At 36.9% G+C, this 56,519-nt stretch carries 50 protein-coding genes (1 of these 50 only partly in view); 31 read left to right on the forward strand and 19 right to left on the reverse strand.

The window, feature by feature from the left end; all coding sequences use genetic code 11:
- Positions 1–1,239, reverse strand: the 5' portion of a protein-coding gene (locus LQV47_RS19840; protein ID WP_230040722.1) for an alpha-amylase. The gene continues 201 nt to the left of window position 1, outside the view; the window shows 1,239 of its 1,440 coding nt (coding positions 1–1,239); the start codon lies at positions 1,237–1,239; the stop codon falls past the left edge of the window.
- Between the two features lie 187 nt (positions 1,240–1,426).
- Between LQV47_RS19840 and LQV47_RS19845 the strand changes: the two genes are divergently transcribed.
- Both LQV47_RS19845 and murA read left to right on the forward strand, forming a co-directional pair.
- Positions 1,427–2,104, forward strand: a complete 678-nt coding sequence (locus LQV47_RS19845) for a DUF4290 domain-containing protein (protein ID WP_230040724.1) — start codon at positions 1,427–1,429, stop codon at positions 2,102–2,104.
- Positions 2,104–3,411 (forward strand): UDP-N-acetylglucosamine 1-carboxyvinyltransferase, encoded by a 1,308-nt coding sequence (gene murA, locus LQV47_RS19850; protein WP_230040731.1) that lies wholly within the window; start codon positions 2,104–2,106, stop codon positions 3,409–3,411. The genes LQV47_RS19845 and murA overlap by 1 nt, the downstream gene beginning before the upstream one ends.
- A gap of 278 nt (positions 3,412–3,689) precedes the next feature.
- Here murA and LQV47_RS19855 read toward each other — a convergent pair whose 3' ends face one another.
- Positions 3,690–4,001 (reverse strand): NIL domain-containing protein, encoded by a 312-nt coding sequence (locus LQV47_RS19855; protein WP_047490408.1) that lies wholly within the window; start codon positions 3,999–4,001, stop codon positions 3,690–3,692.
- Positions 4,002–4,158: 157 nt separating this feature from the next.
- Positions 4,159–4,785, reverse strand: a complete 627-nt coding sequence (locus tag LQV47_RS19860) for a YiiX/YebB-like N1pC/P60 family cysteine hydrolase (RefSeq protein WP_230040733.1) — start codon at positions 4,783–4,785, stop codon at positions 4,159–4,161.
- A 135-nt stretch (positions 4,786–4,920) separates the two neighbouring features.
- Between LQV47_RS19860 and LQV47_RS19865 the strand changes: the two genes are divergently transcribed.
- Both LQV47_RS19865 and LQV47_RS19870 read left to right on the forward strand, forming a co-directional pair.
- The gene (locus LQV47_RS19865; protein ID WP_230040735.1) at positions 4,921–5,625 is read left to right on the forward strand and encodes a response regulator transcription factor; all 705 of its coding nucleotides are present in this window, start codon (positions 4,921–4,923) and stop codon (positions 5,623–5,625) included.
- A gap of 24 nt (positions 5,626–5,649) precedes the next feature.
- Positions 5,650–7,017 carry an ATP-binding protein gene (locus LQV47_RS19870; protein WP_230040737.1) on the forward strand — a complete coding sequence of 456 codons (1,368 nt, stop codon included), beginning with the start codon at positions 5,650–5,652 and terminating at the stop codon, positions 7,015–7,017.
- 5 nt (positions 7,018–7,022) lie between these two features.
- Here the strand turns inward: LQV47_RS19870 and LQV47_RS19875 are convergent, their stop codons facing one another.
- Together LQV47_RS19875 and LQV47_RS19880 are read right to left on the reverse strand one after the other, a co-directional pair.
- Positions 7,023–7,883, reverse strand: coding sequence for a DMT family transporter (locus LQV47_RS19875; RefSeq protein ID WP_230040739.1), 861 nt, complete (start codon positions 7,881–7,883; stop codon positions 7,023–7,025).
- A gap of 193 nt (positions 7,884–8,076) precedes the next feature.
- Positions 8,077–9,042 carry a Fic family protein gene (locus tag LQV47_RS19880; protein WP_230040741.1) on the reverse strand — a complete coding sequence of 322 codons (966 nt, stop codon included), beginning with the start codon at positions 9,040–9,042 and terminating at the stop codon, positions 8,077–8,079.
- 249 nt (positions 9,043–9,291) lie between these two features.
- Between LQV47_RS19880 and LQV47_RS19885 the strand changes: the two genes are divergently transcribed.
- The 5 genes from LQV47_RS19885 (at position 9,292) to LQV47_RS19905 (ending at position 15,984) form a co-directional block, all read left to right on the forward strand.
- Entirely contained in the window at positions 9,292–9,990 is a 699-nt protein-coding gene (locus LQV47_RS19885) for an MgtC/SapB family protein (RefSeq protein ID WP_230040743.1), read from the forward strand.
- A gap of 23 nt (positions 9,991–10,013) precedes the next feature.
- Positions 10,014–10,391, forward strand: coding sequence for a cation-transporting P-type ATPase (locus LQV47_RS19890; RefSeq protein ID WP_230040745.1), 378 nt, complete (start codon positions 10,014–10,016; stop codon positions 10,389–10,391).
- 28 nt (positions 10,392–10,419) lie between these two features.
- Positions 10,420–11,523, forward strand: coding sequence for an efflux RND transporter periplasmic adaptor subunit (locus tag LQV47_RS19895; RefSeq protein ID WP_230040747.1), 1,104 nt, complete (start codon positions 10,420–10,422; stop codon positions 11,521–11,523).
- A 107-nt stretch (positions 11,524–11,630) separates the two neighbouring features.
- Complete coding sequence (locus LQV47_RS19900) at positions 11,631–14,726, forward strand: CusA/CzcA family heavy metal efflux RND transporter (protein ID WP_230040749.1); 3,096 nt, start codon at positions 11,631–11,633, stop codon at positions 14,724–14,726.
- Positions 14,716–15,984, forward strand: coding sequence for a TolC family protein (locus tag LQV47_RS19905; RefSeq protein WP_230040751.1), 1,269 nt, complete (start codon positions 14,716–14,718; stop codon positions 15,982–15,984). The genes LQV47_RS19900 and LQV47_RS19905 overlap by 11 nt, the downstream gene beginning before the upstream one ends.
- 119 nt (positions 15,985–16,103) lie before the next feature.
- Here the strand turns inward: LQV47_RS19905 and LQV47_RS19910 are convergent, their stop codons facing one another.
- The 3 genes from LQV47_RS19910 to LQV47_RS19920 all read right to left on the reverse strand — a co-directional run bounded on the left by LQV47_RS19910 (position 16,104) and on the right by LQV47_RS19920 (position 20,274).
- Positions 16,104–16,559, reverse strand: coding sequence for a DUF1801 domain-containing protein (locus LQV47_RS19910; protein WP_230040753.1), 456 nt, complete (start codon positions 16,557–16,559; stop codon positions 16,104–16,106).
- 107 nt (positions 16,560–16,666) lie between these two features.
- Positions 16,667–18,466: a T9SS type A sorting domain-containing protein gene (locus LQV47_RS19915; protein WP_230040755.1), complete on the reverse strand. Its 1,800-nt coding sequence runs from the start codon at positions 18,464–18,466 to the stop codon at positions 16,667–16,669.
- A gap of 194 nt (positions 18,467–18,660) precedes the next feature.
- Complete coding sequence (locus LQV47_RS19920) at positions 18,661–20,274, reverse strand: T9SS type A sorting domain-containing protein (RefSeq protein ID WP_230040757.1); 1,614 nt, start codon at positions 20,272–20,274, stop codon at positions 18,661–18,663.
- 245 nt (positions 20,275–20,519) lie between these two features.
- Between LQV47_RS19920 and LQV47_RS19925 the strand changes: the two genes are divergently transcribed.
- The 4 genes from LQV47_RS19925 (at position 20,520) to proC (ending at position 24,206) form a co-directional block, all read left to right on the forward strand.
- Positions 20,520–21,725 carry a pyridoxal phosphate-dependent aminotransferase gene (locus LQV47_RS19925; RefSeq protein ID WP_230040759.1) on the forward strand — a complete coding sequence of 402 codons (1,206 nt, stop codon included), beginning with the start codon at positions 20,520–20,522 and terminating at the stop codon, positions 21,723–21,725.
- Between the two features lie 8 nt (positions 21,726–21,733).
- Positions 21,734–22,219, forward strand: a complete 486-nt coding sequence (locus LQV47_RS19930; protein ID WP_230040761.1) for a hypothetical protein — start codon at positions 21,734–21,736, stop codon at positions 22,217–22,219.
- A 4-nt stretch (positions 22,220–22,223) separates the two neighbouring features.
- Complete coding sequence (gene murB, locus LQV47_RS19935) at positions 22,224–23,237, forward strand: UDP-N-acetylmuramate dehydrogenase (protein WP_230040769.1); 1,014 nt, start codon at positions 22,224–22,226, stop codon at positions 23,235–23,237.
- Between the two features lie 165 nt (positions 23,238–23,402).
- A complete protein-coding gene (gene proC, locus LQV47_RS19940) occupies positions 23,403–24,206 on the forward strand; it encodes a pyrroline-5-carboxylate reductase (protein WP_230040777.1) in 804 nt (267 codons plus the stop codon).
- Here the strand turns inward: proC and LQV47_RS19945 are convergent.
- Complete coding sequence (locus LQV47_RS19945) at positions 24,196–24,609, reverse strand: VanZ family protein (protein WP_230040779.1); 414 nt, start codon at positions 24,607–24,609, stop codon at positions 24,196–24,198. The two genes, proC and LQV47_RS19945, sit on opposite strands and share 11 nt — an antisense overlap.
- Before the next feature lie 55 nt (positions 24,610–24,664).
- On the opposite strand from LQV47_RS19945, the gene lnt reads away from it, so the two are divergent.
- Positions 24,665–26,299: an apolipoprotein N-acyltransferase gene (lnt, locus tag LQV47_RS19950; RefSeq protein ID WP_230040781.1), complete on the forward strand. Its 1,635-nt coding sequence runs from the start codon at positions 24,665–24,667 to the stop codon at positions 26,297–26,299.
- A gap of 365 nt (positions 26,300–26,664) precedes the next feature.
- Here lnt and LQV47_RS19955 read toward each other — a convergent pair whose 3' ends face one another.
- Entirely contained in the window at positions 26,665–26,838 is a 174-nt protein-coding gene (locus LQV47_RS19955; protein WP_230040782.1) for a hypothetical protein, read from the reverse strand.
- 904 nt (positions 26,839–27,742) lie between these two features.
- Positions 27,743–29,452 (reverse strand): T9SS type A sorting domain-containing protein, encoded by a 1,710-nt coding sequence (locus LQV47_RS19960; RefSeq protein ID WP_230040784.1) that lies wholly within the window; start codon positions 29,450–29,452, stop codon positions 27,743–27,745.
- 239 nt (positions 29,453–29,691) lie between these two features.
- On the opposite strand from LQV47_RS19960, the gene rpmB reads away from it, so the two are divergent.
- The 6 genes from rpmB to LQV47_RS19990 all read left to right on the forward strand — a co-directional run bounded on the left by rpmB (position 29,692) and on the right by LQV47_RS19990 (position 32,156).
- Positions 29,692–29,934: a 50S ribosomal protein L28 gene (gene rpmB, locus LQV47_RS19965; RefSeq protein ID WP_002976757.1), complete on the forward strand. Its 243-nt coding sequence runs from the start codon at positions 29,692–29,694 to the stop codon at positions 29,932–29,934.
- A gap of 6 nt (positions 29,935–29,940) precedes the next feature.
- Positions 29,941–30,123: a 50S ribosomal protein L33 gene (rpmG, locus tag LQV47_RS19970; protein WP_027373683.1), complete on the forward strand. Its 183-nt coding sequence runs from the start codon at positions 29,941–29,943 to the stop codon at positions 30,121–30,123.
- A gap of 19 nt (positions 30,124–30,142) precedes the next feature.
- Positions 30,143–30,295 (forward strand): DUF4295 family protein, encoded by a 153-nt coding sequence (locus LQV47_RS19975; protein WP_081989060.1) that lies wholly within the window; start codon positions 30,143–30,145, stop codon positions 30,293–30,295.
- An 89-nt stretch (positions 30,296–30,384) separates the two neighbouring features.
- On the forward strand, positions 30,385–30,849 hold the full coding sequence (locus LQV47_RS19980) for a RidA family protein (protein WP_230040786.1): 465 nt from the start codon (positions 30,385–30,387) through the stop codon (positions 30,847–30,849).
- A gap of 19 nt (positions 30,850–30,868) precedes the next feature.
- Entirely contained in the window at positions 30,869–31,822 is a 954-nt protein-coding gene (gene ftsY / locus LQV47_RS19985) for a signal recognition particle-docking protein FtsY (RefSeq protein ID WP_047490360.1), read from the forward strand.
- A 73-nt stretch (positions 31,823–31,895) separates the two neighbouring features.
- The gene (locus LQV47_RS19990) at positions 31,896–32,156 is read left to right on the forward strand and encodes a GlsB/YeaQ/YmgE family stress response membrane protein (RefSeq protein ID WP_202270897.1); all 261 of its coding nucleotides are present in this window, start codon (positions 31,896–31,898) and stop codon (positions 32,154–32,156) included.
- Positions 32,157–32,235: 79 nt separating this feature from the next.
- Here the strand turns inward: LQV47_RS19990 and sppA are convergent, their stop codons facing one another.
- Positions 32,236–33,990, reverse strand: coding sequence for a signal peptide peptidase SppA (gene sppA, locus LQV47_RS19995; protein ID WP_230040788.1), 1,755 nt, complete (start codon positions 33,988–33,990; stop codon positions 32,236–32,238).
- 20 nt (positions 33,991–34,010) lie between these two features.
- On the opposite strand from sppA, the gene folK reads away from it, so the two are divergent.
- The 6 genes from folK to fmt all read left to right on the forward strand — a co-directional run bounded on the left by folK (position 34,011) and on the right by fmt (position 41,843).
- On the forward strand, positions 34,011–34,427 hold the full coding sequence (gene folK, locus LQV47_RS20000; RefSeq protein WP_230040791.1) for a 2-amino-4-hydroxy-6-hydroxymethyldihydropteridine diphosphokinase: 417 nt from the start codon (positions 34,011–34,013) through the stop codon (positions 34,425–34,427).
- A gap of 17 nt (positions 34,428–34,444) precedes the next feature.
- Entirely contained in the window at positions 34,445–35,557 is a 1,113-nt protein-coding gene (locus LQV47_RS20005) for an OmpA family protein (RefSeq protein WP_230040793.1), read from the forward strand.
- 45 nt (positions 35,558–35,602) lie between these two features.
- Positions 35,603–37,126, forward strand: a complete 1,524-nt coding sequence (locus LQV47_RS20010; RefSeq protein ID WP_230040795.1) for an OmpA family protein — start codon at positions 35,603–35,605, stop codon at positions 37,124–37,126.
- 218 nt (positions 37,127–37,344) lie between these two features.
- On the forward strand, positions 37,345–38,781 hold the full coding sequence (locus tag LQV47_RS20015; RefSeq protein WP_230040797.1) for an OmpA family protein: 1,437 nt from the start codon (positions 37,345–37,347) through the stop codon (positions 38,779–38,781).
- A gap of 77 nt (positions 38,782–38,858) precedes the next feature.
- Positions 38,859–40,766 (forward strand): ATP-dependent DNA helicase RecQ, encoded by a 1,908-nt coding sequence (locus LQV47_RS20020; RefSeq protein WP_230040799.1) that lies wholly within the window; start codon positions 38,859–38,861, stop codon positions 40,764–40,766.
- A gap of 132 nt (positions 40,767–40,898) precedes the next feature.
- Entirely contained in the window at positions 40,899–41,843 is a 945-nt protein-coding gene (gene fmt / locus LQV47_RS20025; protein ID WP_230040800.1) for a methionyl-tRNA formyltransferase, read from the forward strand.
- Between the two features lie 82 nt (positions 41,844–41,925).
- Here fmt and LQV47_RS20030 read toward each other — a convergent pair whose 3' ends face one another.
- The 3 genes from LQV47_RS20030 to LQV47_RS20040 form a co-directional block, all read right to left on the reverse strand.
- Positions 41,926–42,507, reverse strand: coding sequence for a Crp/Fnr family transcriptional regulator (locus LQV47_RS20030; protein WP_230040802.1), 582 nt, complete (start codon positions 42,505–42,507; stop codon positions 41,926–41,928).
- Between the two features lie 96 nt (positions 42,508–42,603).
- The gene (ribB, locus tag LQV47_RS20035) at positions 42,604–43,725 is read right to left on the reverse strand and encodes a 3,4-dihydroxy-2-butanone-4-phosphate synthase (RefSeq protein ID WP_047490331.1); all 1,122 of its coding nucleotides are present in this window, start codon (positions 43,723–43,725) and stop codon (positions 42,604–42,606) included.
- 64 nt (positions 43,726–43,789) lie between these two features.
- Entirely contained in the window at positions 43,790–44,797 is a 1,008-nt protein-coding gene (locus LQV47_RS20040; RefSeq protein ID WP_230040804.1) for an LLM class flavin-dependent oxidoreductase, read from the reverse strand.
- Positions 44,798–45,263: 466 nt separating this feature from the next.
- Between LQV47_RS20040 and LQV47_RS20045 the strand changes: the two genes are divergently transcribed.
- Positions 45,264–46,085, forward strand: a complete 822-nt coding sequence (locus LQV47_RS20045; RefSeq protein WP_230040806.1) for a M12 family metallopeptidase — start codon at positions 45,264–45,266, stop codon at positions 46,083–46,085.
- A gap of 39 nt (positions 46,086–46,124) precedes the next feature.
- Here the strand turns inward: LQV47_RS20045 and LQV47_RS20050 are convergent, their stop codons facing one another.
- Positions 46,125–48,251 carry a helix-turn-helix domain-containing protein gene (locus LQV47_RS20050; protein WP_230040808.1) on the reverse strand — a complete coding sequence of 709 codons (2,127 nt, stop codon included), beginning with the start codon at positions 48,249–48,251 and terminating at the stop codon, positions 46,125–46,127.
- An 82-nt stretch (positions 48,252–48,333) separates the two neighbouring features.
- Between LQV47_RS20050 and LQV47_RS20055 the strand changes: the two genes are divergently transcribed.
- Positions 48,334–48,786 carry a hypothetical protein gene (locus tag LQV47_RS20055; protein ID WP_230040810.1) on the forward strand — a complete coding sequence of 151 codons (453 nt, stop codon included), beginning with the start codon at positions 48,334–48,336 and terminating at the stop codon, positions 48,784–48,786.
- A gap of 182 nt (positions 48,787–48,968) precedes the next feature.
- Here the strand turns inward: LQV47_RS20055 and LQV47_RS20060 are convergent, their stop codons facing one another.
- The gene (locus tag LQV47_RS20060; RefSeq protein WP_230040812.1) at positions 48,969–49,505 is read right to left on the reverse strand and encodes a gamma carbonic anhydrase family protein; all 537 of its coding nucleotides are present in this window, start codon (positions 49,503–49,505) and stop codon (positions 48,969–48,971) included.
- A 167-nt stretch (positions 49,506–49,672) separates the two neighbouring features.
- Here LQV47_RS20060 and LQV47_RS20065 point away from each other — a divergent pair, with 167 nt between their 5' ends.
- From LQV47_RS20065 to hemH, 3 genes are read left to right on the forward strand one after another with little or no spacing between them, the layout of a single operon-like run.
- Complete coding sequence (locus LQV47_RS20065; RefSeq protein ID WP_230040813.1) at positions 49,673–50,551, forward strand: NifU family protein; 879 nt, start codon at positions 49,673–49,675, stop codon at positions 50,549–50,551.
- 11 nt (positions 50,552–50,562) lie between these two features.
- Entirely contained in the window at positions 50,563–51,090 is a 528-nt protein-coding gene (locus LQV47_RS20070; RefSeq protein WP_230040814.1) for an NADPH-dependent FMN reductase, read from the forward strand.
- A 15-nt stretch (positions 51,091–51,105) separates the two neighbouring features.
- Positions 51,106–52,140 carry a ferrochelatase gene (gene hemH / locus LQV47_RS20075; RefSeq protein WP_230040823.1) on the forward strand — a complete coding sequence of 345 codons (1,035 nt, stop codon included), beginning with the start codon at positions 51,106–51,108 and terminating at the stop codon, positions 52,138–52,140.
- 75 nt (positions 52,141–52,215) lie between these two features.
- On the opposite strand, the gene LQV47_RS20080 is transcribed toward hemH, so the two are convergent.
- Positions 52,216–54,174 carry a M4 family metallopeptidase gene (locus LQV47_RS20080; RefSeq protein ID WP_230040830.1) on the reverse strand — a complete coding sequence of 653 codons (1,959 nt, stop codon included), beginning with the start codon at positions 54,172–54,174 and terminating at the stop codon, positions 52,216–52,218.
- 332 nt (positions 54,175–54,506) lie between these two features.
- Positions 54,507–56,465: a M4 family metallopeptidase gene (locus tag LQV47_RS20085; RefSeq protein ID WP_230040838.1), complete on the reverse strand. Its 1,959-nt coding sequence runs from the start codon at positions 56,463–56,465 to the stop codon at positions 54,507–54,509.
- Between the last annotated feature and the right edge of the window lie 54 nt (positions 56,466–56,519).

A 56,519-nucleotide genomic window follows, 5' to 3' on the forward strand; every position in this document is an offset into this window, starting at 1 on the left:
GCCATTACGTCTTGCAATATATTCATCATTATCAGTATATAAAATGGAAGTGGTTCCTGTTGCTTTATTATTATGAATCCAGATTAAATTATTCAATCTCTCTTTGTTCAGCCATTCTTCATAATCTCTGTAAAAAATAGTTGGATAGCCTTCGTGAGTTAAGATATAAGCGTATGCCGCCATTTTATTGTTAATAATATCGGTATCATGATTGGCAACAAAAGTGACTGCTTTATAGGGATTTCTCTTCCACATCATATCATCATTTAAAACATTCAGATTACCATTATCAAAGGCTTCATCCATTTTATAATAAGCTGCAAAATCAAATACGGAACTGTTTGCATTATTTGCCCACCATTCCAGTGTATTGACATTGGAGTCCCACAATTCACCAACAGAAAATCCACCCACCTTAGAATTCCAGGTATTCACTACCCAGGGTCCGAACCCTTTTACATAATCAAATCTCCAGCCATCGAATTTCATCACATTTTTATAATATTTTGCTACAGAATCGTCCCTTCCCCATAACCAGTCCTGTACATGAGGATTCGCATGACACAGATCCGGAAATCCACCGAAAGAACCTTCATCATTATTTCCGTAAGCATTTTTATAAAAATCCTCATAGCTTCTTTGAAATTTCCCGGAAGCTACTCCTGAGAAGTTGGTCCAGGTATTCGTTCCGGTATAAGGATTCGCTTCAGACTGCCCGCCACTATTGTGATTGATCACAATATCAGCAAACACCTGCATATTTTCACTGTGTGCTTTAGTAATTAATGCTTCCAGCTCAGTTCTCGATCCAAATCGGGTCTCTGTAGTCCCGTTTTGATTAAAATTTCCAAAATCATAATAATCTGTAGGGTCATATCCCATTGAAAGAGGGCCGTTTTGAGCTTTGGAAGCCGGAGGAAGCCATACTGCTCCAATCCCTGCATTGGACCATGCTGTCAATTTATCTTTAACGGTATTCCACCAGTTCCCCCCTTCTGGAACATCCCAATAAAATCCCTGCATTAAAACTCCCCCACCCGGACCAGCTACAAACTTGCCCTGTAAAGACCCGGATCTTCCTCCCGTACTGAAGGGTCTTCCGTCATGGTGAGTGACATTTACAATTTTGTCATGTACTTCCTGCTCTTGTGAAGATTTATTACCAATATCATCATTGCTCTCACAAGAAGTGGCTAATGCTAAAGCCCATACAGAAAGAAGAAAATATGTTTTTTTCATTGCAATATTTAATTATAAACCTATTAACCAAGTTACAATTTCCTTACATACAAATTCTAATTCCGGTGAAATATTTTAATTTTCAATAATAAATCATAGGAAAGGCCAACACAATTTTTCATTAAAAAATCATAAATTTTTAATATTCTCGAAACAATTTTTCTTTTAATCCATATATTTGCATACTATGGAATACAATACCCAAAAAACTCAGCTTCATATGCCCGAATACGGCAGAATTATACAACAGTTGGTTGAGCGCTGCAAAGAGCTTCCTTCCAAAGAGGAAAGAAGTGAAATGGCTATGGCAATCATCGATTTTATGGGTCAGAGAAACCCACAACTTCGTGACGAAGACAATTATAAACATAAACTTTGGGATCATCTTTTTATTCTGGCAAATTACGATTTGGATGTAGATTCTCCTTATCCGTTTCCTACAATGGAAGAATTGGCCGAAAAACCTAAAAGGATGGAATATCCAAAACTTCAAGGAGACTTTAAGTTTTACGGAAAAAGTATTCTTCAATTGATCGAAAAAGCAATTGAACTGGAGGCGGGTGATGAAAAAGAAGCCCTTATCGAAGTAATTGCGAACAATATGAAGAAATCTTATAATGTCTATAATAAGGAACATGTGACGGATGATGTTATTTTCCGCCACCTGAAGGAACTGTCTGAAAACAGGTTGGACCTTACAGGAATAGATTCTCTTGAAAAAAGTAAAATCTATTACACCAGTAACAACAACAACCGAAACAATAACAGTAACAACAATAATAGGAGTAATAACAATAACAACAGTAATAACAAAAATCAACCTAACAAAAGAAGACACAACAATAATCATAAAAACAGAAAATAATGAGTGGAACATTTCAAATACGAGGAGGAAAAAGATTGCAGGGTGAAATAACTCCACAAGGGGCTAAAAATGAGGCTCTACAAATTTTATGTGCTGTTCTGTTAACTGATGAAGAGGTCACTATTAAAAATATTCCGGATATTCATGATGTCAACAGATTAATTGAAATTCTGGGTGACTTTGGAGTAAAAATTACTAAAAACGGACACGGTGACTACACCTTCAAAGCTGACCAAGTAAATTTCGACTATATAAAATCCAGCGAGTTCAAAAAAGATGGTGCTAAGCTGCGTGGTTCTATCATGCTTATGGGACCGATGCTGGCTCGTTATGGAGAAGCTTATATGCCTACTCCGGGTGGTGATAAAATCGGAAGAAGAAGATTGGATACCCACTTCCAGGGATTAGTGGAGCTTGGCGCAGAATTTAATTATGATGAAGAAGAATATTTTTATTCTTTAAAAGCGACTGAGCTTAGAGGAAAATTTATTCTCCTGGAAGAAGCTTCTGTAACCGGAACGGCTAACATCGTAATGGCTGCTGTACTGGCAAAAGGGAAAACAAGAATCTATAATGCTGCCTGTGAACCTTATCTTCAGCAATTGTGTAAAATGCTGAACAGAATGGGTGCCAATATTTCAGGAATTGGCTCTAACCTTCTTACCATTGAAGGGGTTGATTATCTGAGAGGAACTGAGCACACGATGCTTCCGGATATGGTAGAGATCGGATCATGGATAGGTCTTGCTGCAATGACAAAATCTGAAATCACCATTAAAAATGTAAACTGGAACCAATTAGGAGTTATTCCCAATACCTTCAGAAAGCTGGGAATTCAGCTTGAGCAAAGTGGTGATGACATTTATATTCCTGCTCAGGAACATTATAAGATCCAGAAATTCATTGACGGTTCTATTCTTACTATTTCAGATGCGCCATGGCCAGGGTTTACCCCGGATCTATTATCTATTATTCTGGTAGTAGCTACTCAGGCTAAAGGAAGTATTCTGGTGCACCAGAAAATGTTTGAATCCAGATTATTCTTTGTTGATAAATTAATTGACATGGGGGCTCAGATCATTTTATGTGATCCACACAGAGCTACCGTAATTGGATTAAACCAGGAAGCGCCATTAAGAGGAACAACAATGGTTTCTCCGGATATCAGAGCCGGAAATGCACTTTTAATTGCGGCACTTTCTGCAGAAGGAAAATCAATTATCCACAATATCGAGCAAATCGACAGAGGATATGAAAATATCGATGGAAGACTAAAAGCAATTGGTGCTGATATCGAAAGAATATAAAATTATTTTTATTACTATAGAGCGTTCAGAGTGATCCGGACGCTTTTTTATTTTTTAAAAACTAAAAAATTCATCATTCTGAGTCCCTATAGAAATCAACAGTTTAGATTCTTCACTGCATAACCACCACATCAAATCTTCGATTTGCCACGCCGTTGAAGGAAAGGAATGGTTTCACCTCCAATGTAAGCGAAAGGAAATCTTAGTTTTAAAGGAATAAAAAAAAGTGCCCGATTAAAACCGGACACTTTGGGTAATTAAAACTATATGAATCTCCCTTAAGAATATTTCCGGCAGAGATACTCTACCGTTGTACTCAAAAGTTTATTTTTGTTCAGATAGAACTCAAGGTTCTGGTAATCTTCTGAATTGACATTAATATATAATTGTACGGTACCAAAACTGTATCCGTTCACATATTCCACATTAGCAGACAACACTCTATGACAAATGCCCAATTGATTGTAGATGGTATTCATTAAATGTTCAAATTTCATTTTCCCATTCAACTCTATTTCCAGGATCAATTCTTTTTTAGGCAGGGTAATTTTGTTTTGCAAAACCTGCAGGCCAGGATTAGGTGTAATCATCACTAAACATTTTTGGTTAAACACTTTCAGATTATATTGCGCTCTGCATTAAATCTGTGACAAAAATATAAAAAAATATTAGTCTACCAAATTAGTAGACTAATATTTTTAAAACTTTAACAAAAAAAAGAAGCCATTACAGCTTCTTTTACATTCTTTACAATTCTTTTATTCTTTCCAGCTTATCTGAACCGGCCAGTCCATTGGGGTTACAGCCGGGTTCTCCTTCCGGAACCTTAAGATTTTTCTTTTGATAAAACTCTTCCCAAAAAGCATTTATTTTCCCTGTCTTAGGATCTGTGAACGTCATGGGCTCCAATTTGAAAATATGATCTTCTCTGAATGCTCTTTCAATAAAATCTGAACAGTAATAGGAGTTTTCATCCAGGATATAATTGAAATTATAAGGTTTACCCAGCATTTGATTTGCTTTTTCAATAGCTGATGGAATTGATTTCTGATATTCAGGTTTTAAACGGTATACCACTACTTTCTGGCCGTCTTCTTTCTGATCCTGAAGAAACTCTTTTAATTCCTGCTTTTGAGAGCCTCCTTTTGGAGCCGCATGCAATACAAACAGTCCGTTTCCATCTTTTTCTACAATACCTATATGGTCAAAAGAAGTCGCTTTCTGCTTTTGTGTCACATTGTTAATTGCTCCGGAAAGCCCGGTTTCTTTTGCAGTGACAAAAAGAAGGTCTCCATTTTTAAGCTTTAATGTTGGCGAAGTTCTACAATTCACAAGCAGTACAAGCAAAAAGAACAGACTCCCTGTAATAGCCATTTTTTTTAAAAAAAATATATTAAATTTTAGCATTCTGATATTGTTTCGCCGCCAAAATTACAAAATAGAATTTATTACATTTGTAGGAAGTATTGATCTATTCTTCATATCAACCCAAACATTCCCTATATCTTTATGCCACATATTTTACTCGTTGAAGACGATGACAGACTTTCAAAATTGATTACCAAGGGGCTTCAGGAAGCTGAGTTTGAAGTAACGGCAGCCTACGATGGAATAACAGGACTCAAGCTGGCATTACAGAAAGATTTTGATCTTATAATCACGGATATTGTCCTTCCTAAAAAAAACGGTCTTGAATTCTGTAATGAAATAAAGATTTTAAAACCCAACCTTCCCGTGGTAATGCTTACCGCTCTCGGAACGACGGATGATAAGCTGGAAGGTTTTGATGCCGGGGCTGATGATTACTTAACCAAACCTTTTGAAATGCGTGAGCTGGTGGCCAGAATTAAAGTTCTTTTAAAACGTTTTTCACTGCAGAGGCAGCAAAAAGTTTTTGTTCTTAAATATGAAGGGATTGAAATAAACCTGGAACAAAAAACAGTCAGCAGAGATCAGATTCCCATAAAATTAACCCCAAAGGAATTCAACCTTTTAAAATTCATGCTTGAAAACTCCGAAAGAGTACTTTCCCGCAGTGAAATTGCAGAAAAAGTATGGGAAACCCATTTCGACACCGGAACCAACTTTATTGACGTATACATCAATTATCTGAGGAAAAAAATTGATAAAGATTTTGAAATTAAGCTTATTCATACCAAGGCCGGTATGGGATTTATCTTAAAAAAAGACTACGAAACAGGCATTATACAGTAACCGAAGTGAATTAAAAACAAACGGATGAAAATAAGAACTAGGCTTACACTCCTTTTTACCCTAATCACGGCAATGCTTTTAGGGGTTTACAGCTTTTCTATTTATTATTCGTCCAAAGAGGCCAGAGAGAAATCTTTCTACAGCGAATTGCAAAACGAGGCCATTGCCAAAGCTGATTTATTTTTTCAAAGTTCACTCCCGGAGCAGGAAATGCATAAGCTGTACAAAAATAACAACAGAACTCTTAACGAAGTTCAGGTTGCTATTTATGACTCTAACCATCAGCTTATTTATCATGACGATGCGAAAGTTGACTATGTAAAAGAAACACCGGCGATGCTCACGCAGATATTTCAAAAGAAAAAAATCAACTTCTTTTTAAACAACTTACAGGTAATCGGGATGGTGTATCATCATGCCGGAAAATCCTATGCCGTAACTGCTGCTTCCTATGACAAATATGGCTATGAATACCTTACTCATCTTCTTACCATTAGTATTATCGCCTTCATCAGCATCCTGATCCTTATTTATCTCGCCGGAATATTCCTTTCTAAAAAAGCATTGAGTCCCCTGAGTGAAATGGTGAATCAAATTAAAAAGATTACTGCGGGAAAATTACAGCTGCGCTTAAAAATGACCGGAGAAAAAGATGAACTTAGCGAGCTGGCCCAGAATTTCAATGGAATGCTAAAACGCCTGGAAAATTCTTTTGACTCTCAAAAGCATTTTGTATCCAATATTTCACACGAACTCCGCACCCCATTATCCGCAATTATCACTGAGCTGGAGCTGGCTTCTGAAAAAGAACAAACTAAAGAAGAATACCAGCAAACCATCCGATATGCGTTGGAAGATGCACGGAATATGGCCAAACTGTCCAACAGTTTAATGGATCTTGCCAAGGCAAGCTATGATCCTAATGAAATCAGCTTTTCCGAAGTACGCCTTGATGAGGTACTTCTGGAATCTTACACCAAAATAACAAGAGAGAATCCAATATATAAAGTCTCACTGAATATAGAAAATGAGGTAGAAGAACATCAGCTGATCACACAGGGAAATGAATACCTGCTGCAGGTTGCTTTTAATAACCTTATTGACAATGCCTGTAAATATTCTCCTGAACATATATGCTCAATAGATGTTACAGCCGGTGAAAAAATACTTTCTATCAGTTTTGCCAATACTGGTATCATCATTCCCCAGGAAGATTTACAACGTATTTTTGAACCCTTTTACAGAAGTGAAACCTCAAAAAAGGAAAAAGGCTATGGTATCGGACTTTTCCTGACAGAAAAAATCATTCATCTTCATCATGCAACAATTTATGTAGCATCAAAGCATAATAAAACGGTTTTTACCGTGCATTTTGAAATACCGGGATCCTAGTGACTTTAACTATTTCCATCCTGTTCCACTGAAATTTTACTGAAAACAGTAGTTCCTATACTGGCTGCTATTACGCAGGCAATGGATATCCATTGTAAAAAGGTTAAACTTTCGGAGAGGAATAATAATCCTGAAAAAGCAGCAAATGCAGGTTCCAGGCTCATCAGAATACTAAAGGTTTTGGCCGGAAGTCTTTTTAACGCCATCATTTCCAGAGAAAATGGCAGCGCACTGGATAAGATAGCAACTCCAAGGCCCTTTATAAAAAGGGTTGGTGTAAGATTGAAAACCGCACCATCCCAAATGGTAAAAGGAATAATCACAAGACTCGCAAATAACATCCCGGTAGTAACAGCATCTTTTCCATCCATTATTTTAGATACTTTTCCACCCATTACGATATAACCTGCCCAAAACATTCCTGCCAGAAAAGCCAGCCCAAGACCTGTTAAATCTATATGATTACTCTGCCAGGGTACGATAAGTAAAATCCCTATACAGGCTAATAAGGCCCAGACAACATCCAGTAACTTACGCGACAGTGCCAACGCCAGAAATAAAGGTCCTGCAAATTCTACCGTAACAGCCAACCCTAGCGGAATTCGCTGAATAGCCATATAGAAAATAAGATTCATCGCCGCCAGTCCAATACCGTACAGAGCGCAGTATTTCCATTTTTGTTTTGTAAACTGTAAAAATTTCGGGCGGTTAATTAAGGTGAGCAACACAGCAGAGAGAACAATTCTTAAACTAACGGTACCAATAGCACCAATGGCTGGAAAAAGCTGCTTGGCAATGGAAGCCCCACCCTGCACGCAGATTATTGCTAAAAGTGTAGCAGGTATAGCTACATTAGACTTTTTCATTTCTAAAATTTATAACTTATAAAACAACTTTGGAAAGAATTTTCCGGGATTAGGCAAACTCTTATTTTATCATTATAAACCGGGAAATTCCGAATGCAAAATAGCTTGCCGTCAAATGTATTGAAATTTTATCTTTCAAAATGGATACAGTTTTCATTAATTCATAAGACTTAGTTAGTAAGAATTTCTCCAATTAAGTTTTTTCCAAAAATTGGTATTCTGTTAATCTCTGTTCCCCAAACTTGGTTATGATCCCTTGTTCAACCGCCCATTTTAGATCCCTGCTTGCTGTAGGTGCAGATATATTTTTAAAATGCTGTAAGTAATCCTTCCTGCTAAATCTGATTTTACCTGCTTTATCTTTAAATATCAAAATCCGGTCTCCGGTATATAGCGTTTTATTTTGCATCTGTAAAATTTCTTCTAAGGCATCCGATAAAATTCCGAGCATAAATTCTATAAAAGGTGTAGATTCTCCCTTTTTATCTGATTCGGAAAGTTTTTTATAATATATATTTTGTTGTTGCTTTATTAAACTTTCCACAGGTAGAAATTCAAATATGGGATACTGCTGCATCAAAATCAGCGTCTGCCATAACCTTCCCATTCTTCCATTTCCATCAATAAACGGATGAATAAATTCAAATTCATAATGGAAAACACAACTTTTTATCAACAATAAATCATCATCTTTTTTCAAATACCCGAAAAGGTCTTTCATTAGACCTTTAACCATTGCCCCACCTGGCGCTATATGCTCCACTTTTGAACCTTTTACAATACCCACATTTGTGGCTCTAAACCTACCGGCACTTTCAATCAAACCATTCATTAAAATTGAATGAGCTTTTTCAAGATCTTTTATTTGATAGGGATTAAACTTTCCAAACTGGTCATAGACTTTAATAGCATTCTGAACTTCAAGAATATCTTTTTGAGGAGCCACCACCCTTTTGTTCTCCAATAATGCTGTAATCTGTTCTTCTGTGAGAGTGTTACCCTCAATCTCTAATGAAGATTGAATTGTTTTAATCCTGTTCTTTTTCCTTAATTCCATTGTAGGTTTATACAAGTGAGCAGCATTAATTTCTCCTATCTTTTGAGAAATAGAGGCAATTAATATTAAAATTTTATTCGTTATTTGATACGGAGGTTTCATTTATTATAATATCATTTGATACTATCAAATTTATAAATTTTATTTTAAAAACCACTTACCTTCTGTTTTCTCTAATCATTTTCTAATAACATTCTAAAGCTTTTCTAACGGCTTCTCCCCAAAAGGAGGAATACCTTTGCAGCAAATAAAAACCACTATGGATACTGATCCTTCCCATTATTACACTAACTAAGCATTCAGCAATATATCTTTCTGTATATCGGCTGCATGCCATACAACAAAAAGATTATGAATACACTAGAATTTACCCTCCGGCTTTTCACAGCATTCCTCCTGGGTGCCGGCATTGGTTTTGAAAGACAGTGGCGCCAAAAAAGTGCCGGTCTCCGTACCAATACATTGGTATGCCTGGGCTCTGCGGCCTTCGTTCTGCTTTCCATCAGAATCGGAGGTGATGCTACAGGCAGAATAGCTTCCTATATTGTGAGTGGCATAGGCTTTCTGGGAGGAGGTGTTATTATGAAAGACGGGCTTACTGTACGGGGACTCAATACGGCAGCTACTATTTGGTGTTCGGCTTCCGTGGGAGCTCTTAGCGCTATAGGCCTTCCTTTTGAAGCAGCTATTACCAGCGGGTTTATTATTCTCACACATGTCATTCTCCGTCCTTTAGGAGTAAAGCTTGGCAACACTATCAGCAGCCGAAATCTTTATACCGAATATTTAATCAGTATCAAATGTAAAAGTGAGGTGGAAAACCACATCCGGATACAGCTGATGCAGTCTTTAAGCGGGAATGATAAAATATTACTGAAATCTCTCACCAGCGATGATAACGGCGTTCCTGAAAATGCCATCATTACAGCAGAAGTTCACGCTTCTACTCCACAGGACAGTTTCATGGAAAAAATAACCAGCAGACTTACTATTGAAGATAAAGTCATCAGGGTAAGCTGGGAAATTATAGGTACTGAAACTGATTTATAACATTTAACACCAACCCTGAAGCCATGTTAAAAAAATATTCCAACAAAAATCTCGACTCCGCAGCGCTTGTAAAATTGAAAGAAGCTGCCTCAGAGAACGAAAAAATGATTTATGCTATGCTGGAAACTTCAGAAGAAGGGCTAAGCGAAAACACCGTAAAAGACCATTTAAAAATATATGGTAAAAATGAAATTGCCACTCAGAAAGCACCTTCATGGCTTAAGCAGTTTGCCCACTACTATGGGGTATTTCCCTTATCTGACTGCCATTCTTACAGGATATTGTATCCTCACTCAGTTTGTAAAACAACGGTTCATCAAAAAATTTGGACAGTGGCTATAATAGGTTTGCAGCAACAGAAAATAAACGATGTAACTATTGCATTACAGGCTCTCAATTAAGAATAAATCATTGGTTATAAATATTTATATGAAAAATACTGTATTATCAATACTGCTTTTGGCTTTTATTATTTCTTGTAAAGATTCCAAAAGAGAAAACCCACAAAGCCAGGATCTTCAATTAAAGGGAGATCATGTGATTATTCCTGAAAACAATCCTGTTTTAAAAACCATTAAGACAGAAGTGATCACCGAAAAGCAGCACAGTGATGGGGTAGTGTCTGCAGGAACTATCCAGGCCATTCCCAATCATTATGCAGAAATTGCCAGTCCTTTTTCCGGAAGAATTACAAAATCCTTTATCCGGCTTGGTCAAAATGTTTCTGCGGGAAGCCCGCTTTTTGAAATCCTTTCTTCCGATTATTTTTCAGTTCAGAAGGATTATACAGATGCCTTAAATGATGTGCAGCTGGCAGAGAAAAATTACAGGCGTCAGCAGGATCTGGTAAAACATGGGGTCGGTATTCAAAAAGAGCTGGATGAAGCGGAAACAGATTTTAAAAATAAAAAGACCTCACTTTCTAATGCCTCCTCTGCCCTGAAGGTATATAACAGCAAAGGAGGAGGCATAGGAAGTCCCCTTATTGTAAGAGCTCCTATCAATGGAGAAATTATTTCCAACAAGATTGTTAACGGTCAGTATCTGAAAAGTGACGCTGATCCTGTAATTATTATTGCAGAACTTTCCAAAGTATGGATTTCCGGGGATGTTAAAGAAAAAGACATTCGTTTTGTCAATAACGGTGATCACGTTTCCGTAAAAATAAGCGCTTATCCGGATCGGAATATTACAGGAAAAGTATATCATATTAATGAAATAGTAGACGAGAATACCCGAAGTATAAAAGTCCTTATAGAATGTGATAATCCGGACAGAAAGTTAAAACCGGGTATGTATGCCACCGTTAATTTCTCAACAACTCCCGAAAAAACAGTTATGATCCCCGTTACCGCTTTAATGCAGCAGGACAACACTCAGTATGTATGGACAAAAACGGGTAAGAACCAATTTACCAAAAGATCCGTAACAACCGGTGAAACTGACCAGAAATCGGTAAGAATTATTTCCGGATTGAAGTCGGGAGAGACCATTATGACTGAGGGCGGAATTTATATGCTGGAGGCAAAATAATATGAATGTGATAAAATGTACAATCTAAAAACTATAAAGTACCGTATCCTGTTCAGTACAAACATATGATACGTAAGATTTTATACGCTGTACAAAAATTAAGAATTATGAAGCAATTACTTACAATCTCTATACAGAAGAGGTGGCTGATGCTCGCGCTCTTCCTCTTACTAGGATTTTTTGGTTATTATTCCTGGACCAGATTATCCATAGAAGCTTATCCTGACATTGCCGATGTCAGCTCACAGGTGGTTACACAGGTACCGGGACTGGCTGCTGAAGAAGTAGAACAGCAAATTACTATTCCGTTAGAACGGGCTTTGAATGGGCTTCCGGGAATGCATGTTATGCGAAGCAAAAGCTCTTTTGGACTTTCTATTATTACAATGGTATTCGATGACGGTGTAGATGATTACTGGGCCAGACAGCGAATCCAGGAAAGGCTGACCGATGTGGAGCTTCCCTATGGTGCACAGCCGGGGATGGATCCCCTTACCTCTCCTATCGGCGAAGTCTATCGTTATATTATCGAAAGCAATACCCATAGTCTACGGGAACTTACCGATTTACAAAATTTTGTAATTATTCCACGCATTAAACAGGTTTCAGGAATTGCTGATGTGACTAATTTTGGGGGTATTACTACCCAGTTTCAGATCGAACTGGATCCTCATAAACTAGAGCAGTATGGTCTTTCATTATCTGAAGTTACGGAAACTATTTCCAGAAATAATGTAAGCGCCGGCGGGAGTATGCTACCCCGGGGAAACCTGGCCTATGTGATCCGGGGGATAGGTTTGGTAAAAGACCTAACTGACCTTGGAAAAATTGTAGTTAAAACACAGAATGGAGTTCCTGTTTTCCTGAATGATGTGGGAGCACTAAAATATGGAAACCTGGAAAGAAAAGGTATTCTAAGCTATACAGACAGAAAACGCAACTACTCCGAAAGTGTAGAAGGAATTGTACTTTTACTAAGAGGACAAAATCCGTCACAAGTACTGGAAGGTGTTCATCAGGCTATTGAGGAATTGAATAATGAGACCCTTCCTTCAGGGGTAAAAATTCATCCTTTCCTGGACAGAACCGACCTTGTAAAAACAACCCTTACCACCGTATCCCATACCCTTACTGAGGGAATTGTACTGGTTATTATTGTACTGATTGTATTTCTGGGAAGCTGGAGAGGTGCATTATTGGTTGCTATTACCATTCCGCTTTCCTTATTGTTTGCATTTATCTTAATGCATTTCACTAATATTCCTGCCAACCTCCTTTCACTCGGAGCCATTGATTTTGGAATTATTGTAGATGGTGCCATCGTCATGTTGGAAACTATCCTGAAAAAAAGAGAGGATAATGCAGAGGAAACTCTCGAAGAAAAAACAATTACCCAAAGAGTGATTGAAGTAGCCAAGCCTATTTTCTTTTCCACCATTATCATCATTACCGCGTATCTCCCGTTATTCGCGTTTGAAAGAGTAGAGAAAAAACTGTTTACCCCAATGGCGTTCACCGTAGGTTATGCCTTATTGGGAGCACTCGCTGTAGCGCTGCTTCTTATTCCCGGATTAGCCTATGTGATCTACCGTAAACCACAAAAAATATATCATAACAAATGGCTGGAAAAAATAAGTACTGCCTATGGAAAAAGAATAGAAAAGATCATGCAGACTCCTAAAAAAGTCATTATACCGGTCAGCATTGTATTATTATCTGCAGGAATACTTTCTTATACTGTAGGAAAAGATTTCCTTCCCGAGCTGGATGAAGGATCTATATGGTTGCAGGTACAACTGCCTCCCGGTATTTCTTTAGCCAAATCAAAAGAAATGAGTGATACCCTGCGTGCCCGAACACTGAAACATCAGGAAGTTACCTATATGATGATCCAGGCAGGCCGTAATGATGATGGTACCGACCCATGGACCGCTTCTCATTTTGAAGTATCTGTTGGTATAAAACCTTACAGCGAATGGCCTTCCGGAAAAACTAAAGCAGATTTAATTAAGGAACTGGATGCAGATTATAAAAATATGCCGGGATTCACCGTAGGCTTTTCACAGCCTATGATTGATGGGGTTATGGATAAAATCTCCGGGGCACATAGTGAACTGGTTGTAAAAGTATACGGCGAAGAATTTAAGGAAACCCGAAGAATTGCCGAAAACATAATGTCTACTTTGAATACAATTCCCGGTTCTGCTGACCTTGCCATCGATCAGGAACCTCCTTTACCTCAACTGCAAATTATTGCCGACAGGGACAAAATTGCTCAATACGGCCTCAATGTAGCAAATGTAGCAGACCTTATTGAAGTTGCATTAGGGGGAAAAGCGATTTCTCAAATCTTTATCGGCAATAAAGTATATGATATTTCCTGCCGGTACACCGAAGACAGCCGCGATACTCCGGATAAAATAGGAAACCTGATGCTTACCTCAGCTTCCGGGGCAAAAATTCCATTGTCGCAGGTAGCAGAGGTAAAATTAAGCACCGGTGAAAGTACCATTACCAGAGAAATGAATAAGCGTCACCTCACTGTAAAACTGAATTTAAGAGGTACTGACCTTTCTTCTTTCCTGAAAAAAGCTCAGGATAAAATTGAAAAAGACATTCAATACGATCACGGAAAATACCAGGTTAAATGGGGTGGTCAGTTTGAAAATCAAAACAGGGCTTATTCCAGGTTAGCATTTATTGTTCCGCTGGCGTTGGCGATTATGTTCCTGTTACTGTATAGTGCATTTGGTGATTTCAGACAGGCTTTGGTCCTTATGTCTATCGTTCCGTTGGCACTATTCGGTGGAATGCTGGCCCTTAATATACGCGGAATGTCTCTTAATGTCTCTTCTGCTGTCGGGTTTATTGCACTGTTTGGGGTAGCCATTCAAAACGGGGTCATCATGATTTCTCATATCAATGACCTTCGTAAAAAAGGTTATGATTTGAATATTGCAGTCACCAAAGGGGCAAAAGATCGTTTCAGGCCGGTACTGATGACGGCCACCGTTGCAGTAATCGGACTATTCCCAGCATCATTGGCTACAGGAATCGGTTCAGATGTTCAGCGACCTCTGGCTACGGTGATCGTTTACGGGTTGATGTTCTCTACTATTTTAACACTGTTTGTTCTGCCTGCTATTTATTTTATGGCTGAACGCCGCAATGAAAAACAAAATTTAGAATCAGATGAAAATTAGAGCTCATTTTATCATACTATTTGCTGTGTTATTCAGCATGACAGGTATACTAAAGGCACAGGAAAAAGAACTTATACGTTTTGAAGAATACCTGAGTCTTGTAGGAAAGAAAAACCTCAGCTATGCCGCCCAAAAATATAACGTAGGTATAGCTGAAGCATCCATCCAGACTGCAGGTATGTTTCCGGATCCGCAACTGGAAATGGAAACCACCAACAATGGGGTAAGAGAAAATATGGGGTATGTTTACGGAGCATCCATCGGCTGGACGCTGGAGCTGGGAGGTAAAAGAAAAGCCAGAATAAATCTGGCCAGAAATCAATCTGAACTTAGCAAAATACAATTGCAGGATTTTTTCAGAAATCTCCGTGCTGATGCAGGTTTAGGATATATTGATGCTTTAAAATCCAAAGCCCTTCTGGAAGTACAGCAGGATTCATACAAAAACGTACTGCAACTGGCCAAGTCCGACAGCATCCGATACCGCCTAGGAACAATATCACTGGTTACAGCAAAACAGAGTAAACTGGAAGCTGCCTCCTTACTCAACGAAGTATTTCAGGCTGAAAGTGCAGAACAGCAAGCATTAACCAATTTATCGGTATTTCTCAGTGACCACAAAATGACCGGCAGAGAGGTTACCGGAGATTTTAATGCTTTCAACAGAAATTTCAGTGTAGATGATCTGATCCTCCAGGCACTGAATGAAAGAACAGATGTATTGGCAGCCAAGCAAAATACACAAATTACCCAAAGCCAGATCAGCCTTGAAAAAGCCAACCGTACCATAGACCTGGGAATCAGTGCCGGTGCAGAACGACATACTGAGGCCATCAATGAAATAGCTCCTTCACCAACCGTAAATGCAGTAAAAATAGGACTTAGCATTCCTTTGAAATTTTCAAACAGAAGAAATGCAGGATTAAAAATAGCAGAAATGGCCCATTCTCAGGCAGAGGTTGAATACCAACAGATTGAGCAAAGCATACAGGCAGATGTGATGCAGGCTTATCAGCAATATACAGCCACTCAGAAGCAGGTAAAACAGTTCCATAACGGAATGCTTACTGAGGCCAAAAGTATATTGGAAGGGATTACGTACAGCTATAAAAGAGGGGAAAGTTCTATTCTGGAGGTTCTGAATGCCCAGAGAACCTACAACAGTATCAGGAAAGACTATTACCAGGCCCTTGCAGATAATGCTGCTGCTTTAATTGAGCTTGAGCGGAAAGCAGGAATCTGGGATATTGAATTTTAGAAAATAAAACTGAGAACATTTTTCATCAAAAAACTATAAGACTACAGATTAATTCCATATTCCTTTTTTTTCATTATCAAAAAAGCTCTGAGATCTATATGATTCCGGAGCTTTTTTACTTATTTCTTGTATTGAGATTCATAAATACTGACCCAGTCTTCAGGCGTCATTTTCTTACTCAGCTCAGCAATTAATTCAAAAGGGATATCTTCCACTTTTTTGAAACGGACACAGGATTTTCCCATATCCAGTTTTCTCGTGGAGTATTTTGGATATTCGGCCACAAACCATTCTAAAAGTTCCGGCGTGGAATACAGCCCCATATGGTATAATGCTATAAAATTTTTCTGAGAAGCCAGATTAATGAAAGGCAAAGGTGTATTGGCGGCACAATGATAGCCGGCAGGATATGTTTTCAAGGGGACAACCCAGCCTATCATTCCATAATTGGTGGCATCCTCAAACCCCTCCGGTAAGTTGGTATTAATGATATCAACAAGTTTCCTGAAAGCCTCCTGTCTGTCTTCAGGAATCTTTGAAATATAATCTTCAATCGACTTAGATAAAATTTGCATTTTCAGTTCGTTTTTAAAGGATCAAATTAATAAAAAAATTCATCACAAGGTAAAAAAAATGGCAGTACATCACTATACTGCCATACAATTATTTACATAAAAAAAACTTATTTTTTAACAACTTTTACAGTAGATTGAGTACCATCTTTAAAATAAAGGGTAACAAAATATAATCCGGAGTTCAGCATACTTAGATTAAGCTCTTTTACAGGGCCATCAATCGTATTCACTATTCTTCCTGACAGATCTCCCACTGTGGCAGACTTCACTTCTCTTGTATCTGATATATAGAGGATATCTTTAAAAGGATTCGGATGAACTTCAGCTTTCCTTGTTGTTTTATTTACTTCCGAAGTACTCAGCTGAGCACTTTCAACAGTAAAGTCATCTATATAGAAATTATAATCAAGACCTTCATTTACCGTTCCGGAAGTTCCATAAAATGCAAATAGCGTACTGGCATTGGTATTGGCCGTTAAATTATAAGTATATTCATTCGATGTATTGGAAGGTCCATTAGCCGTGTTCCAGGTTTGTAATATCGTCCACGTAGTTCCTCCGTCCTCGGAAATCATGAAATGAACAAGGTCATCAGCACCCATCAAAGAGGTAGCCGTTCCGGAATAAGTGGTAACACCATAGTTAAATTTCACTCTATATCCCCCTGCTGAAAGATCGAACGGTACTGTTTTAAGCCATCCTGTTCTATTGGCAGAATATAAATTCATATGTACGGACGGTCCGTTAGCTGATGCATTTAAGAAATTACGCTGATCCCAATAGACCGTAGTTCCGGTAGATCCTGTGGAAGGGCTTCCTCCGGAGATATTATTAGCCCAACATGTCCCCGGAACGCTGCTGAAATTATTGGTATATGGAGGTACTAAGGCACCACATAACGTAGTAAATGATTTAGAGAATGACCATGCACTTTCACCCGTTGCAGTACTGCAATTTGTTCTTACCCAATAATAATAGGTTGTACTTGGAGCTAAACTTCCCAATGTATAAGAGGTTCCTGTTACATCCGAATAACTTGGAACTGTAGCGCTGGTAGGAGTTGTAGAACTTGTACTGTAATAAATATCATGGCTTACGGCTTGTGTACCGGCAGGAACTGTCCACGAAATATCTGCAGAATTTGAGGTAACCGTTCCTGTAGCAGATAATGCAGGAGCTACACAATCAGTATAAGCATCAGCCGAGAACGCAAAAATATTAGCTACACCTCCACTATTGGTTTTGGTTATCGTAACACTCTGAATGGGTTTTGCCTGGTTGGCAGCATCAATATTCAGAACAGTCTGATATAATCTCGGATTAGTAGAATTAGCATCCAATACATCTGTAGTTCTAAGAATCCTTCCTATCCCCTGAATGGCATAATTAGCTCCTCCGTACCAGTCGGTGATCGTTTGCCCGGTAAAAACCTGAGTCGTGTTGTCTGTAAAATTAACGGTGACATTTACTGTGGAGCTACCACTTCCACTGGTAGAAAGCATATATAACTTAAAAGCGGCTACAGGATTCGTAAATACCAGGGTTCCTGTATTTGTTCCTGTGGTATTACTGTTAATTCTTAAAGAATTATTTCCTGAATAATCTCCAAGCTGATAGCTTAAACCCGGCGTTGCAGCTACCGCTGAATTGATAATCCCATTGACAGGAAGACCGTAAGTAAGCGGTGTACTACTCGCAGCGAGCTGAAAGTCCCTGGAAACAAAATTGTAGGAAACTCCATCCACATCCATTGTTGTAGAAGTCATAGAAGATCCTATCCCATTGGCGATAACATCAGCTGTATATCCCGACTGAACGGGCATGGTTTGAAAATTTTGAGCCATCATTGATGATGTAAAAAGCAGAGCTGTAATACTTAAAGCTCCAAAAAATAATGTTCTTTTCATATTGACTAATATTTATCCAGTAAATTTATAAAAAAAATAACATTAAAAGTATTTTATCATCATTTTCAAAAAGAAAACGCATTATAATTAAATAAAAATAATATTTATTGAAAAAAAAAAAAAAAAAATTTCAACACAGGATAAAAAAATGGCAGTACATCACTATACTGCCATACAATTCTTTACATAAAAACTTATTTCTTAATAGCCTTTACGGTAGATTGTGTACCATCTTTAAAATAAAGGGTAACAAAATACAGTCCGGATTTCAGCATACTTAAATTAAGCTCTTTTACAGGACCTTCAATGGTATTTACTATTCTTCCCGCCGTATCTCCGATCGTTACGGATTTTACATTCCTGGTATCTGATATGTACAAGATATCGTTAAAAGGATTGGGATGAACAGCTGTTTTCTTTACAATCCCTTTCACTTCAGAGGTGCTCAGCTGCATATTTTTATTGGCAGAAAATGCAAAAATGTTTGGAATGCCTGAGCCTCCACTTTTTGTAACAGTAACACTTTGCACAGGTTTAGATTGGTTTGCTACATTAATATTTAATGCAGACTGATACAATCTAGGATCACTGGTACTTTCCTCCAAATTATCATTATTTCTGTTAATCCTTCCAATTCCCTGAATGGCATAACCAGAACCTCCATACCAATCAGAAAGACTAATATTAGAAAATACCTGAGTCGTATTATCTGTAAAGGTTACTGTTGCATTTATGGTAGATCCTCCACTGCCACTGGTAGAAAGCATGTACAAATTAAGAGCTGCCGTTGGTGTGGTAAATACAAGCGTTCCGCTATCTCCGTTATTGGCCAGCCTTAATGAGTTATCAGAGCTTAAATCTGCCAGCTGATAACTAAGACCGGGTGTTCCGGCAACAGCCGAATTGATAATACCGTCAGAAGGAATACCATAAGTAATTGGTGTACTGGAAGATGTTAATAGGAAATCATTTGCTACAAAAGCATAGGATACCCCGTCCACATCCATGGTAGTGGAACCCATAGAGGGCCCGGTTCCATTAGCAATTACGTCAGCTGTGTATCCGGATTGAACAGACAATGGCTGAAAATTTTGAGGAATTATAATAGATGCAGAAAATGCAAAAATGTTTGGAATGCCTGAGCCTCCACTTTTTTCAACTGTAACACTTTGTATAAGTTTAGATTGATTAATGGCATCAATATTTAATGCAGACTGATACAATCTAGGACCACTAAAACTTGCTTCTAAATTATCATTACTTCTATTAATCCTTCCAATTCCCTGAATGGCATAATTAGAACCTCCATACCAATCAGAAAGACTAATATCAGAAAATACCTGGGTCGTATTATCTGTAAAGGTTACTGTTGCATTTACGGTAGATGCTCCACTACCACTTGTAGAAAGCATATACAACTTAAGAGCTGCCGTTGGTGTAGTAAATACAAGCGTTCCGGTATCTCCGTTATTGGTTAGCCTTAATGAATTATCAGAGCTTAAGTCTCCCAGCTGATAACTAAGACCAGACGTTCCGGAAACAGCTGAATTGATAATACCGTCAGAAGGAATCCCATAAGTAAGCGGTGTACTGGAAGAGGTTAATTGAAAGTCTCTTGCTACAAGAGCATAGTCTGCTCCATCCACATCCATAGTAGTGGAACCCATAGAAGGTCCAGCTCCATTAGCAATTACGTCAGCCGTGTACCCAGACTGAATAGGCATGGTCTGAAAATTTTGAGCAATCATAGTTGACGCTGAAAAAAGAGCAAAAACAGACATTGTTTTTAAAAATAATTTTGTTTTCATATTTATTAATATTTATCCAATAAAATTACAAAAAAAACAACTTTAATTGTAATTACATGTTATTTCAATAAAAAAACTATTACAATTAAAAAACATAACAATAAAAACAAAATACCTCTAAATAATTCTATAAAACGAGAGATATCAAAAAACTATAAATCAATCTATTCTTCAAATACAATTTATTTATAGATTTTATTATTGGGAAATTAAATCTTATTTTTGCCATACAAATTTTTTAAACAATGCCGAATATTTCAAACAGAGCACTGCACATGCCGCCATCGCCGGTAAGAAAACTAGTTCCTTTCGCATTACAAGCAAAACAAAAAGGGATAAAAGTATACCACCTTAATATCGGGCAGCCTGATATTGAAACTCCGGAAACAGCTTTAAATGCTTTAAAAAATATTGATTTAAAAGTATTGGAATATGCCCTTTCTGAAGGTAATATAGAATACAGAAAAGCCCTTACTGAATATTATCATTCATTAGGTTTTGCTGATTTGACACCGGACAACTTCATTGTTACCAACGGAGGATCTGAAGCCCTTAATTTTGCCATTTCTACATTATGTGATGATGGTGATGAGGTTATTATTCCTGAGCCTTATTATGCAAACTACAATGGTTTTACCAGTACATTTAATGTCAATGTAGTAGCAGTTCCTTCTACTATTGATACAGGTTTTGCCCTGCCTCCAATAGAAGAGTTTGAGAAAAAAATCACAGAAAAAACAAGAGCTATTGTCATCTGTAATCCTGGTAACCCAACGGGATACCTGTATACCCGTGAAGAGTTGCAAAAACTTGCAGAAATTGCTTTAAAATATGATATCGTAATCATCTCTGACGAGGTGTACAGAGAATATGTATATGATGGGAAGCAGCAAATTTCAATGCTTGATTTCCCTGAATTGAGCGAAAACTGCATCATTATAGACTCGGAATCCAAACGTTATTCTATGTGTGGCGTAAGAATAGGATGTATGCTTACCCGTTCTTCAAAAATCCGTAATGCAGCAATGCTTTTTGCCCAGGCAAGATTAAGCCCTGTTCTTTTGGGACAGATTGCAGCAACTGCCGCACACCAGAACGATGGCGCTTACATTAGAGCTGTAAGAGAAGAATACACCCACAGAAGAAATGTATTGGTAGACCTGTTAAATGCTATCCCAGGGGTAATCTGCCCTAAACCGAGAGGGGCATTCTACTGTGTTGCCGAGCTTCCGGTAGATGATACAGAAAAATTTGCACAATGGTTACTGGAAAAATATTCACTGAATAAGGAAACCATTATGGTAGCTCCTGCCGGTGGATTCTACAGCAATCCGGAATTAGGTAAAAAACAGGTAAGAATTGCCTACGTTCTTAAAGAAGAAGATTTGAGAAAAAGTGCTGAAATCCTTAAAGAAGCTTTAAAAAAGTACAGAGAAGAATTTAGCCTATAAATTATAATATGATGCCGACAACAAAAAATATATATCTGAAAATACTGTTTTCGATCTTTTTGCTGTCGGCATTTTTTTTCTGTGACAAAAAGGAATCGGTACAAACAGTCCCTAAGGACCCCTATGAAATCACGTCTATCAGCATTTCCAATATTGGGGGAAGTCTCGGCTACTACAGGATTATAAAAGTCACCAAAGATTCCATCACTGCGGAAAAAGGAACAACTTCCACTCAAAATCACAAGAAATGGCATTCTGCTATCAATGCCGATACCTGGAAACAGCTTACCTCATCCATTCATATGGTGGATCTTGATCATATAAAAAGTTCTCCAAGCCAACAATCTGTAGACGGTATAGATGAAACTTTCCAAATCCGTACTCCTAAAAAGTCACATATTTATGTAAACGCTTATGTTGATACTGTACATTACAATCAATTTCAACAGCTTAAAGAACAAATAGACTACATTCTGCCAAAAGAATACAAATAAAAACATGCAAGAAAATTTTTCCTTACAGCCTTATAACACATTTGGAGTTGACGCCAATGCTAAATACTTTACTGAAGTCAGTAATATCGAGGAATTAAAAGAAGCACTCAGCTATTCAAAATCTCAGTCCCTTCCTCTTCTTTTTTTGGGCGGCGGAAGTAATATTTTATTGACTAAGGATTTTGACGGCCTTGCTGTTAAGCTTAATTTAAAAGGAATATCCGAAGAAAACTTTAGTGATCGTGAAATACTTGTCACAGCCAAAGCTGGTGAAAACTGGCATGAGTTTGTGATGTATTGCTTACATAAAAATTATGGCGGACTGGAAAACCTGTCTTTAATCCCCGGAAATGTAGGCACTTCTCCCATGCAGAATATCGGGGCTTACGGAACTGAAATTAAAGATGTTTTTGTCAGCTGTAAAGTATTGGATCTGGAAGACCTTGAAGTGAAGACATTCAACCTGGAACAGTGCAGATTCGGATACAGGGATTCTATTTTTAAGCAGGAAGGAAAAGGCAGATATGTCATTCTGGAAGTCACTTTTAAGCTGACTCAAAAAGAACATCATGTAAAAACAGAATACGGTGCTATTCAATCTGAACTGAAACATCTGGGTATTGAAAACCCTAGTATTCAGGATGTATCTAAAGCCGTGATCAATATCAGACAAAGCAAGCTGCCGGATCCTAAAGAAATCGGGAATGCCGGAAGTTTTTTCAAAAACCCTACAATTCCTTTGGTTCAGTTTGAAGATTTACAACAGAAATTTAAAAATATTCAGGGATATGCTAACGGAAATAGGGTAAAGGTTCCTGCCGGATGGCTGATTGAACAATGTGGGTGGAAAGGAAAACAGATCGGAAATGTAGCCTCACACAAGCTGCAATCATTAGTGATCATCAATGCAACCGGAAAGGCAAGCGGCAAGGAAATTTTTGATTTCTCTACTGAAATTATAAACTCCGTGAAAGAAAAATTTGGAATAGAGCTTGAACGCGAAGTGAACATTATATAATAAATACAAGGGCTGCTTCAATAGTGAAACAGCCTTTAACTTTACAGTTTTGTCAGTCTACAATTTTGTATTATTGGTAATCGCAAAAACAATGGCAATTATCCTATAATAGTTCATACCCATTTTCCATAAAATCATTATTTTAGCTGAAAATAAAGGCACAATATGAAAATAGCGATTCTGGGAGCCGGAAATATGGGGCTATCTTTTTCAAAATCTTTTTTGAAGTACGAACTGATCAAACCTGAACACCTTCATCTGATCATCCGAAATCCATCTAAAGTTAATAAAATAGCCGAGGACTTTCCCAAGTCTGTCATTTCAACTTTCAGCGAGGTTAAAGAACTGGATGCGGACCTGGTTATTATCGCTGTGAAACCCCAGGATTTCCAGCTTGTTGCTCAAAATATCCAGTTTACATTAAAGGAAAACCAGATGGTTTTATCCATTATGGCTGGAATCAATATCGATAAAATCCAAAAATCACTTAATCATTCACTTGTGGTAAGGGCAATGCCTAACTCTCCTACTCTTTTAGGTATGGGAATTACCGGTTATACTGCTGCAGACGGAATTTCTTTCAGTCAGTTAATCAATATTGAAAGACTGCTCAACAGCACCGGGCGCTCTGTCTACCTGGAAAACGAAGATCTTTTGGATGGTGTTACCGCATTATCAGGAAGTGGACCCGCTTACTTCTACTATATCATTGATGCCATGATTAAAGCAGGAATTGAGATGGGAATTGAAGAAAACCTGTCCAAGCTTTTTGTAAAACAAACAATGCTGGGTGCTTACCATCTGATCAACAATTCTGAAAAAAGCCTTGAAGAGCTGATTAAAGATGTGGCATCCAAAGGCGGAACTACGGAAGCTGCCTTAAAGACATTTGAAGAGAACAGCTTTAAAGATATTTTAAAACAGGGAATTCTGAATGCTGAAAAGCGTGCTAAAGAACTCAACAATTAAACTTTTTTTCTAAAAATACTCTGATCTGCCAGCCCAAATACACCCCGAAAGTATTCAGGAGGATATCGTCTACCTCAAATATCCCCATTCTTGTAAAGTATTGGAGTGCTTCTACAATTACAATAGCTGAAATGAAAGTGATACACAATGTTTTCAGATCTTTAAGCCCTGGAAAAATCCAGCCCAGAAAACCAAAAGGAACAAACATAACAATATTCCCTAATACAATAATCACAATATCTCTCCACTCATCTGTAGTCTGAATAAATTTGATTGTAGAAAAAATAGGTTCTACAGTAATCAGGTTATCTTCATACTGATATCTGCCCATCCCCAAAAACATCAGGTAAAGCAAAAATAAGGTATAGGGAATAATTACAATTTTGTATACTTTCTTTAACATCAGGTGCTAAGATATTCATTTCAAAAACATTAAATTTGTATATTAAAATAAATTAATGAAATACGTTTTACTTACACTTATTTCAGCAATGCTGCTGTCGGTTTCATGGCCTACTTATGGAGTTCCTTTTTTTATATTCTTTGCCCTTGTTCCTCTACTGATGATGGAACATGGAATTTCAAAATTCTCCAGCTATACAAGAAAAAGCTGGATGGTTTTCGGACTTTCCTATCTGTGTTTTATCATTTGGAACATCGTCACTACAGGATGGCTTTATGGCTCTAAAAATCCGGATGGAAGCCATTCCATGATGGCAGTGGTATTCCCAGTTTTGGTCAATTCACTTTTATATTCTTTGGTTTTCCAATGTTATCACTGGTACAAAAATGCTCAGGGAACTTATTGGGGCTTAGGATTTTTGATCGCCATCTGGATGAGTTTTGAAAAATTTCATCTGGGTTGGGAACTGACATGGCCCTGGCTGAATTTAGGAAATGTATTTTCTGAATATCCTAAGCTTATCCAATGGTATGATACCCTGGGAGCTACGGGAGGAAGTTTCTGGATCTTACTGATCAACGTTTTAATTTTCTATACCCTGAGAACCTGGGAAGCCGGAAGAAAGAGAAAAGATCTGATTAAAAACTCTTCCATTGTAGTAGCGTTAATTGCCGTTCCCATGATTATTTCATTAATCAGGTACAACAGCTTTAATGAGAAACCATCGGGACAGGTAAACGTACTGATGCTTCAGCCCGATCTTGATCCATACATGGAAAAATACTCAAAAGACAGCCTTACCATTGAAAATGACTTGCTAACGCTGGCTGAAAATAATGCAAAAGGAAAAATTGATTATTTCATGGCACCGGAAACAGCCATTCCGGGTAGAGGTTCAATTTCTGAAACCGGCTTTGAGAAGAGCTTACTTTTAAACAATATCAAAGAGTTTTTAGCAAAACATCCCGGATCTGTTTTTGCTACAGGAATTTCTTCTCACCGTTTTTATTTTGATCCGCAAAATATCCCTCAAGAAGCTTACCAGATCAATTCAGGAGTTTGGGTAACGAGTTACAATACAGCCATTCAGTTAGCTCCCAATCAGAAAACACAGGTTTATCACAAAGGGAAACTTGTTCCGGGAGTTGAAATCTTCCCCTATATGGGTGTTCTTAAGCCTCTATTAGGAGATGCCATGCTCAATCTGGGAGGCACAGTGGCTTCTTTAAGCACAGATAAAGAAAGGCTAGCTTTTTCGAACTCTTACAATAAAGGTAAAATAGCGCCTATCATCTGCTATGAAAGCATTTATGGTGAATTTGTTACCGATTATGTAAAAAAAGGAGCCAATTTTCTAGGTATCATAACTAATGATTCCTGGTGGGGAGTTTCTGAAGGACACAAACAACTTTTATCTTACGCCAGATTAAGGGCTATTGAAACAAGAAGGGAAATTGCCCGTGCTGCCAATAGTGGAATTTCCGCACATATCGATGCGAAAGGAGAAGTGGTAGCTGATACTTTTTATGGTGATCAGACTACTTTATTTGCCAAAGTAAATCTTTATGATACGATGACTTTCTATACCAGAGCTGGAGATCTTCTTTCAAGGTTTTCAATATTTGCCTTAGGATTTTTATTGTTTTATTTTCTGATTGAATGGTTCAAAAGAAAAACAAAGAAAGCTTAATTTTTATAGAATGAGTGAATGTATTAGAGCATAGGAAAAATGAAGAAAAAAATATTCAGATATAGATATTTTATAATTTTTCTATTGTATTTTATAGTAGTATCCTATCTAAGCAAAAATGCCACACTCGTATTTGAGTGGAAAGTCATCATGCAAAATTTTGCGGATTACCATGACTATTATTATCTGGGTAAGCCTTCTGCCTATATGCCTCCCTTATATCCTTATTATTTACTTTTGATACAAAGTATTTTTAAGATTCCGCAATGGATAATGATATCCTGTATTTTACAATCTGTTATTTTATTTTTTTCAGTCTTATCGCTTGTTCAAAGTTTTAAAGAAAATGATAAGAATAAAAATAATTACTTTATTGCTTTTGTATGTATAATTTTCTTTCCGCCTATTCTTCTTGGCAGTACAAAAATTAGTTCTTTTGCGCTTACAATCTCTATATTCAATGTTTTTTTTGCTTTACTATTGAAATTATCAAAAAAAATCACCCACAAAAATTTAGTGCTGATTTCAATTGTATCCATACTGGGATTATATATCCGGTATGAATTTTTATTCTTAATGATTCTCTCAGCATTTGTGCTCATATTGTATAAAAGAATAAAGTATTACAGCCTCCTGCTTCTGTTGGCATTCATATTCATCGCCTACCTCCCCTGGTGTATAAGAAATTATGAAAAAATAGGAACTTTTCATTACTCAACTTCTTTAAGTTATAATTTTGCAAAAGGAAATCATGAAAAATATGATATATTTTCAAGTGACAATTTCCCCTATGATCCGTCAAAAAAAATAATATTAACGGATGAGTATCTCCGAACTCATTACGAAAACGAAAAACAAATAGATACCTATCTCAATCAACTCAACAAGAATTTTATTTCAACACATCCTAAATTGTTTATTGAAAATAGTTTAAAGAAAATCGGAATTAATTTTTTAAACTATTATCCGGGGAACTATAACTTCTCAGGTAATACAGTGCCCTATTTATACAGTATTAGCTTATTAGTTTTTAATCTGCTGTTAATTTATATATTATTTCAAAAGTCAAGATCAGGATTTACATTTCAAGCAGCATTTCTTGGGATATTATTTATATTTTATCTGTTATTTTATTCTATAGCCCCTTTACCAAGATATTTCTTACTCTATTTCCCTCTATTCTTTCTCTTTGTATTTCAATATTTCAGCTGTAAAATACAATCAGTGCTGTTGAAAGCAAATAATGGAAATTATTTCTAATAGTTACCCATTTTAATAACAAAGCAAAGTATCATCTTCAACACAAGCATCCACTTAATTTGTATGATATGCAAAGTCATATCTTCTCGTTGATGTTACAGATCATTCAGAAATTTTAAATAAAAAGAGAAAAGCCAGCTGGACGTCTGGCTTTTCTCATTGATAGAAGATAGAATGATTCAATTACTTAATCGTAAGTTTCTTGGTGGTTATTTCGTTTTTTATCTTCAGTTTTAATACATAAATTCCTTTTGGTAAGTGAGAGACAGTAATAGATTGGTCACTATTCAAAATAACATTCAGTTTTTTACCGTCCATTGAAAACATTTCAGCTTCCGAAACTTTCCCCCCTCTGATATATACTTTCTCAGAAGCAGGGTTCGGATATACGACAAGCTGCTGGCTGGTCATGATATCACGGGTTCCCAATGTGCTGTTTTCTGCAGAAGAATTAGAATAGGTTTTTGACGCATCTATTGCTTTTACGCTCCAGTATACATTCTGAACAGAAGGATCCAGCTCCAGAAACCATGATGGGGTTGTCACTATATATTTAGCAATATCTATCGCTCCGGAAGTTGATCCTACACTTATTTCATATCGTAAAGCACTGGCAGGTGTTTTATCATCTGTGGCACCACTCCACGCAAAATCAAACCTGTTTCCGTTTCTTGTCAGATTCAGATTGGTGGGAGGTGTAGGCTTGGCATTGGCTTCTGTAGATGTATTTTTAAAAATCTTCGTCAGGGAAGGCATATCAGGATTTGACCAATCAAATCCGCTCAATAAAACGTCCAGATGGTGATCATTATCAAAATCAAATAATTGAACAACTCCCGGACCTCCCAGGTTATATATTCCCGTAGTAGTTCCTTCAGTAAAGTTTTGAGTGTTTGGGTTATACAGATAGGTTTTTACAGCTGCATCATTATCATTTCCGGAAATAATAAAATCATAATACCCGTCATTGTTTACATCTCCAATGCTTATAGAGGCATCAGAAATATCCGGCAGATTAAGCTGATGAGTGATCAGCGTACCTGTTCCATCATTCATTAAGACCGCAAAATATCCGTTATCATTATCATCCTTTCCTGCCACAAGAATATCCTGGAAACCATCCGCATTAAAGTCTGCAAAATCTATCTTTCCGCTTGTCAGAGGTTCAAAATCCTGAACAAATGTCAACACTCCGGTTTGATTCATGTACACCCTGGAGATAGGTGCTCCATTGATATCCGATCCAATGATTACGAGATCTAAAAGATGATCATTATTAAGATCAACGATTTTAAAACTACCGTTCTGAGTTCCATCTACCCAATTTTCAGTCATGTCAAAACCAGCTCCTGTATTACGGTAAAAATCCAGGCTGTTTCTAAAACCTCCCCCATGGGAGTATTGGGTTCCATTAAGTGCATAATCCTGTTTTCCGTCATGATTAAAATCACAAACCTCTATAGATCCGTAAATTTTTCCGGAAAGGTTTTCTTCTTTTACAAAACCTGTTCCTGTATTTCTGAATCTGTATTGTTTATAATTAACCACATTCATATAGCTCAGCCCTGTAGAGACAATATCCAGCAGTCCGTCATTGTTAAAATCAATAAACTTTATATCTCCTAAATGCGTAGGTCCTACTCTAAGCCCGGCATAAGAAGATAATCCGGAACCATTATTCTTGTAAACTTCATTATAAGTCATATCCGCTGCTCCATCTCCATCTGAATCTATAGCTCCATTGAATACAATATCCATAGTCCCGTTATTATCAATATCAGCGATATCCGCTGCTGAATAATAAAAGTTGTTCATCCCCGTCTGTATTTCAGTGAAATTCTGAGCAGCTAAACAAATCGGCACCATAGACAACAGAATATAAATTCTCTTCATATTATTTTTATTTAGATTAATTAAAAACAAAGATAAAATATTAAATTATTTTCCATGAAGAAAGTCTGCATGAAATATATCAGGCCTGCTCTACAACCCTATTCCGGCAATTCGGCTATTTTAAAATCAATATTATTAATCAGTAAGTTATTTCAAATATTTTCCAAAAGATTTGTCTATCTAAAAAATTCTTCGTTATTTTGCACTCTCAAATATTATACAAATAAGAACATCGAGATATGTCAAGAATTTGCCAAATAACAGGAAAGCGTGCAATGGTTGGTAACAACGTTTCTCACGCTAATAACAAAACGAAGCGTCGTTTTGAAATTAACTTATTGGAGAAGAAGTTTTACCTTCCGGAGCAAGATAAGCACGTAACACTGAAAGTATCAGCTCATGGATTGAGAGTGATTAACAAGATTGGAATCGAAGAAGCTATTGAAAGAGCTACTAGAAACGGATTGATTAAAAAGAATTAATACATCATGGCAAAAAAAGGAAACAGAGTTCAAGTAATCCTTGAATGTACAGAGCACAAAGAAAGCGGTATGCCAGGAATGTCTAGATACATTTCTACAAAAAATAAAAAGAACACTACAGAAAGATTGGAATTGAAAAAATACAATCCTGTTCTTAAGAGATCTACCCTTCATAAAGAAATCAAGTAATTTATAAATATAATTTACAATGGCAAAGAAAGTAGTAGCAACCCTACAAAGCGGTCAGTCTAAAAAAATGACTAAAGTGGTGAAAATGACTAAGTCTTCTAAATCAGGAGCTTACGTTTTCGAAGAAAAAGTAATGAATGCAGACGAAGTTGATGGTTATTTGAAAAAATAATCGGGACTTTATTTACAATATAAAAAACTACTCATATTTTGGGTAGTTTTTTTGTTATCTTTGTTCACCAGATTATTAATCAATAAAATATGAAAAAGATTCTTGTTCTGTTTTGCACAGCCATCTTTCTATTTTCATTCAGTCAGAAAACAATGAATATCTTAGAATATAAAAATTCTCCAAAAGTTTTCAACATAAAGGGATTGTCACAAGCAGTAAGTATTGATTGTGGAAATTCCAAAATGGTTTTATTGTCTGGGCAGGTTCCGCTTGATTCGGAAGGAAACCTGGTAGGGAACAATGTAGAGGAGCAAACACAGCAGATATTCAAAAATATAGATTACGTTCTGAAAGAATATGGAGGAACAGCGAAAGACATCATAAAATTAGGAATATTTATCACAGATATGTCTAAAACACCGGATTTCAGAAAAGTCCGGGATGCCTATGTCAACCTTCAAAACCCTCCGGTAAGCAGTCTTGTAGAAGTGAGCAGCCTGTTCAGAAATGATGTGTTTATAGAAGTAGAAGCCACAGCAGTTATTAAAAAATAAATAAGAATAAACTAAAACTATGAGTTGGTTTAAAAATATTTTCAAAAAGGAAGAAAAGGAAACCTTAGATAAAGGATTGGAAAAGTCCAGCCAGGGATTCTTTGAAAAAATGACGAAAGCCGTAGTCGGTAAAAGTAAAGTAGATGATGAAGTACTGGATAATCTTGAAGAGATACTGATTGCATCTGACGTAGGTGCTTCTACTACGATTAAGATTATAGGAAGAATTGAAGAACGTGTTGCCAGAGACAAATATGTTAGTGTAAACGAATTGGATAAAATTCTCCGTGATGAAATTTCAGGACTGCTTCTTGAAAACCCTCACGCCGGAACCGGAAATATTGATGCTTCCAAAAAGCCATATGTTATTATGGTAGTAGGAGTAAACGGTGTAGGGAAAACAACAACTATCGGAAAGCTTGCCCATCAATTCAAATCAGAAGGTAAAAAAGTAGTTTTAGGGGCCGCAGATACCTTCAGAGCAGCAGCTGTTGATCAGCTTACCATCTGGAGCGAAAGAGTGGGTGTTCCTATCGTAAAACAAGGAATGGGCTCCGATCCTGCTTCTGTAGCATTTGATACCGTACAAAGCGCTGTAGCACAAAATGCAGACATTGCTATTATAGATACCGCCGGAAGACTTCACAATAAAATAAATCTGATGAATGAACTTTCCAAGATCAAAAGAGTAATGCAAAAGGTTATTCCTGATGCTCCTCATGAGATCCTGCTGGTTCTTGACGGCTCTACAGGGCAGAACGCATTTGAACAGGCGAAGCAGTTTACAGCCGCTACCGAGGTAAATGCACTAGCGGTCACCAAATTAGACGGAACAGCTAAAGGAGGTGTTGTTATTGGCATCTCAGATCAGTTCCAGATTCCTGTAAAATATATAGGGGTAGGTGAAAAAATGCAGGATTTACAGCTTTTTAATGGTACGGAATTTGTAGACTCATTCTTCAAGAAAAGATGATTTATATCATGTTTTCCCTTATATTAGTAAACAAATTATTAAAAAAAATATTAACATTTAAAAATTTACAACTATGGGAATAATAACATGGATTTTATTCGGTCTTATTGCAGGAGCTATCGCTAAAATGATCATGCCTGGTACTCAGGGAGGGGGATGGCTAATCACTATTATCCTGGGAATTCTGGGAGCTTTCTTAGGAGGAGCTATAGGAGTTTATATTTTACATTGGGGAGATATTGCCTCATTTTGGAATCCAAGAAGCTGGATCCTATCTATTGGAGGAGCTCTAATCATTCTCTGGATTTACGGAATGGCTACAAAGAAAAGCTAATATTCAGCAAATACTTATTATAAAAATAAAATCCCGGATCTGAAATCAGATCCGGGATTTTGTTTACAATATAATTTAGTTAGTCGATTCTAATCTGGTAAGGCATGGCCATCTTTACATCAGCCTGAAGTTTTTTATCCGTAATCTGCTGTAAGATTTCATAGTTGGCTTTTCCTATCTTGTTTTTGATCAATTTCGCAGAAACATCTTCTTCATTCAGATCATTAAATATCTGTTCGAAAGGAGACATTCTTTTAGGAAATGAATCTACATGGTAAGACTTTAATCCTGCTTTCTGTGCCGCAAACTTTATGGCATCATTAAGTGTTCCCAAATCATCTACCAAACCAATCTGCTTAGCACGTACTCCACTCCATACTCTACCACCGCCAACATTGTCTATCTGTTCAAAAGTCTGTTTTCTGTTTTGCGTTACAAAATGCACAAATCTCTTGTAAGTGCCTTCCACTCCCCTTGTCATCATATTTACTCCATAAGGCGTCACTCCGTTCAGCCCGGAATAATACATAGAGTTAGCATTAGTTGCAACAACGTCTGCCCGAATTCCGTTTTTATTCGCAATATCTTTAAAATAAGGAATCACTCCAAAAACTCCAATTGAACCAGTAAGTGTATTAGGCTCAGAATAAATTTTATCCGCAGCCATCGCTACATAATATCCTCCGGAAGCAGCATAGTCTCCAAAAGAAACAATAAGCGGCTTTTTCTTTTTCAGCTGCTGAAGTTCAAATAAAATCTCATCCGATGCATTAGCACTACCGCCCGGAGAATTGATTCTTAAAACAACTGCTTTCACCTTTTCATCATCCTGAAGTTTTTTGATGTATTTTACATATTTTTCAGCATAAATATCATTGTATCCGTCACCATTGTTAATAGACCCGGAAGCATATAATACCGCTACTTTTTCACCTGATTTATCATCATCTGCATAAGAGCTTATATAATTAGCCAATGAGACCTTATTTAGTTTTTCTTTGTCTTTCAGGCTTAGCTTAGACTTGATCATATCATCATATTCTGTCTTTTGAACAAGTTTATCTGCAAGCTTGTATTGTAATCCCAATTCAGGAATCATTCCGTATAAACTGTCAACAACCATTTTAAACTGAGCAGTATCAATTTTTCTTGAAACAGCCATTTTACCGGATGTATTTTTCCAAAGATCGTTCAAAAGCGTACTTAGCTGCTCTTTGTTCTCCGGAGAAATATCATTCCTTAAAAAAGGTTCTACTGCTGATTTAAATTTACCATGACGTATAACTTCGATTCCTATCCCGTATTTATCTGCAAAATCTTTAAAGAAAGTAACTTCTGTGGACAATCCTTTCAGCTCAATACCACCGGCAGGATTCAGATAATACTGATCAGCTACTGATCCCAAATAATAAGAAGATTGTGAAACTCCATTTCCGTAAGCATACACAAACTTTCCACTTTTTTTGAAATTCTCAATAGCATTTCTGATATCATCAATCTGGGTAAGCCCGGCATTTAAGTCATCCACTTCAATACTGATCCCTTTAATATTATCATCCGTTTTCGCTTTATTGATTGCTTCCAGCGCATCATACAGAAGAACACTCTTGTTCTGGTTGCTAATTCCGAACAATCCACCTTCCTCTTCAGTAGGGCTGTCTATGATATGTGTTTTTAAATTAATCGTAAGGACCGAGTTCTTTTTTACCGTCACAGACTTATCATTCCCCATAGAACTAAACACAAGCATCATAATGAAAAAGATGAAAAATAAAGCGCAAAGTATCACAATTGCAACTATATTTGCCAAAACATTTTTAAAGAAACTTCTCATAAATCAATCAATTTTCCAATATGTCGCAGCAAAAGGTGGTTTTGTTACTAGGAAGTAACCTTGGAGATCAAAAAAAAAATGTAGAGCTTGCCTTACAGAAAATTAGCGATGGTGGAAACAACATTTCACAAATTAGCGAATTTTTAATGTCCGAGCCCGTAGAATTTGTCAGTTCCAATATTTTTTGTAATATTGCAGCAGTAATATTCACTCATCTTTCACCAATTCAACTGCTTGATTTTATTAAAGATATTGAAGTTGAAATGGGAAGAGTTAATGATTCAAAAGTATCTGGAGGCTATGCAGACAGAATAATAGATATTGATATCATTACCTATAATGAATTAAATTTTATATCAGAAAGATTAGAAATCCCTCATAAAAAACATCTTTTTGAAAGGGAATTTTCCAGAATATTATTAAAAGATTTTATTTAAAACATAAAACATACTGTATGAAATTAGGTTTATTATTATTGGCTACACTGCCAATTGCAGCTTATGCGCAAGACAACAGTACTACAGTTAATTCTTCAACTGAGTACCCTAATACTTTTTCTTCAGGTTCCGCTAATGTACAGCCATTCGACAACAAAGCCAGACGATTCAATGACTGGTCAATTTCTGTGGGAGGAGGTGCAGCATTTATGGTCCACTCGGATCTTACATCAATCAATAAAGACAAAACGAATTGGGGTTACAATGCTTACGTAAGCGTGGATAAGCAAATTTCACATACTTTCGCTTTAAGCGTAATGTATATGAGAGGAGAAACTAAACAAACAGGTCAGCTTCCAGGTGCAGCAGGCCAATTAGCAGGTGTAGGTACTGCTACAACCCAGTTTGATCAAATATCTTTATTAGGGGATATCAACTTCTCAAATTTATTAAGAAGAACTGACAATCATTCTCCTTACAGATGGGCATTCCATGGATATGCGGGAATTGGGGTTCAAGGATTCAGAACTTCACTGCATGACAATGATGAATTCAGATGGAGCAATAGTCCAAAAAGAGTTCCTCTATTTATCAAACAGGACATTGACATTAACTCTATCTTCTATCAGGGAGGTTTCGGAGTTAAGTACAAGGTTTCAAAACTTATTGATGTTGAAGCAAGAACGATGTATCTTATAAGTGGTGATGATGAATTTGACGGTGGCGGATGGGCTGATGCCAATGATTATGATCCAGCGTCAAAAAATTCAAAATACAACATGCTTAATGCAAAAAGATCCGATAATGCATGGACAGTCAGCTTAGGAATGTCTTTCAAACTAGGAAAACACACTTCCCACTTAGCATGGCATGATCCACTTCAGGAAGGATATTACAGACTCAACGTTTTAGAAAATGCTACAAATGATCTTGTGGTATGTGAAAAAGGAGATGCTGATAATGACGGAGTATGCGACGATTGGGACAGACAACTTGATACTCCTGCAGGTGCAAGAGTAGATGGTGCCGGTGTTGCTCTGGATATGGACCTTGACGGAGTTATAGATTTATATGATAAATGCGTAACGGTTCCGGGACCTGTAGAAAACAACGGATGCCCAACCAAATAAGTTGACGAGCGTTTTATCAAAAAAAATATCAAATAATAATACACGATGAAATTTAATTTAGCAATTGCTGCATTGGCACTGGCAATCCCTAGTGCTATATATGCGCAAGACAGCATTGCAGTTTCTAATGGAGAATATCCCAATACATTCTCTTCAGGATCTGCCAATGTTTCCCCATTTACCAACAAGTCTAAGAGATTTAATGACTGGTCGATTTCAGTAGGTGCAGGTGTTCCTCTCCTTCAATCATCAGATTTGACGTCTATTAAGAATGGAAATGGTAAAAACCTTTTTGGATACTCTGCTTATGTAAGTATCGATAAAGCCATTACCCATGCTTTTGGCCTGAAGCTACAATATGACAGAGGAGAAACAAGACAGGGTTGGTTCAATACTAAAGATGCCGCTCCCGATGCTGCGGCTGTAGGGGCAAGAACTCAGTACGATGCCATCTCTATCTTAGGAGATATCAACTTCTCTAACCTTTTAAGAAGAGTAGATAACCATTCTACTTACAGATGGGCTCTTCATGGATATGCAGGGGTAGGTACCATTGCTTACAGAGCATATCAGAAAAACAGCAAAGGACAGAGCCTAATGACTGAAGTAAAACCTTTTAAACTAGGTTCTATGTTTATGCAGGCCGGTACAGGTCTGAAGTTCAAAGTGAACAACAGAATCGACCTTGAAGGTAGATTGATGTATGTGATTACCGGTGATGATGAATTTGACGGTGGAGGTGATGCATATAGTGCTATCAACAAGCGTTCTGAGCAGGTTTCAGATAATTTCTTCAACGCTACTTTAGGACTTTCCATAAATTTAGGAAAACATGATTCTCACTTAATGTGGCATGACCCACTTCAGGAAATCTATTATAAACTTGATGTTCTGGCTAACAAAAAGCAAGATATTGAGGTATGTAAAAAAGGTGATGCTGATAACGACGGTGTATGTGATGACTGGGACAGACAGCTTGATACTCCTGCCGGAGCGAGAGTGGATGGTGCCGGTGTTGCTCTTGACACAGATCTAGATGGCGTTATTGACCTTTACGATAAGTGTGTAACTGTTCCTGGACCTGTGGAAAACAACGGCTGCCCTGTAAAGAAGGATAACAATCAGACAGCAGTAGAAGTAGAGAAAACACTTAAAGATATCTACTTTAACTTCAATAAAGCTACGATAAGACCTGAGTCTAACAGTAAATTAGATCTTGCAGCTTCAATTATCAAAGAAAACGGAGGTAATTATTTACTGACCGGTCACACAGATAGCAAAGGAAATGCAGCTTACAATCTTAGATTATCTAAAGAAAGAGCGGCTGCAGTAGTAGGTGCTCTTGAAAACAGAGGTATCAGCCAAAATGTACTGAAATCAAGAGGAGTAGGTTCTGCCGAAGCTACAATTCCTGCATCAGCTTCTGATGCCGAAAGATTAGCAGACAGAAAAGTTACTGTAAAATTTATAGAAGCTTCTGAATGGAATTCTATCCAAAAGAAAGACTATGAAGATGCTCCGGTAAAAAAATCAGTAAAAAAAGTTACTGGTAAGAAAAAGAAAAAATAATTTTTTATAACAAAAAAAACCGAAAAGAATTCTTCTTTTCGGTTTTTTTTTCGATTTTGGATTTTTTTACCTATCTTTATATCATTTTCAGGGCTAAAACTCTGTTAATTGCAAATAATAATTAGTTAATTTTTAAGCAATTTAGAAAAAAATTAACATAAAATTAGTTTTTAATAAATAAAATCATTTAAAATAACTTAACTTAAAAAAATAACACTATGAAATTAAGTTTAGCAATTGTTGCTCTGGCATTAGCTATACCAAGCGCCAGCTATGCACAAGACTCAACGGCAGTTTCAACAGGAACGTATCCCAATACATTTTCTTCGGGATCTGCCAACGTTTCCCCATTTACAAACCAATCGAAGAGATTTAATGACTGGTCGATTTCAGTAGGTGCGGGTGTTCCTCTTCTTCAATCATCAGATTTGACGTCCATTAAGAATGGAAATGGTAAAAACCTTTTCGGATACTCTGCTTATGTAAGTATCGATAAGGCCATTACTCATGCTTTTGGCCTGAAGCTACAATATGACAGAGGAGAAACAAGACAGGGTTGGTTCAATACTAAAGATGCTGCTCCCGATGCTGCAGCTGTAGGGGCAAGAACTCAGTATGATGCCATCTCTATCTTAGGAGATATCAACTTCTCTAACCTTTTAAGAAGAGTAGATAATCATTCTACTTACAGATGGGCTCTTCATGGATATGCAGGGGTAGGTACCATTGCCTACAGAGCATACCAGAAAGACAGCAAAGGACAGAGGTTAATGACTGAAGTAAAACCTTTCAAACTAGGTTCTATGTTTATGCAGGCCGGTACAGGTCTGAAGTTCAAAGTGAACAACAGAATCGACCTTGAAGGTAGATTGATGTATGTGATTACCGGTGATGATGAATTTGACGGTGGCGGTGATGCATACAGTGCTATCAACAAGCGTTCTGAGCAGGTTTCAGATAATTTCTTCAATGCTACTTTAGGACTTTCCATAAAGCTAGGAAAACACGAATCTCACTTAATGTGGCATGACCCACTTCAGGAAATCTATTACAAACTTGACGTTCTGGCTAACAAAAACCAGGATATTGAAGTATGTAAAAAAGGTGATGCTGATAACGACGGTGTATGTGATGACTGGGACAGACAGCTTGATACTCCTGCCGGAGCGAGAGTGGATGGTGCCGGTGTTGCTCTTGACACAGATCTAGATGGCGTTATTGACCTTTACGATAAGTGTGTAACTGTTCCCGGACCTGTGGAAAACAACGGTTGCCCTACCACTACTACCGGACCTGTAGTAGAAACTGAAACTAAACTGGAAGGTATTGAATTTGATTTGAATTCTGACAGAATTTTACCATCAAATACTCCAATCTTAAATAATGCTGTTAACTATATCAATTCTTCAAATGGTTCTTACAGTGTAATTGGTGCTACAGATACAAGAGGTACTGATGCTTATAACCAAAAGTTATCTCAAAGAAGAGCTAATAATGTGAAGAATTACCTGATTAAAAACGGTGTTCAAAATGGTAAACTTAATGCAGTAGGAAAAGGTGAAAAAGACCTTAAATACCCTGAATGTGAGCCAGCTACAAAATGCCCTGAATGGAAAAACAGAGCGAACAGAAGAGTATACTTCGAAGCTAAATAATAAACTTATTAAGTATTATATGAAAGTCACGCATTGCGTGGCTTTTTTTGTTATATTACTTTCCTTATTTTTACCCTATGATTTCTCCGCAAGATTTTCAAAAGCTAAAGTATGATACTCTTAAGTATTTCTGGGGTTATAGCAACTTCAGAGATTCTCAGGAAGAAATTATCAATTCTGTTATTAACGAAAAAGATACACTGGTCTTACTACCCACAGGGGCCGGAAAGTCTTTATGCTATCAGCTGCCGGCATTGCTAAAAGAAGGAACATGCCTCGTCATTTCCCCACTGTTGGCATTAATGAAAGACCAGGTAAATCAGCTTAAATTCCGAAATATAGAAGCAGAATACCTGTCTTCAGAATTGGATGAATATGATGCGGAAGCTATTTATGGCCGATGTAAGGAAGGGCTGACAAAACTGTTGTATGTATCTCCGGAAAGGCTTACCAATACTCAGTTTTTACAGAATATTCAGGATATTCAGCTCTCATTCATTGCTGTGGATGAAGCCCACTGTATTTCAGAATGGGGACAGGATTTCCGCCCCAGTTATCAGAATATAAAAGACTTCAGAAAAAACAATCCTGAAATTCCCTGTCTTGCCCTAACAGCTACAGCAACTCCAAAGGTGCTGGAAGAAATTAAAAATAAACTAGAACTTAGAAAGCCCTCCGTATTTCAAAAAAGTTTCAAAAGAGACAATATCAAAATTTTCACTGAAGAGGTTGCTGATAAATTTCAACGTATTTTTGATATCCTGAAATACAATACAGATTCAGGAATCATCTATGTAAGAACAAGAAAAGAAGCAGAACTGTTAGCCGAGTTCCTGAACAAAAATCAGTTGAAAAATGTAGATTATTTTCATGCAGGCTTAACGACAAAAGAGAAAAATACCAAGCAAAATATCTGGAACAGAAGTGATAATCATGTTCTTATTTCTACAAATGCCTTTGGAATGGGGATTGATAAAGATAACGTACGTTTTGTGATTCACTATTCCCCTGCTGCTTCTCTGGAGAACTATTATCAGGAAATAGGAAGATCAGGAAGAGATGGAAAAGACAGTTTTGCTTTTATGCTTTGGAATAAACAGGAGCTGCTGAACTTTGATCAGATCTTAAAAAACCAGATTCCCAATAAAGCTGAATTTTTAAAAATTATCAGTTATCTCTACTCTATTTTTCAGGTTGCCGAATTTGAACAGCCAGAAAAAACCTTTCAGCTGAATACTGTGGGAATACAGAATTTCACAAGACTGTCTAAGGCAAAAATTAATAATGTTCTTAATTTCCTCCACAATCAGGAAATCATTTATTATAATGATCATAAAAGCCTTTCTTCACTGGAACTTTTTATGAAAGCCGATGAAATAGATCAGCTGCCACAGAAAGACGCCTATTTTATTGAACTTCTTTTCCGGACTATATCCGGTCTCACCACTCATAAAGTAATGTTCAGTGAACAGCAGGTAAGCAACAAGATTGAGGTCAGCGTTCCTTTGATCAAAGAACGCCTGAAAGAACTTCAGCAGAAAAACTACCTGGAATACATAGATGGCGCGCTTGCCAGCATCAAGTTTTTAAAACCCCGTGACGAAAGAATCATCAATCATACCTACTGGAAACTTTTTGAGCATATTCAGAGAAACAAAATCCAGAAATGGGAGGAAATGAAATTTTACGTGGAAAATAAAGACTATTGTAAGATGAAACTTATCCTCTCCTATTTTGGCGAAAAAAATTCAAAAAACTGTGGTCAGTGTTCTGTATGCGAAAAGAATAAGCAATCTATTTTCGGAAAAAATATTTCTCAGCAAATTATCAATCTACTGTCCAAGAGATCAGCAACCATTGAAGAACTTTCTGTACAGCTAAGCTACCATTCTAAAGAAAACATTTTAGAAAACCTGATTTACCTGCTGGATGCCGGAAAAGTAAAAATGCTTAATTTCAGAACATATGCACTGAATCATGAGTGATGAGGCGGATAAGACCGGAGACAAGAGACTGGAGACCTAGAAGATGGGATAAGATTTTTTTGCCAGGCTGGATAGCGTTTCTTCTATCTAATTCAAACCTGCAACTATCCGCGAAAAACTTATCTTTGTGCTATGAAATCATTGAAAGTTGTTTTTTTAGGAACTCCGGAATTCGCAAAGACTTCTTTGGAGGCTATTCATCAATCTCATCATAACGTTGTAGGTGTTGTAACCGTTGCAGATAAAGCAAGTGGACGTGGGCAGAAAATTCACCAGTCACCTGTAAAAATATATGCTTCTGAAAATAATATTCCTGTTTTCCAACCTGAAAAATTGAGAAATCCTGAATTTTTAGAGGAGCTTAGAAATCTTGAAGCTGATGTTTTTGTGGTGGTTGCTTTTAGAATGATGCCTAAGGTTCTTTTTGAAATGCCAGCTATGGGAACATTTAACCTTCACGCCTCTTTATTACCTGATTACAGAGGGGCAGCTCCCATCAATTATGCCGTAATTAATGGCGAAGAAAAAACTGGAGCCACTACATTCTTCATCAACGAAAAAATAGATGAAGGGAATATTCTTTTGCAGGAAGAACTTAAAGTTTTACCTGACGAAAATGCAGGAGCTTTGCATGACAGGCTGATGGAAATGGGTTCAAGACTGGTGGTAAAAACATTGGATGGACTGGCTGAAAATACTATTGAGGAAAGACCCCAGCCACAAGTAGGACATCCTAAAAATGCCTATAAAATATTTAAGGAAGACACCAAAATCAATTGGAATGCTCCTTCAAAGACCGTTCATCAGTTTATCCTTGGAATGTCTCCATATCCTGCAGCTTTCACCACTCTAAAAATTGGTGAGGAAGAAAAAGGATTAAAAATATTCGGGGGTAAATTTGAAATCTCAAATCACGGAAAACCTTCCGGAACTTTAGATATTTCAAAAAATGAGTTTAAAATTTATACCCAGGATGGAGTGTATTTTCCACAAGAACTTCAGTTGGAAGGAAAGAAAAGAATGACTGTAAAAGACTTTCTGAACGGCTTCAGAAATTTTGACGAAATAACATTATAAGCCTGGCTATATATTAAAACTTCAACCACAAAAGGCTTACCATCTTATTTCAAACAAAATATAAGCCTTTTGTGGTCGAAGACTAACTCTTACTTACAATTTTCCTGCGTATTCTGCTTATAAACTCCGGAGTTACTCCCAAATATGCTCCAATCTGTATATTGGTAAGACGATGAGCTGTTTCAGGATATTCCTTAAGAAAGTCCAGATAACGTTCATCTGACGATTTGCTTAGATTATCAATAATCCTGCGCTGTAACGCAATAATTGACCTTTGAAACTTCAGTCTCATTAATTTTTCAATTTCAGGAATTTCAAGATAAAATTTTTCTTTATCTTTCTTTGAAATAAGAAGAATTTCACTGTCTTCAATAGCCTGAATATTGAGTTTTGATGGAACATCTGTAATAAAGCTGTCAATATCTGAAAGCCACCAACCTTCAATTCCAAAGTACAGTATCTGTTCTGCACCATGGGGATCTGTATGGGAAACTTTAAAACATCCATTCACTACAAACCCTTCAAATCCACAAATCTCCCCTTCTCTTAAAAGAAAATCCTTTTTCTTTATTTTCTGAAGATGAAAAGCATTACAATACTGATTCAGTTTTTCATCTGAAATATCTACATAACCTCTGATATGTGTTTTTAAAGACTTTGTCATGGTTTAAAAATAAAAAAAGGTTTAGAAAAATCCTAAACCTTTTTTGTTCTTCAATATTTTCGCAGCAAAGCTGATACTCTATTGATCATTTATCTGTTATAACTGAACCAGCTCAGTAACTTCTACGTCATATCCTCCAACCTGAGGTTTGATATTAGGGTTTTGAGTGATTACTTTAAACTTATTAATTCCTAAATTCTTTAAGATCTGCGTTCCAATACCGTAATCTCTGTAGTTGTATGCTAAAGTAGGGTGTTGCTCCTGCCCGTCCTGATAATTCAGGAACTGCTGAAGTTTCCTCAATGTATTTTCAGAGTTGGAAACATTATTGATGAAAATAATAGCTCCTTTTCCTGCTTCATTTACCATACCGGTTACTTTTTCCAATAAAGGTTTTTCTCCGTTATTTAATCTAGTCAATACATCAAAATAAGAATCTGAAGACTGTACTCTTACTAAAACAGGCTCATCTACCGTCCATGCTCCTTTTGTCAAAGCAAAGTGGATCTGGTCATTCGAAGTTTCTCTGAACGCGTAGAAATCAAAATCACCGTAATGCGTTTTTACCTTTTTCTCTTCAAGTCTTTCAACCAGATTTCCTTTTTTAAGCTGATAATGAATTAAATCTTCAATAGAAACAATTTTCATATCATGCTTCTGAGCGAATGCGTGAAGTTCCGGTAAACGAGACATTGTACCATCTTCATTCATAATCTCACAGATTACCCCCCCTTCTTTCAATCCTGACAGATGAGTAAGGTCAATAGCAGCTTCAGTATGTCCTGCTCTTTTCAAAACGCCTCCTTTTCTTGCACGAAGCGGGAAGATATGTCCGGGTCTCATGAAATCCGTAGGCTTAGACTTTTCATCCATTAAAGCCAAAATTGTTTTAGCTCTGTCACCGGCAGAAATACCTGTGGAAGTCCCGTTACCCAAAAGGTCAACAGATACAGTAAAAGCAGTTTCTTTAGGATCACTGCTTCTGCTTACCATGACCTCTAATCCAAGCTCATCACATCTTTTTTCAGGAAGAGGCATACAGATCAGTCCTCTACCGTGGAGGGCCATAAAGTTGATAATTTCCGGAGTTGTCAGTTCAGCAGCACAAAGAAAATCACCTTCATTTTCTCTATCTTCATCATCTACTACTATGATTATTTTACCATTTTTAAGGTCTTCAATAGCCTCTGGAATAGTATTTAATTTAATATCGGACATTTTTACTTTTTATTTTTGCAAAGATACTTATAAAAATAAGCATCTGCCAATTAATATGAATGGTTTATTGTGCTTGAGATAAAGAGTTGACCGCTTCTCTTATGATTTCGTAAGATCTCAGTCTTTTCTGATGATCGTAGATATGAGAATTGATAATTAGCTCATCGACGTTGAATTTATTCTGGAAATCCTGAATTTTTTCCTGAATTTCCACCTTGTCTCCTATAAAAGTATACCTCAGCTTCTGTAAAACCATAGATTTTTCCATGGGTGACCAGATGTCATCCATATCATCTACCGGCGGTGCAAAAGGCTTCCTGTCATTTCTTACAATATTGATAAATGCCTGGAATAAGGTAGTAGAAAGCTTATGAGCCTCTTCAGAAGTTTCTGCTGCAACTCCGTTCACACAAGCCATTACATAAGGCTGACCTAAATATTGAGAAGGTTGGAAATGTTCCCTGTATATTGTAAAGGCCATTTCCATTTGCTCAGGAGCAAAATGCCCGGCAAATGCATAAGGCAGTCCAAGTTCTGCCGCCAGCCATGCGCTGTCTGTGCTTGATCCCAATATATAAATTGGTATATCAAGGCCTTCTCCCGGAATAGCCCGTACCATCGCATCAGCATTTTCTTTGGAAAAATACCGTTGAAGCTCTATAATCTGTCTTGGAAACTGTTCATTAATAATCGCCGGATTTCTTCCCAATGCCTGAGCCGTTAATCCGTCTGTTCCGGGAGCCCTTCCTACACCCAGATCAATCCTTCCCGGAAAAAGAGATTCCAGGGTTCCGAATTGCTCTGCAATGATCAGAGAGCTATGATTGGGAAGCATAATTCCTCCTGAACCCACTCTTATTTTTTTTGTTCCATTGGCGATAAAACCAATTAAAACTGAGGTAGCAGAACTCGCAATACTTTCCATATTGTGATGTTCGGCAAGCCAGAATCTTGTATAGTTTAAGTTTTCAGTATGAGTAGCTAAAGATAAGCTATCCTGAAATGTATCATGAATGCTTTTTCCCTGCTTTACCGGAGCAAGGTCTAAAACAGAAATTTCAAAATTTTTCATAATTATAAATTGGGGCTTAAAAAACCAAACAAATTTAAAACATAAAAATTGCATTAGTTACTTTTTGTAATTGATAAGTCTGATCGCCAAGTTCAGGCAAAAACTATTGAAATTGAAGCTCTGTTTGATTCCTTTTGCTTACACAGATAAATACATTGCTTAAATAAATTTCAAATCATGAAAACAAAAATCATGTATATCGAAAACAAATCCTTGGGTCATCATGGTCCGGCATGAATAGGTTTTGTAGAATTTTCAAAATACGCAAAGAGTTACTATTCACATAACAAATAGTAAGAAAAAGGGATTGGCTGTAGTCAAAACCTTTTCTGTTTAATATTTCAATTAAAAATAAACAATTCTTACAAAAACAAATATTTCAATAAAAATAATTCATACATAAGAGAAATAAATTATTATATTAGTACTTAAATAAAATACACTTAAACACCACTAAAAATATTTTATGAACAAAAAACTGACAAAAAAGACTTTCTTTATAGGTCTTATTATTGCTGCTACTTTAGCGTCTTGTAGTAAAAACAACGATGAGATTACTGCGGAGGCTCAAAACAAGGCCTTACAGCTCGAAAATGTTAAAAATGGACGACTGGAAGGGCAAGATATTACATACGAAAGGAAGAATGGAATGAATTTTTTCCAGGGAGATATTGTACTTTCCGACCAACAGCTGGCAGGAGACAACTCACTTAATAAAGGAGGCGCCAGTTTCTCAAGATGGCCGGGAGCTAAAATTTACTATAGTGTTGCCGGTAATATGGGCTCTATCAATGCTAATAAAATCACTACAGCGGTTAATGAGTATAATTCCAAAACCAATACCCAGTGGATTCCGCGCACCAATCAGGCTAATTACGTAGAATTTATTTTTGGAAGTTCATCAGGATCAGATGGATGGGCCCATATCGGGTATCAGGGTGGAAAGCAAACTATTTCTTTGGATCAATATATTTCTGTGGGATCTGTTATCCATGAAATGGGACATACTGTAGGACTTTATCATGAACATGCACGTAAAGACAGAGATCAGTATCTGAGTATCCAGTGGAACAATATTCAGGATGGGCAGGCTTATAATTTTAATAAGTATAATTCCGGAACAGATATAGGTCCTTTCAATATTAATTCGGTGATGATGTATTGGCCTAATTCCTATTCTAAAAACGGACAGCCTACTATTAAGAGGGCTAACAATACTACTTTTACCTACAACAGAACAGGTTTTACAACCGGAGATATTAATACAATCAATTCGATGTATCCCTAGTTTTTACAACCAAGATATCAATAAAAAGGAAAAGAATTCTTATGAATTCTTTTCCTTTTTATAATTATAATGATTGATCAGAATCCGGATTTCATTGAATTCAAAATTACTTGGCAATACATTCTTCCATTCTGTCAAAGTTTCCTGAGGGTTTTTATAAAACTCTGTTTCAAAAGCTTTGATTTTATCGGAAGTAATTACTCTTGAAATATCCAGCAATCCCTGTTCAGCAAATTTCGCAAGATGTCCGATTACGGTTTCTTTTACCAAACCTCTTTCCAAGGCAATTTCTCCGATGGTTTTCCCCTGTTCAAATAACTGAAAGGTTAAAACCTGTGAAGGCACTTTAGCAATTTTCAGATTGATTTCTTTATCATTTTTCTCCTCTAAAAGTTTCGTTTCAAGAAGGTGAATATCTTTCAGGCTATTCAAATATTCTTCTATATCTTCCAGCCAGTTTCTGAATTCATCGTTATATTGCTTTAAGCCTTTTGCTCCTTTTATTTCAGCATAAAACTCTTTTAAAGGATTAAAAATTTTATCCCTGGTTTCCACGAAGAAAAAGTTAACAGCTCCTTTTGTTTTGCTTTCAATTTCAGACCATTCTTCTTTTTTCTCAATGAAATTATTAACCTTCTGGAAAATTATCCGCTCTAATTTTTCAAAAATCTTTCCAAGGTTTACGCTTTCATGTTTCAGCTGAAGGTACAGCTGATTGGTTTTAACATGGTCTAAATTTTTGGTAACAACAGACAGTTTATTCCAGTCTTCCACTTCTTTCAAAAACCATACACAATCTACCGTACGAAGTACTTTTCTGATGCTGTAATCATATTTTTCCTGATTCAGAATTGATTCAATATGGTCATTGGCCACAGTATCTGTATGGAAATGCAGAATCCTGTTATCTTTAAAAATAACTTCAGGAGTAATTTTTGATTTTAAAACAATTCCTTCCAATGTTCTGCAACGGGATAATGCTACATATACCTGACCGGCAGTAAAACTTTTCCCTGCATCAATGATCACCTTATCAAAGGTTAATCCCTGGCTTTTGTGGATGGTAACTGCCCAGGCCAGCTTTATCGGAAACTGCTCAAAACTCCCTAATACTTCTTCCTGAATGGTTTTATCAGTATCCAGAAAATATTTTTTCTGCTCCCAAGTCTCCCTTTTCACAGTGATTTCAAGTTCGCTTTCATCCAGAACAACCCGGATTTCATTTTCGTCCAACCCGATAATCTCACCCAATTTCCCATTGAAATATCTCTTTTCCCCGGAAATATCATTTCTGATGAACATAATCTGTGCTCCAATTTTCAATTCTAAAAATTGTTCATTAGGAAACTGATTTTCTTTAAAGTCTCCTACAAGTTTAGCTTCATAGGTTTGTGCATCCACTTTTATTTCTGCCAGCTTTTCCTGGTTGATCTCATCAGCCATTTTGTTGTGAGAGCACAAGTAAACGTAAGATTCTTTCCCTATATTGAAGTCAGGATCATACCTTTTATTCAGGTAATCAAAATCTATATTCGCCACATCCCCATCACGGATAGCATTCAGAATTTCCAAAAATTCTTCATCAGACTGTCTGTACACTTTCGTCAGCTCAATGGTCACTAAAGGAATATCTTTAATGGCATGGCTATCAAAAAAGAATGGTGAATTATAGTACATTTTTAGAATATGCTCATCCCTCACTACCGGCGGAAGCTGATAAAGATCTCCGATGAACAGCATTTGTACTCCTCCAAACCTTTGATTATTTCTTCTGATAAACCGTAAAGAAAAATCCATCATGTCCAAAACATCTGCTCTTAACATGGAAACCTCATCAATAATAATGATCTCAACTTCTCTTAAAAGCTTAAGTTTATCCTTTCGGTATTTAAAATGGGGCATCAGGTCAGCTATATTATTAGCCAAACTGGTATCTATCCTTTCTGTGGTAGGCAGAAAAGTTCTCAACGGCAATCCAAACATAGAATGGATGGTAACTCCCCCTGCATTGATTGCGGCAATGCCTGTAGGTGCCACTACCACATGTTTTTTCTTTGTCCGTTTTACAAAGTCATTAAGAAATGTAGTCTTTCCTGTCCCTGCTTTTCCAGTCAGAAAGACACTTCGGTTCGTGTGCTCTAATAAGTCAAAAAAATGATTGTTCATCGTTGTCAAAAATACGGAAATGTATTTGATTTTCTTACCTTGGCATAAGTTTTGAAAATTCTTATAAAGAACAATGTCTATAATGAAAAAAAAATTTATCCTTATTCCTCTGCTAGTATTATGTACTACATTTACTCTTACTTCATGTAATACCTCGAAGAATGCGAATACCAATCTTCCGAAAGATATTTCTGAAAGACCTGCCGATCAGGACAGTCAAAAATATGACCAGGCTTTATTGGATAAATTAAAAGCATCCATTGAATCTGAGGTTTCAGGTGAAAAATGTACCGATGCGAATGAATGGGCATTTGCTCCAATGGGACTAAAGTCGTGCGGCGGACCACAGCAGTATATTGCTTACCCCAAGAAAATAGAAGTCTCTATCTTGTCGAGAATCAATGAATACACGGAAAAGGTCAGGATTTTTAATGAAAAATATAATATTGTGTCTGATTGTATGATGATCCCTGCTCCTACGTCTCTTAAATGTGTCAATGGAAAGATAAGGCTCATCACTCCAGATAACAATTAAAAATAAAGCAAAGGTTCTATACTCAAATCATTACAAATGCTTTTTAGGAATTTTTATACTAGGATGATATACAAAGCTCCATCAAAAGATGGAGCTTTGTTGTATATTGATAAAGATAAATGAAGGTCTGGTTTTAGAAGAGAAAATTATTCCATCCCGAAACCCGCAACAGATATCCTCGATTATAATTCGTAATCTTTTACATTTTCCTTATACCACGAAGAGTATTTTACATAATTATCTGCAATCCTGTTTACCTCTCCTTCCAGTAACTGGGCATTGATATCTTTAATTTTCCTGGCAGGAACGCCCCCCCAAACTTCTCCGGATTTAATATGAGTTCCCTGGGTCACTACAGATCCTGCACCTACGATGGAATTTTCTTCCACCAGGCAGTCATCCATTACAATAGCTCCCATTCCGATCAGTACATTATCTTTGATTGTACATCCATGAACAATAGCATTGTGGCCAATGGAAACATTATTTCCGATATTCAAAGGATGTTTCTGGTAGGTACAGTGCAGCATTGCATTATCCTGAACATTTACTTTATCTCCCATTTTAATATAATGCACATCACCTCTGATTACTGCGTTATACCAAACACTGCAGTCTCTTCCCATGGTAACATCTCCTATAATGGTTGCTGTTTCTGCTAAGAAAGTATTCTCTCCGATCTGTGGTATTTTCCCTAAAAGTTCTTTTACAAGTGCCATAGTTTTAATTTGAAATTTAAAAAATAAGTTTGGTTGAAAATTATAATTTACCTCATTTTTATTTAGAGTATCAAACTTCTAAATTAAAGCGATAGCAAAAATCTAACTCCTAACTTTCAGCTTCTAACTTCTAATGCGTATTTTTGTATCTCAAATTTAACGAAAAAATGCGTACCGTACTTATAGAACCAACTGAAAATCCAAAAGTGATGAAATTTGTAGCAGATTACAATCTTATCCCGGGATCTTTAGAATTGGACCGAAACTCAGATATTTCAGAAATTCCTTTAGCACAAGAACTTTTCAATTATCCTTTTGTGGAAAGAGTTTTCATTACCGCTAATTTTGTAGCTGTAGCAAAACAGGATACCATAGAATGGGAACATGTTGCTGAAAGTCTGAAAAATGTGATTGAAGATGAGCTATTGGCAAACCCAAGAATTTATCTTCAGAAGAAAAAAGAGATGTATCAGATTTATTCTGAAATGACTCCTAACCCCCACGTGATGAAATTTGTGTCAAGCAAATTACTGATGGATGGTTTTGTAGAAGTAAAATCAAGAGATGCAGCCGCTGAAGTTCCTTTAGCTGAAGCTATCTTCAAAGAATTTGATTTTGCTACTGAAGTTTTTATTTCTGATAATTTCGTGGCTGTTACCAAAGATCATTCTGTAGAATGGCATCAGGTAATGATGACTGTTCGTGCCCATATTGCCGAATATCTTCAGAATGGAGGTGAAATATCAAAGGCTGAACCTCAGAAACATGAAAATCCTGTTGAAAAAATCATCAACAGAGATTATACGGATGATGAGCAAAAGATCTCTGATATCCTGAATGAATATGTTGCTCCTGCAGTAGAAAATGATGGCGGAAAAATTTCTTTAATGGAATATGATGAAGCGAGCAAGACTGCAAAAATGCTTTTACAGGGCGCTTGCTCAGGATGTCCAAGTTCTACAGCTACTTTAAAAAACGGAATTGAGAACATTTTAAAGCAATTTGTTCCTGATTTGGTGGAAAGAGTGGAAGCTGTCAACGGATAACAGAAATTAAAATGCCTCCCGGAAATAAAATTGTAATAATTATTGGAAGTGCTTCAAAAAACTCCAGTAATCAGAAACTGATAGAACAGGTGCTGGAGCAGCATCCGCATGTTGATTTCAAAATGATTGAAGATCTTTCTGTTCTTCCTCATTTTGATACTGCGTTAACGGATCGTCATACTCCGGAAAATATAGTAAGAATCAGAGAAGACATTCAACATTCAGCGGGTGTTTTATTCTGTACCCCGGAATATATTTTCAGCATTCCCGGGAGATTAAAAAATCTTTTGGAATGGTGTGTTTCCACGACTGTTTTTTCTGAGAAACCTGTAGCAGTCATTACTGCTTCAGCAAGTGGAGAAAAAGGTCACGAAGAACTATTAATGATTTTAAAAACTCTCGGAGCAACAATAGCAGCAGATCATCAACTGCTGATAAAAGGAATAAAGGGGAAATTTAACAGTGATGGCTCAGTTGAAAATAATACCTTTGCCAGAGTCTCAGAATTAGTAACAGATTTTAACAGGTCTGTTTCATAATTAAAATAAAAAATATTGGATAAAAAAGGAATTTTACTGGTAAATCTTGGATCACCAAAGTCTACAGCGGTAAACGATGTAAAAGAATATCTTGATGAATTTTTGATGGATGAAAGGGTAATTGATTACCGTTGGATCTTTAGAGCCCTTCTTGTCCGTGGGATTATTTTAAACACAAGACCTGCAAAATCTGCTGAAGCTTATAAAACAGTTTGGACAGATAAAGGGTCTCCTCTTATCGTTATTACCGAACAGATTCAGAAGAAACTTCAGAAAGTGGTGGATGTTCCTGTAGAAATCGGAATGCGATATGCTGAGCCGAGTATTGAAACCGGTATTCAGAAATTAATGGATAAGGGGGTTTCTGAAATTGTTCTTTTTCCACTGTACCCTCAGTATGCGATGAGTACAACCGAAACAGTCATTGAAAAGGCAGAAGAGGTAAGAAAGAAGAAATTCCCGAAGGTAAAGATCAATTATATCCAGCCTTTCTATAACAGGGATATTTATATCAACTGTCTTGCGGAGAGTATTAAAGAAAAACTTCCGGAAAACTTTGATGCACTACAGTTTTCTTATCATGGCGTTCCTGAAAGACATATCTATAAAACAGATCCGTCCAAAACCTGTAAAATTGATGATGCCAACTGTATCAACAGTCAGGTAGACACTCACAACGCATATTGCTACAGACATCAGTGTTATAAAACCACTGAAGCTGTGATTGCTAAAATGGGCCTTCCAAAGGAAAAAACTATTGTTTCTTTCCAGTCAAGACTGGGAAAAGATAAATGGATTGAGCCCTATACGGATGAAACCCTGGAGACTATTCCTAAAAAAGGAGTAAAAAACCTTGCAGTGGTTTGTCCTGCTTTTGTTTCAGATTGTCTTGAGACTTTAGAGGAAATTTCTGTGGAAGGAAAAGAGCAGTTCATGCATGGCGGGGGTGAAAACTTCCACTATATTCCATGTCTGAATGATGAAGACCGGTGGATAGAAGTGGTAAAAACACTTTGCGAAGAAAAACTTAATGATTTCTATTTGGTATAATCTCACTTCAATAAAATATAGAAAAGGCCACAAGCAAATTGCTTGCGGCCTTTTTTAATCGACTATACTAAAGGATTATTTTTTAATCAGGTTTCCTGCATTCTGACCATTCACGGTTACAACGTATACACCAGGCAGGATATTAGAAGGAAGTTGTATATTTATTCTGTTTCCTCCGTCAGTAAGGTTCACTTTTTCAGAAAGCTCTCTCTTACCTGTTAAACTTACTACTTCTACCACTCCATTTCCGGCTTTCGCTTCAAATTCTACCATAAACCTGTCTGTGGCAGGATTCGGACTGATTTTATATGGAGAAACTTTTGATGCAGAGGCAATAAGTCCTGCAGAAGAAGTACCTCCTCCAACACCTACAGCATTCCAGGCATTGGTAACCTGTGTTACTTCATTACTGCCCGCTCCATATAAATCTGCTGCTGCCTGCAAAGAATACGTTCTTGCATTGGCATACGTAGAAGTAGACGTAAGATAAGTAATTAATGTTCTGTAAGCAACTGCCCCTGCCTTATCCAACCCGATTCCGGAAACATTATAAGCAAATCCATTATCATTCGTTCCCGAACCTCCTGTTACTAATAAATAATACCAAAAATTAAGGACTCCTGAATTCGTATGAACTCCACAATAATCATTTGTTTGTTGACCTGGCGTTACACAACCTGTAGTGGTAGCATCTTTCCAGTATTTTCCTTTATAAGTATCCGGCTGGCTATAAGCATTAGGATTCGCCATATCTCTGATAACATAGTTAAAATCTTCTCCTAATGTCCAGCTCGCCTGGCTAGGTCTTGCCCAACGTTCTATGGTATTTCCAAAAACATCAGAGAAACCTTCATTTAATGCTCCCGGCTCTCTTTCATATACAAGATTAGCTGTTTTAGAAGTCATTCCATGAGTAATTTCATGACCACACACATCAATAGCTGTTAACGGCTTACCTCCATTAGTAGTGGAACTTCCATCCCCATATTTCATTACCGATCCATCCCAATAGGCATTAAATAAATTAGTTGAATAATGAACGTAGGATTTTATAGCAAAATTATTGTTGTCAATACTCTTTCTACCATATTTTGTGAAATAATAATCTAATGTCATTTCTGCTCCCCAATGGGCATCGGTAGCATACTGATCTTTATTGGTATTGACATTATTCCATACATTATCAGTATCTGTAAAGTCTACAGCTGCTGCAAGGCTCGTTCCTTTTTTTGCATTATATGTTGCTACAGCTGTTCCGCCATTTCTTCCAGTTTCTCTTAATCTATAGCTTCCATTGTAAGAATCAGCTACGATATTCCGATTTCCACTGTAACCTGTAGTAGCCGTTCCCGGGGTATTTATCTCATGGATGATTGCATTTGTTCCCAATATCTCACCGTTCTTAGCATCTACGAAAACATATTGTCTGCTTTCAGGTTTTTCTGCATAGATATCAAATTTATATGCAAGCTTTACATCGGATAATTTTTCATCAGATGGATTAGAGTAATAAACAAGCTCTCCTTTCGGGGCAAAACTGGCATTAGGATCATTCGATTCTTTTTTAAGAAAATCTTCCTCTTCTTTATTCTGCCATTTATATGAGTCTGCACCCACGAATGACAACGCATTTTGCAGAGCTACAGCTTCAGAAATATTGGCTTTTTTTTCAGCCTTTTCAGAAGTTTTAAGAATCCATTTTCCAGACTGCCCTACAATTTTTCCTCCTTTTGTCTGTACAGCCATCATTCCATACTCTACAGGAATACCGTCAATTGTTTGTTGAAATCTATGGGTCTCAAAGCCCAACGCATCTTTTTCCAATCCCAGTTTTCGGCCCTGTCCTGGTGAAAGCCTTTGGGAGGCTTCGTCAAATAAAAGAGGTTGGCCTTTAAAATCGGGACCGTTTTTATCAAACCGCATAAATTCTGCGTGTAATCCGCTTTTACCCGGAACTAATTTTGATGGTGTGTTTTGTCCAAAAACAAAAGAACAGGCAGCAACGCTTGCCACTAAAATAAACTTTGTCTTCATAATAATTTTTGTTAGCGTGAAAAACGAATTTATACATTTCTCACAACAAAATAATTAATTCAATAAATAAAACTCAATAGATATTATAAATAAATAAACAAAACACAATGATGATTTTATAAGGAAAGTCACTAATTAAATATAATTTTATTATTAAAAAAGATTTAAATTGATAATATTAATACAAATTAAATTTTTGTGAATTAAAATTTTAATTATGTGTTACATTGCATTTTATTTCTCCTTTTTTTAAAAAACCAGCATTCATAAGGCTTCACAAAAAAATAGGCTATCTCATCAGAGACAGCCTAATTTTTTAAATATATTAGAGATTATTTTTTAATCAGGTTTCCTGCATTCTGACCATTCACGGTTACAACGTATACACCAGGCAGGATATTAGAAGGAAGTTGTATATTTATTCTGTTTTCTCCGTCAGTAAGATTCACTTTTTCAGAAAGCTCTCTCTTACCTGTTAAACTCACTACTTCTACCACTCCATTTCCGGCTTTCGTTTCAAATTCCACCATAAACCTGTCTGTGGCAGGATTCGGGCTGATTTTATATGGAGAAACTTTTGATGCTGAGGCAATAAGTCCTGCAGAAGAAGTACCTCCTCCAACACCTACAGCATTCCAGGCATTGGTAACCTGTGTTACTTCATTACTTCCTGCTCCATATAAATCTGCTGCTGCCTGCAAAGAATACGTTCTCGCATTGGCATACGTAGATGTTGAAGTTAAATAGGAAGTCAACGTTCTGTAAGCAACTGCACCTGCTTTATCCAACCCGATTCCGGAAACATTATATGCAAATCCATTATCATTAGTTCCTGAGCCTCCTGTTACTAATAAATAATACCAGAAATTAAGGACTCCTGAATTGGTATGAACTCCACAATAATCGTTTGTTGTTTGTCCCGGTACGGCACAGCCTGTAGTGGTAGCATCTTTCCAGTATTTCCCTTTATAAGTATCCGGCTGGCTATAAGCATTAGGATTCGCCATATCTCTGATCACATAGCTAAAATCTTCTCCTAAAGTCCAGCTTGCCTGAGTAGGTCTTGCCCAAAGTTCGATAGAATTTCCAAAGATATCGGAGAATCCTTCATTTAATGCCCCCGGCTCTCTTTGATACACAAGATTAGCTGTTTTAGAAGTCATTCCATGGGTGATTTCATGACCACAAACATCAATCGCAGTTAATGGTTTACCTCCATTTGTAGTGGAACTTCCATCCCCATAAGTCATTCTGGAACCATCCCAGAAAGCATTGAAATAATTGGTTGAATAATGAACATAGGATTTTATAGCAAAATTATTATTGTCAATACTTTTTCTTCCAAATTTTGTATATAAATAATCTAAAGTCATTTCCGCTCCCCAATGGGCATCTGTAGCATACTGATCTTTATTGGTATTGACATTATTCCATACATTATCAGTATCTGTAAAATCTACAGCTGATGAATAGTTGGTTCCTTTCTTTAAATTATAGGTTTCTACAGCCGTACCTGCATTTCTTCCGGTTTCTCTTAATCTGTAGCTTCCATTATAAGAATCAGCTACGATATTCCGATTTCCGCTGTAACCTGTAGTAGCCGTTCCCGGAGCATTTACTTCATGGATAATGGCATCTACGCCTAACACTTTTCCATTCTTGGCATCTACAAAAACATATTGTCTGCTCAATGGTTTCTCTGAATAGATATCAAATTTATACGCTAATACTAAATCATTCAGTTTTTCATCAGTAGGATCTGAATAATATACCAATCCACCTTTTGGAGCAAAACTGGCATTGGCATCATTAGATTCTTTTTTAAGAAAATCTTCTTCTTCTTTATTCTGCCACTTATAAGAGTCTGCCCCTACAAAAGACAATGCATTTTGTAGAGCTACAGCTTCAGAAACGTTGGCTTTTTTCGCTATACCGGCAGGAACTTTCATAATCCATTTTCCGGATTCTCCAACAATTTTACCGCCTTTAGTCTGTACGGCCATCATTCCATATTCTACAGGAATACCATCAATTGTTTGTTGAAATCTATGGGTTTCAAAACCCAATGCATCTTTTTCTAATCCCAGTTTACGGCCTTGTCCCGGTGAAAGCCTTTGGGAGGCTTCATCAAATAAAACAGGCTGGCCTTTAAAATCAGGGCCGTTTTTATCAAACCGCATAAATTCTGCGTGTAATCCGCTTTTACCCGGAGTTAATTTTGATGGTGTGTTTTGTCCAAAAACAAAAGAGCAGGCAGCAACGCTTGCCACTAAAATAAACTTTGTCTTCATAATAATTTTTGTTAGTGTGAAAAACGAATGTATGTATTTTTCACAACAAAATAA

The organism is Chryseobacterium sp. Bi04 (genome assembly GCF_918698085.1).
GTDB lineage: Bacteria > Bacteroidota > Bacteroidia > Flavobacteriales > Weeksellaceae > Chryseobacterium.

What these genes read in the sequence shown, in the direction of transcription:
- LQV47_RS19980 (WP_230040786.1), top strand. Translation starts at nt 30,385, where the DNA reads ATGAAAAAGATTCTTGTTCTGTTTTGCACAGCCATCTTTCTATTTTCA.
- LQV47_RS20070 (WP_230040814.1), top strand. Translation starts at nt 50,563, where the DNA reads ATGCCTCCCGGAAATAAAATTGTAATAATTATTGGAAGTGCTTCAAAA.
- LQV47_RS19860 (WP_230040733.1), bottom strand. Translation starts at nt 4,785, where the DNA reads ATGGCTATTACAGGGAGTCTGTTCTTTTTGCTTGTACTGCTTGTGAAT.
- LQV47_RS19870 (WP_230040737.1), top strand. Translation starts at nt 5,650, where the DNA reads ATGAAAATAAGAACTAGGCTTACACTCCTTTTTACCCTAATCACGGCA.
- LQV47_RS19880 (WP_230040741.1), bottom strand. Translation starts at nt 9,042, where the DNA reads ATGAAACCTCCGTATCAAATAACGAATAAAATTTTAATATTAATTGCC.
- LQV47_RS19865 (WP_230040735.1), top strand. Translation starts at nt 4,921, where the DNA reads ATGCCACATATTTTACTCGTTGAAGACGATGACAGACTTTCAAAATTG.
- LQV47_RS19890 (WP_230040745.1), top strand. Translation starts at nt 10,014, where the DNA reads ATGTTAAAAAAATATTCCAACAAAAATCTCGACTCCGCAGCGCTTGTA.
- LQV47_RS19990 (WP_202270897.1), top strand. Translation starts at nt 31,896, where the DNA reads ATGGGAATAATAACATGGATTTTATTCGGTCTTATTGCAGGAGCTATC.
- LQV47_RS19855 (WP_047490408.1), bottom strand. Translation starts at nt 4,001, where the DNA reads ATGATTACACCTAATCCTGGCCTGCAGGTTTTGCAAAACAAAATTACC.
- lnt (WP_230040781.1), top strand. Translation starts at nt 24,665, where the DNA reads ATGAAATACGTTTTACTTACACTTATTTCAGCAATGCTGCTGTCGGTT.
- LQV47_RS19915 (WP_230040755.1), bottom strand. Translation starts at nt 18,466, where the DNA reads ATGAAAAGAACATTATTTTTTGGAGCTTTAAGTATTACAGCTCTGCTT.
- proC (WP_230040777.1), top strand. Translation starts at nt 23,403, where the DNA reads ATGAAAATAGCGATTCTGGGAGCCGGAAATATGGGGCTATCTTTTTCA.
- ftsY (WP_047490360.1), top strand. Translation starts at nt 30,869, where the DNA reads ATGAGTTGGTTTAAAAATATTTTCAAAAAGGAAGAAAAGGAAACCTTA.
- LQV47_RS20050 (WP_230040808.1), bottom strand. Translation starts at nt 48,251, where the DNA reads ATGAACAATCATTTTTTTGACTTATTAGAGCACACGAACCGAAGTGTC.
- rpmG (WP_027373683.1), top strand. Translation starts at nt 29,941, where the DNA reads ATGGCAAAAAAAGGAAACAGAGTTCAAGTAATCCTTGAATGTACAGAG.
- LQV47_RS19920 (WP_230040757.1), bottom strand. Translation starts at nt 20,274, where the DNA reads ATGAAAACAAAATTATTTTTAAAAACAATGTCTGTTTTTGCTCTTTTT.
- LQV47_RS19955 (WP_230040782.1), bottom strand. Translation starts at nt 26,838, where the DNA reads ATGGATACAATTGAAATCAGCACTAAATTTTTGTGGGTGATTTTTTTT.
- LQV47_RS19905 (WP_230040751.1), top strand. Translation starts at nt 14,716, where the DNA reads ATGAAAATTAGAGCTCATTTTATCATACTATTTGCTGTGTTATTCAGC.
- LQV47_RS19925 (WP_230040759.1), top strand. Translation starts at nt 20,520, where the DNA reads ATGCCGAATATTTCAAACAGAGCACTGCACATGCCGCCATCGCCGGTA.
- LQV47_RS19975 (WP_081989060.1), top strand. Translation starts at nt 30,143, where the DNA reads ATGGCAAAGAAAGTAGTAGCAACCCTACAAAGCGGTCAGTCTAAAAAA.
- fmt (WP_230040800.1), top strand. Translation starts at nt 40,899, where the DNA reads ATGAAATCATTGAAAGTTGTTTTTTTAGGAACTCCGGAATTCGCAAAG.
- sppA (WP_230040788.1), bottom strand. Translation starts at nt 33,990, where the DNA reads ATGAGAAGTTTCTTTAAAAATGTTTTGGCAAATATAGTTGCAATTGTG.
- LQV47_RS20005 (WP_230040793.1), top strand. Translation starts at nt 34,445, where the DNA reads ATGAAATTAGGTTTATTATTATTGGCTACACTGCCAATTGCAGCTTAT.
- LQV47_RS20010 (WP_230040795.1), top strand. Translation starts at nt 35,603, where the DNA reads ATGAAATTTAATTTAGCAATTGCTGCATTGGCACTGGCAATCCCTAGT.
- LQV47_RS20040 (WP_230040804.1), bottom strand. Translation starts at nt 44,797, where the DNA reads ATGAAAAATTTTGAAATTTCTGTTTTAGACCTTGCTCCGGTAAAGCAG.
- LQV47_RS20060 (WP_230040812.1), bottom strand. Translation starts at nt 49,505, where the DNA reads ATGGCACTTGTAAAAGAACTTTTAGGGAAAATACCACAGATCGGAGAG.
- LQV47_RS20080 (WP_230040830.1), bottom strand. Translation starts at nt 54,174, where the DNA reads ATGAAGACAAAGTTTATTTTAGTGGCAAGCGTTGCTGCCTGTTCTTTT.
- murB (WP_230040769.1), top strand. Translation starts at nt 22,224, where the DNA reads ATGCAAGAAAATTTTTCCTTACAGCCTTATAACACATTTGGAGTTGAC.
- LQV47_RS20020 (WP_230040799.1), top strand. Translation starts at nt 38,859, where the DNA reads ATGATTTCTCCGCAAGATTTTCAAAAGCTAAAGTATGATACTCTTAAG.
- LQV47_RS19960 (WP_230040784.1), bottom strand. Translation starts at nt 29,452, where the DNA reads ATGAAGAGAATTTATATTCTGTTGTCTATGGTGCCGATTTGTTTAGCT.
- LQV47_RS20015 (WP_230040797.1), top strand. Translation starts at nt 37,345, where the DNA reads ATGAAATTAAGTTTAGCAATTGTTGCTCTGGCATTAGCTATACCAAGC.
- murA (WP_230040731.1), top strand. Translation starts at nt 2,104, where the DNA reads ATGAGTGGAACATTTCAAATACGAGGAGGAAAAAGATTGCAGGGTGAA.
- LQV47_RS19845 (WP_230040724.1), top strand. Translation starts at nt 1,427, where the DNA reads ATGGAATACAATACCCAAAAAACTCAGCTTCATATGCCCGAATACGGC.
- ribB (WP_047490331.1), bottom strand. Translation starts at nt 43,725, where the DNA reads ATGTCCGATATTAAATTAAATACTATTCCAGAGGCTATTGAAGACCTT.
- LQV47_RS19875 (WP_230040739.1), bottom strand. Translation starts at nt 7,883, where the DNA reads ATGAAAAAGTCTAATGTAGCTATACCTGCTACACTTTTAGCAATAATC.
- LQV47_RS19885 (WP_230040743.1), top strand. Translation starts at nt 9,292, where the DNA reads ATGAATACACTAGAATTTACCCTCCGGCTTTTCACAGCATTCCTCCTG.
- LQV47_RS20065 (WP_230040813.1), top strand. Translation starts at nt 49,673, where the DNA reads ATGCGTACCGTACTTATAGAACCAACTGAAAATCCAAAAGTGATGAAA.
- LQV47_RS20045 (WP_230040806.1), top strand. Translation starts at nt 45,264, where the DNA reads ATGAACAAAAAACTGACAAAAAAGACTTTCTTTATAGGTCTTATTATT.
- LQV47_RS20085 (WP_230040838.1), bottom strand. Translation starts at nt 56,465, where the DNA reads ATGAAGACAAAGTTTATTTTAGTGGCAAGCGTTGCTGCCTGCTCTTTT.
- LQV47_RS19910 (WP_230040753.1), bottom strand. Translation starts at nt 16,559, where the DNA reads ATGCAAATTTTATCTAAGTCGATTGAAGATTATATTTCAAAGATTCCT.
- LQV47_RS19895 (WP_230040747.1), top strand. Translation starts at nt 10,420, where the DNA reads ATGAAAAATACTGTATTATCAATACTGCTTTTGGCTTTTATTATTTCT.
- LQV47_RS20030 (WP_230040802.1), bottom strand. Translation starts at nt 42,507, where the DNA reads ATGACAAAGTCTTTAAAAACACATATCAGAGGTTATGTAGATATTTCA.
- LQV47_RS19945 (WP_230040779.1), bottom strand. Translation starts at nt 24,609, where the DNA reads ATGTTAAAGAAAGTATACAAAATTGTAATTATTCCCTATACCTTATTT.
- LQV47_RS19930 (WP_230040761.1), top strand. Translation starts at nt 21,734, where the DNA reads ATGATGCCGACAACAAAAAATATATATCTGAAAATACTGTTTTCGATC.
- LQV47_RS20055 (WP_230040810.1), top strand. Translation starts at nt 48,334, where the DNA reads ATGAAAAAAAAATTTATCCTTATTCCTCTGCTAGTATTATGTACTACA.
- rpmB (WP_002976757.1), top strand. Translation starts at nt 29,692, where the DNA reads ATGTCAAGAATTTGCCAAATAACAGGAAAGCGTGCAATGGTTGGTAAC.
- LQV47_RS19900 (WP_230040749.1), top strand. Translation starts at nt 11,631, where the DNA reads ATGAAGCAATTACTTACAATCTCTATACAGAAGAGGTGGCTGATGCTC.
- folK (WP_230040791.1), top strand. Translation starts at nt 34,011, where the DNA reads ATGTCGCAGCAAAAGGTGGTTTTGTTACTAGGAAGTAACCTTGGAGAT.